The organism is Micromonospora sp. WMMD987 (assembly GCF_029581435.1).
Classification (GTDB): Bacteria; Actinomycetota; Actinomycetes; order Mycobacteriales; family Micromonosporaceae; genus Micromonospora; species Micromonospora rifamycinica.
In genome coordinates, this window is record NZ_CP120861.1 from 3,450,222 (window position 1) to 3,506,666 (window position 56,445).

Annotated in this window: 54 protein-coding genes, 2 tRNA genes and 1 pseudogene (2 of these 57 running past the window's edge); 34 read left to right on the top strand and 23 right to left on the bottom strand. The window is 73.5% G+C overall.

Annotated elements, in window-relative coordinates; genetic code table 11:
• A protein-coding gene (locus O7612_RS14520) for an excinuclease ABC subunit UvrA (protein ID WP_282264950.1) crosses the window boundary here: on the bottom strand, positions 1-381 show its 5' end (the start). It extends 1,896 nt beyond the left edge of the window; 381 of the gene's 2,277 nt are visible here — the first part of the coding sequence; the start codon lies at positions 379-381; its stop codon lies beyond the left edge, outside the window.
• A 115-nt stretch (positions 382-496) separates the two neighbouring features.
• Between O7612_RS14520 and O7612_RS14525 the strand changes: the two genes are divergently transcribed.
• Positions 497-1,216 carry a MerR family transcriptional regulator gene (locus O7612_RS14525; RefSeq protein WP_282264951.1) on the top strand — a complete coding sequence of 240 codons (720 nt, stop codon included), beginning with the start codon at positions 497-499 and terminating at the stop codon, positions 1,214-1,216.
• Between the two features lie 184 nt (positions 1,217-1,400).
• Here the strand turns inward: O7612_RS14525 and O7612_RS14530 are convergent, their stop codons facing one another.
• The gene (locus O7612_RS14530; RefSeq protein ID WP_282264952.1) at positions 1,401-2,579 is read right to left on the bottom strand and encodes a hypothetical protein; all 1,179 of its coding nucleotides are present in this window, start codon (positions 2,577-2,579) and stop codon (positions 1,401-1,403) included.
• Positions 2,580-2,957: 378 nt separating this feature from the next.
• Here O7612_RS14530 and O7612_RS14535 point away from each other — a divergent pair, with 378 nt between their 5' ends.
• Positions 2,958-4,190 carry a serine hydrolase gene (locus O7612_RS14535; RefSeq protein ID WP_282264953.1) on the top strand — a complete coding sequence of 411 codons (1,233 nt, stop codon included), beginning with the start codon at positions 2,958-2,960 and terminating at the stop codon, positions 4,188-4,190.
• Between the two features lie 94 nt (positions 4,191-4,284).
• On the top strand, positions 4,285-5,064 hold the full coding sequence (locus O7612_RS14540; protein ID WP_282264954.1) for a peptidylprolyl isomerase: 780 nt from the start codon (positions 4,285-4,287) through the stop codon (positions 5,062-5,064).
• Between the two features lie 130 nt (positions 5,065-5,194).
• On the opposite strand, the gene O7612_RS14545 is transcribed toward O7612_RS14540, so the two are convergent.
• Positions 5,195-5,425 carry a hypothetical protein gene (locus O7612_RS14545; RefSeq protein ID WP_282264955.1) on the bottom strand — a complete coding sequence of 77 codons (231 nt, stop codon included), beginning with the start codon at positions 5,423-5,425 and terminating at the stop codon, positions 5,195-5,197.
• Positions 5,426-5,655: 230 nt separating this feature from the next.
• Between O7612_RS14545 and O7612_RS14550 the strand changes: the two genes are divergently transcribed.
• Positions 5,656-6,885 (top strand): serine hydrolase, encoded by a 1,230-nt coding sequence (locus O7612_RS14550; RefSeq protein WP_282264956.1) that lies wholly within the window; start codon positions 5,656-5,658, stop codon positions 6,883-6,885.
• 128 nt (positions 6,886-7,013) lie between these two features.
• Positions 7,014-7,754 carry a M15 family metallopeptidase gene (locus O7612_RS14555; RefSeq protein ID WP_282273917.1) on the top strand — a complete coding sequence of 247 codons (741 nt, stop codon included), beginning with the start codon at positions 7,014-7,016 and terminating at the stop codon, positions 7,752-7,754.
• A gap of 47 nt (positions 7,755-7,801) precedes the next feature.
• On the opposite strand, the gene O7612_RS14560 is transcribed toward O7612_RS14555, so the two are convergent.
• Positions 7,802-8,581: an alpha/beta hydrolase family protein gene (locus O7612_RS14560; protein WP_282264957.1), complete on the bottom strand. Its 780-nt coding sequence runs from the start codon at positions 8,579-8,581 to the stop codon at positions 7,802-7,804.
• Positions 8,582-8,655: 74 nt separating this feature from the next.
• Here O7612_RS14560 and O7612_RS14565 point away from each other — a divergent pair, with 74 nt between their 5' ends.
• The 6 genes from O7612_RS14565 to O7612_RS14590 all read left to right on the top strand — a co-directional run bounded on the left by O7612_RS14565 (position 8,656) and on the right by O7612_RS14590 (position 13,137).
• The gene (locus O7612_RS14565; protein ID WP_282264958.1) at positions 8,656-9,228 is read left to right on the top strand and encodes a hypothetical protein; all 573 of its coding nucleotides are present in this window, start codon (positions 8,656-8,658) and stop codon (positions 9,226-9,228) included.
• 279 nt (positions 9,229-9,507) lie between these two features.
• A tRNA-Trp gene (locus O7612_RS14570) sits at positions 9,508-9,579 on the top strand.
• A 25-nt stretch (positions 9,580-9,604) separates the two neighbouring features.
• Positions 9,605-10,804 (top strand): RtcB family protein, encoded by a 1,200-nt coding sequence (locus tag O7612_RS14575; RefSeq protein ID WP_282264959.1) that lies wholly within the window; start codon positions 9,605-9,607, stop codon positions 10,802-10,804.
• A gap of 32 nt (positions 10,805-10,836) precedes the next feature.
• A tRNA-Arg gene (locus tag O7612_RS14580) sits at positions 10,837-10,909 on the top strand.
• Between the two features lie 59 nt (positions 10,910-10,968).
• Positions 10,969-12,147, top strand: a complete 1,179-nt coding sequence (locus O7612_RS14585; RefSeq protein WP_282264960.1) for an aminotransferase class I/II-fold pyridoxal phosphate-dependent enzyme — start codon at positions 10,969-10,971, stop codon at positions 12,145-12,147.
• Between the two features lie 294 nt (positions 12,148-12,441).
• Entirely contained in the window at positions 12,442-13,137 is a 696-nt protein-coding gene (locus tag O7612_RS14590; protein ID WP_282264961.1) for a trypsin-like serine protease, read from the top strand.
• 98 nt (positions 13,138-13,235) lie between these two features.
• Here O7612_RS14590 and O7612_RS14595 read toward each other — a convergent pair whose 3' ends face one another.
• Together O7612_RS14595 and O7612_RS14600 are read right to left on the bottom strand one after the other, a co-directional pair.
• Positions 13,236-14,453 carry a helix-turn-helix domain-containing protein gene (locus O7612_RS14595; protein WP_282264962.1) on the bottom strand — a complete coding sequence of 406 codons (1,218 nt, stop codon included), beginning with the start codon at positions 14,451-14,453 and terminating at the stop codon, positions 13,236-13,238.
• On the bottom strand, positions 14,450-14,596 hold the full coding sequence (locus tag O7612_RS14600; protein WP_282264963.1) for a hypothetical protein: 147 nt from the start codon (positions 14,594-14,596) through the stop codon (positions 14,450-14,452). Before O7612_RS14600 ends, O7612_RS14595 begins: the two co-directional genes overlap by 4 nt.
• Before the next feature lie 332 nt (positions 14,597-14,928).
• Here O7612_RS14600 and O7612_RS14605 point away from each other — a divergent pair, with 332 nt between their 5' ends.
• From O7612_RS14605 to O7612_RS14615, 3 genes are all read left to right on the top strand, one after another.
• Complete coding sequence (locus O7612_RS14605) at positions 14,929-16,152, top strand: Tat pathway signal protein (RefSeq protein WP_282264964.1); 1,224 nt, start codon at positions 14,929-14,931, stop codon at positions 16,150-16,152.
• Positions 16,153-16,243: 91 nt separating this feature from the next.
• Entirely contained in the window at positions 16,244-16,483 is a 240-nt protein-coding gene (locus tag O7612_RS14610; protein ID WP_282264965.1) for a GntR family transcriptional regulator, read from the top strand.
• Between the two features lie 119 nt (positions 16,484-16,602).
• Entirely contained in the window at positions 16,603-17,178 is a 576-nt protein-coding gene (locus tag O7612_RS14615; protein WP_282264966.1) for an HD domain-containing protein, read from the top strand.
• A gap of 10 nt (positions 17,179-17,188) precedes the next feature.
• On the opposite strand, the gene O7612_RS14620 is transcribed toward O7612_RS14615, so the two are convergent.
• Complete coding sequence (locus O7612_RS14620; protein ID WP_282264967.1) at positions 17,189-17,635, bottom strand: ArsI/CadI family heavy metal resistance metalloenzyme; 447 nt, start codon at positions 17,633-17,635, stop codon at positions 17,189-17,191.
• 130 nt (positions 17,636-17,765) lie between these two features.
• Between O7612_RS14620 and O7612_RS14625 the strand changes: the two genes are divergently transcribed.
• From O7612_RS14625 to O7612_RS14645, 5 genes and pseudogenes are all read left to right on the top strand, one after another.
• A complete protein-coding gene (locus O7612_RS14625; protein WP_089003908.1) occupies positions 17,766-18,092 on the top strand; it encodes a metalloregulator ArsR/SmtB family transcription factor in 327 nt (108 codons plus the stop codon).
• Positions 18,089-18,736 (top strand): annotated as a pseudogene (locus O7612_RS14630) (aquaporin); the annotation flags it as partial. The gene O7612_RS14625 and the pseudogene O7612_RS14630, both read left to right, overlap by 4 nt.
• A 128-nt stretch (positions 18,737-18,864) precedes the next feature.
• Positions 18,865-19,344 carry a GNAT family N-acetyltransferase gene (locus tag O7612_RS14635; RefSeq protein WP_282264968.1) on the top strand — a complete coding sequence of 160 codons (480 nt, stop codon included), beginning with the start codon at positions 18,865-18,867 and terminating at the stop codon, positions 19,342-19,344.
• A gap of 32 nt (positions 19,345-19,376) precedes the next feature.
• On the top strand, positions 19,377-19,811 hold the full coding sequence (locus tag O7612_RS14640) for an arsenate reductase ArsC (protein WP_282264969.1): 435 nt from the start codon (positions 19,377-19,379) through the stop codon (positions 19,809-19,811).
• A gap of 174 nt (positions 19,812-19,985) precedes the next feature.
• Positions 19,986-21,488, top strand: a complete 1,503-nt coding sequence (locus O7612_RS14645) for a carboxylesterase family protein (RefSeq protein WP_282264970.1) — start codon at positions 19,986-19,988, stop codon at positions 21,486-21,488.
• Positions 21,489-21,520: 32 nt separating this feature from the next.
• On the opposite strand, the gene O7612_RS14650 is transcribed toward O7612_RS14645, so the two are convergent.
• Positions 21,521-22,507, bottom strand: a complete 987-nt coding sequence (locus tag O7612_RS14650; RefSeq protein ID WP_282264971.1) for a WYL domain-containing protein — start codon at positions 22,505-22,507, stop codon at positions 21,521-21,523.
• 110 nt (positions 22,508-22,617) lie between these two features.
• Between O7612_RS14650 and O7612_RS14655 the strand changes: the two genes are divergently transcribed.
• Positions 22,618-23,079 (top strand): VOC family protein, encoded by a 462-nt coding sequence (locus O7612_RS14655; protein ID WP_282264972.1) that lies wholly within the window; start codon positions 22,618-22,620, stop codon positions 23,077-23,079.
• Positions 23,080-23,129: 50 nt separating this feature from the next.
• On the opposite strand, the gene O7612_RS14660 is transcribed toward O7612_RS14655, so the two are convergent.
• The 3 genes from O7612_RS14660 to O7612_RS14670 are packed head-to-tail and all read right to left on the bottom strand — an operon-like array spanning position 23,130 to position 26,607.
• Positions 23,130-25,409 (bottom strand): ABC transporter permease, encoded by a 2,280-nt coding sequence (locus O7612_RS14660; protein ID WP_282264973.1) that lies wholly within the window; start codon positions 25,407-25,409, stop codon positions 23,130-23,132.
• Entirely contained in the window at positions 25,406-26,086 is a 681-nt protein-coding gene (locus O7612_RS14665) for an ABC transporter ATP-binding protein (protein ID WP_282264974.1), read from the bottom strand. Before O7612_RS14665 ends, O7612_RS14660 begins: the two co-directional genes overlap by 4 nt.
• A complete protein-coding gene (locus O7612_RS14670; protein WP_282264975.1) occupies positions 26,083-26,607 on the bottom strand; it encodes a PadR family transcriptional regulator in 525 nt (174 codons plus the stop codon). Before O7612_RS14670 ends, O7612_RS14665 begins: the two co-directional genes overlap by 4 nt.
• Before the next feature lie 277 nt (positions 26,608-26,884).
• Between O7612_RS14670 and O7612_RS14675 the strand changes: the two genes are divergently transcribed.
• Both O7612_RS14675 and O7612_RS14680 read left to right on the top strand, forming a co-directional pair.
• Complete coding sequence (locus tag O7612_RS14675; RefSeq protein ID WP_282264976.1) at positions 26,885-28,621, top strand: M28 family peptidase; 1,737 nt, start codon at positions 26,885-26,887, stop codon at positions 28,619-28,621.
• A gap of 86 nt (positions 28,622-28,707) precedes the next feature.
• Positions 28,708-29,121, top strand: a complete 414-nt coding sequence (locus O7612_RS14680) for a type II toxin-antitoxin system Phd/YefM family antitoxin (protein WP_282264977.1) — start codon at positions 28,708-28,710, stop codon at positions 29,119-29,121.
• A gap of 61 nt (positions 29,122-29,182) precedes the next feature.
• On the opposite strand, the gene O7612_RS14685 is transcribed toward O7612_RS14680, so the two are convergent.
• A complete protein-coding gene (locus O7612_RS14685) occupies positions 29,183-30,445 on the bottom strand; it encodes an MFS transporter (protein WP_282264978.1) in 1,263 nt (420 codons plus the stop codon).
• The gene (locus tag O7612_RS14690) at positions 30,442-31,014 is read right to left on the bottom strand and encodes a helix-turn-helix domain-containing protein (protein WP_282264979.1); all 573 of its coding nucleotides are present in this window, start codon (positions 31,012-31,014) and stop codon (positions 30,442-30,444) included. Before O7612_RS14690 ends, O7612_RS14685 begins: the two co-directional genes overlap by 4 nt.
• A 211-nt stretch (positions 31,015-31,225) precedes the next feature.
• Here O7612_RS14690 and O7612_RS14695 point away from each other — a divergent pair, with 211 nt between their 5' ends.
• Entirely contained in the window at positions 31,226-32,077 is an 852-nt protein-coding gene (locus O7612_RS14695) for a hypothetical protein (protein WP_282264980.1), read from the top strand.
• A gap of 517 nt (positions 32,078-32,594) precedes the next feature.
• Here the strand turns inward: O7612_RS14695 and O7612_RS14700 are convergent.
• Both O7612_RS14700 and smpB read right to left on the bottom strand, forming a co-directional pair.
• A complete protein-coding gene (locus O7612_RS14700) occupies positions 32,595-32,957 on the bottom strand; it encodes an SH3 domain-containing protein (protein ID WP_282264981.1) in 363 nt (120 codons plus the stop codon).
• Positions 32,958-33,393: 436 nt separating this feature from the next.
• Entirely contained in the window at positions 33,394-33,879 is a 486-nt protein-coding gene (smpB, locus tag O7612_RS14705; RefSeq protein WP_282264982.1) for an SsrA-binding protein SmpB, read from the bottom strand.
• Positions 33,880-33,962: 83 nt separating this feature from the next.
• On the opposite strand from smpB, the gene O7612_RS14710 reads away from it, so the two are divergent.
• From O7612_RS14710 to nhaA, 4 genes are all read left to right on the top strand, one after another.
• Positions 33,963-34,502, top strand: a complete 540-nt coding sequence (locus tag O7612_RS14710) for a DinB family protein (RefSeq protein WP_282264983.1) — start codon at positions 33,963-33,965, stop codon at positions 34,500-34,502.
• 133 nt (positions 34,503-34,635) lie between these two features.
• The gene (locus O7612_RS14715) at positions 34,636-35,304 is read left to right on the top strand and encodes a class I SAM-dependent methyltransferase (RefSeq protein WP_282264984.1); all 669 of its coding nucleotides are present in this window, start codon (positions 34,636-34,638) and stop codon (positions 35,302-35,304) included.
• A gap of 64 nt (positions 35,305-35,368) precedes the next feature.
• Complete coding sequence (gene htpG, locus O7612_RS14720) at positions 35,369-37,270, top strand: molecular chaperone HtpG (protein WP_282264985.1); 1,902 nt, start codon at positions 35,369-35,371, stop codon at positions 37,268-37,270.
• A gap of 202 nt (positions 37,271-37,472) precedes the next feature.
• The gene (gene nhaA, locus O7612_RS14725) at positions 37,473-38,777 is read left to right on the top strand and encodes a Na+/H+ antiporter NhaA (protein ID WP_282264986.1); all 1,305 of its coding nucleotides are present in this window, start codon (positions 37,473-37,475) and stop codon (positions 38,775-38,777) included.
• A 76-nt stretch (positions 38,778-38,853) separates the two neighbouring features.
• Here nhaA and O7612_RS14730 read toward each other — a convergent pair whose 3' ends face one another.
• From O7612_RS14730 to O7612_RS14745, 4 genes are read right to left on the bottom strand one after another with little or no spacing between them, the layout of a single operon-like run.
• On the bottom strand, positions 38,854-39,936 hold the full coding sequence (locus tag O7612_RS14730) for an ABC transporter ATP-binding protein (RefSeq protein ID WP_282273918.1): 1,083 nt from the start codon (positions 39,934-39,936) through the stop codon (positions 38,854-38,856).
• Positions 39,918-40,730, bottom strand: a complete 813-nt coding sequence (locus O7612_RS14735; RefSeq protein WP_282264987.1) for an ABC transporter permease — start codon at positions 40,728-40,730, stop codon at positions 39,918-39,920. Before O7612_RS14735 ends, O7612_RS14730 begins: the two co-directional genes overlap by 19 nt.
• The gene (gene modA / locus O7612_RS14740) at positions 40,727-41,515 is read right to left on the bottom strand and encodes a molybdate ABC transporter substrate-binding protein (RefSeq protein WP_282264988.1); all 789 of its coding nucleotides are present in this window, start codon (positions 41,513-41,515) and stop codon (positions 40,727-40,729) included. The genes O7612_RS14735 and modA overlap by 4 nt, the downstream gene beginning before the upstream one ends.
• The gene (locus O7612_RS14745) at positions 41,512-41,937 is read right to left on the bottom strand and encodes a TOBE domain-containing protein (RefSeq protein WP_282264989.1); all 426 of its coding nucleotides are present in this window, start codon (positions 41,935-41,937) and stop codon (positions 41,512-41,514) included. Before O7612_RS14745 ends, modA begins: the two co-directional genes overlap by 4 nt.
• 183 nt (positions 41,938-42,120) lie before the next feature.
• Here O7612_RS14745 and O7612_RS14750 point away from each other — a divergent pair, with 183 nt between their 5' ends.
• From O7612_RS14750 to fxsT, 6 genes are all read left to right on the top strand, one after another.
• Complete coding sequence (locus tag O7612_RS14750; protein ID WP_282264990.1) at positions 42,121-43,023, top strand: DUF4231 domain-containing protein; 903 nt, start codon at positions 42,121-42,123, stop codon at positions 43,021-43,023.
• Between the two features lie 292 nt (positions 43,024-43,315).
• A complete protein-coding gene (locus tag O7612_RS14755; RefSeq protein ID WP_282264991.1) occupies positions 43,316-45,589 on the top strand; it encodes an FxsB family cyclophane-forming radical SAM/SPASM peptide maturase in 2,274 nt (757 codons plus the stop codon).
• Positions 45,586-46,374, top strand: coding sequence for an AAC(3) family N-acetyltransferase (locus O7612_RS14760; RefSeq protein WP_282264992.1), 789 nt, complete (start codon positions 45,586-45,588; stop codon positions 46,372-46,374). The genes O7612_RS14755 and O7612_RS14760 overlap by 4 nt, the downstream gene beginning before the upstream one ends.
• A gap of 74 nt (positions 46,375-46,448) precedes the next feature.
• Positions 46,449-47,126 carry a TIR-like protein FxsC gene (locus O7612_RS14765; RefSeq protein WP_282264993.1) on the top strand — a complete coding sequence of 226 codons (678 nt, stop codon included), beginning with the start codon at positions 46,449-46,451 and terminating at the stop codon, positions 47,124-47,126.
• Positions 47,113-48,276 carry a TIR-like protein FxsC gene (locus O7612_RS14770; RefSeq protein ID WP_282264994.1) on the top strand — a complete coding sequence of 388 codons (1,164 nt, stop codon included), beginning with the start codon at positions 47,113-47,115 and terminating at the stop codon, positions 48,274-48,276. Before O7612_RS14765 ends, O7612_RS14770 begins: the two co-directional genes overlap by 14 nt.
• Positions 48,273-52,181 carry an FxSxx-COOH system tetratricopeptide repeat protein gene (gene fxsT, locus O7612_RS14775; protein WP_282264995.1) on the top strand — a complete coding sequence of 1,303 codons (3,909 nt, stop codon included), beginning with the start codon at positions 48,273-48,275 and terminating at the stop codon, positions 52,179-52,181. The genes O7612_RS14770 and fxsT overlap by 4 nt, the downstream gene beginning before the upstream one ends.
• On the opposite strand, the gene O7612_RS14780 is transcribed toward fxsT, so the two are convergent.
• Together O7612_RS14780 and O7612_RS14785 are read right to left on the bottom strand one after the other, a co-directional pair.
• Positions 52,175-53,125, bottom strand: a complete 951-nt coding sequence (locus O7612_RS14780) for an alpha/beta hydrolase (protein WP_348774229.1) — start codon at positions 53,123-53,125, stop codon at positions 52,175-52,177. The genes fxsT and O7612_RS14780 overlap by 7 nt on opposite strands.
• A 232-nt stretch (positions 53,126-53,357) precedes the next feature.
• Entirely contained in the window at positions 53,358-54,329 is a 972-nt protein-coding gene (locus tag O7612_RS14785) for a helix-turn-helix transcriptional regulator (protein WP_282264997.1), read from the bottom strand.
• A gap of 153 nt (positions 54,330-54,482) precedes the next feature.
• Here O7612_RS14785 and O7612_RS14790 point away from each other — a divergent pair, with 153 nt between their 5' ends.
• Positions 54,483-55,253, top strand: coding sequence for a nucleotidyltransferase domain-containing protein (locus tag O7612_RS14790; protein ID WP_282264998.1), 771 nt, complete (start codon positions 54,483-54,485; stop codon positions 55,251-55,253).
• Between the two features lie 56 nt (positions 55,254-55,309).
• Here the strand turns inward: O7612_RS14790 and O7612_RS14795 are convergent, their stop codons facing one another.
• Positions 55,310-56,056: a methyltransferase domain-containing protein gene (locus tag O7612_RS14795; RefSeq protein WP_282264999.1), complete on the bottom strand. Its 747-nt coding sequence runs from the start codon at positions 56,054-56,056 to the stop codon at positions 55,310-55,312.
• Between the two features lie 166 nt (positions 56,057-56,222).
• Positions 56,223-56,445 carry the 3' end of a DivIVA domain-containing protein gene (locus O7612_RS14800; RefSeq protein WP_282265000.1) on the bottom strand. 1,148 nt of this gene lie beyond the right edge of the window, so 223 of the gene's 1,371 nt are visible here — the last part of the coding sequence; its start codon lies beyond the right edge, outside the window — the gene reads right to left on this strand; its stop codon occupies positions 56,223-56,225.

The following is a 56,445-nucleotide window of genomic DNA, read 5'->3' on the forward strand; positions in this document are numbered from 1 at the left end:
GAGCCGGCTGAACAGGATCCGGAGCATCGCGTACGCGTCGGTCGCGGTGCCCACGGTGGAGCGGGAGTTCGCCCCCATCCGTTCCTGGTCGACCACGATCGCCGGGGTCAGGTTCCGCAGCGAGTCCACGTCGGGGCGGGACAGACTCGGCATGAACGACTGGAGGAAGGCGCTGTACGTCTCGTTGATCAGCCGGCGGGACTCGGCGGCGACGGTACCGAACACCAGGGACGACTTTCCCGAGCCGGAGACGCCGGTGAAGACGGTGAGCCGCCGCTTCGGGATGTCGACGGACACCCCGGTCAGGTTGTTCTCCCGGGCTCCCCGTACCTCGATCACGTCGTGGCGGTCGGCGGCGGGCTGGGTGGTTGATTGCTCCATACCTTTAATTTTCTCATTCGTCCTCCTGTGGAGACTTTCAGCGACACCGAGCGGGTCGGACCGGTCGACTCGGGGGGAAAGTCTCAAACAACGCGACAAGCAGTAGGGTGACCGGGTGGGGGAGCGGCGGTGGCGGATGGTCGACGTCGCGGCCAGCGCAGGGATCTCCACCCAGCAGGTGCGCAACTACCTGGCCGACGGGGTGCTACCGCCGGCCGGGCGCACCGTGAGCGGCTACCGGATGCTGACCGACCGCCACGTGCGGGCGCTCGCGGTGGCCCGCCGGATGGCCGAGGGGCACGGCTGGGCGCGTACCCGGGAGGTGCTGGCCGCCGTGCACCGGGGCGAGTGGCCGGCGGCGCTCGCCGCCCTCGACGCCGGGCACGCCGAGCTGGACCGCGAGCGGGCCGAGATCGCCCGCGCGCTGGGCGCCTTCGAGACGGTGCTGGGCAGCCCGGCGGCAGCCGCGCCCCGCCGGGACGCGCGCATCGGTGTGGTGGCCGCCCAGCTCGGTGTGCGCACCTCCCAGCTGCGTCTCTGGGAGCGGCGCGGGCTGCTCCGGCCGCGCCGCCAGCAGGGCACCGGCTACCGGGTGTACGACCCGGCCGAGTGGCGGGCGGCTCAGGTGGTGGCGCTGCTGCGCCGGGGTGGTTATCCGTTCGACATCATCACCGCGGTCCTCGACGAGCTGCGCAGCACGGGCCGACCGGACCGGGTCCGGTCGGAGCTGGCCCGTCGGGAGCAGGAACTGCACCGTCGCAGCCTGTGCCGGCTGCGGGCCTCCGCCGCCCTGTACGACTACCTGGCCGAGACCGCGCCGGCCGTCGAGGGCTGACCGGACCACCTGCGGTGTCGCCCGGACGTCCCCGACGCCCCCGCCCCGCCTCCCGACCACCCCGACGTATCCCGGTCGGGGCACCGCCGTCGCCGGTGAACCGACCGGGGTCGGCGCACCGCCCGGCGGGCGAACGCCGAGCGGCCCGGCGGAATGGTCCGCCGGGCCGCTCGTGGGCGCTGGGTCAGTTCAGGCCGCAGGTGGCGAAGTTGTCGAGGTTGGGGCGTTGTGCGCCGACCCGGTTGAAGGCGATCTCGATGCGGTCGAGGGCGGCCTGGCGCTTGTCCTTCAGCGGGCCGAGGATGGCGTTGTTGATGAAGTTCGCGCCGCCCTGGGGGTTGGCGGCCTGCTGGGCGAGGCGGGCGTTGGCCTCGCTGATCTGCTTGTCCAGGTTGGCCAGTTCGGCCTGGACGTTCGCGGCGGCGGCGGCCGGTACGGCGGGGATCTGCGGCGTCGGGCAGTTCACCGTCCGGGCGGCCCCGGCGTTCCCGGCCCCGGCGTTGCCCGCGCCCGCGTTGCCCGCTCCGGCGTTACCCGCGCCCGCGTTACCCGCTCCGGCGTTACCCGCACCCGCGCCGTTCAGGCCGCAGGTGGCGAAGTTGTCGAGGTTGGGGCGTTGTGCGCCGACCCGGTTGAAGGCGATCTCGATGCGGTCGAGGGCGGCCTGGCGCTTGTCCTTCAGCGGGCCGAGGATGGCGTTGTTGATGAAGTTCGCGCCGCCCTGGGGGTTGGCGGCCTGCTGGGCGAGGCGGGCGTTGGCCTCGCTGATCTGCTTGTCCAGGTTGGCCAGTTCGGCCTGGACGTTCGCGGCGGCGGCGGCCGGTACGGCGGGGATCTGCGGCGTCGGGCAGTTCACCGTCTGGGCGGCGGCCGTGGTGTTGTTCCCACCCGAGGCGACGTTGCCGGCCTTGACGGAGCTGTTCAGCGCGCTGGCCACACCCGGGGCGTTCAGCCCGCAGGTGGCCAGGCTGTCCAGGTTGGGCCGCTGCGCGCCGACCCGGTTGAAGTTGATTTCGATGCGGTCCAGCACCGCGACGCGCTTGCTCTTCAGCGGGCCGAGGATGGCGTTGTTGATGAAGTTCGCGCCGCCCTGCGGGTTGGCGGCCTGCTTGGCCAGCCGCTCGTTCTGCCGGGCGATCTCCTCGTCCAGGTTGGCCAGTTCCCGCTCCACCCCGGCAGCGGCCGCCGCCGGAACGGCCGGCAGCTTGTCCCGTACCGTGGGGCAGTTCACGGTCTGCGCGGCGCTGCTGCCGGTGTTCTCGGCTGCGGAGGCGAGCTGCAGACCGCCGCCCAGGAGCAGCACCGCCAGGGCGCCGACTCCGCCGAGCTTGAGGACGGAATTCTTCCGCATTGGCCTGGCCATGTACCTCTCCTCTGATCTCCGGCGGGCCGCCGACGATGTCGCGTCCGGGGGCCGACGGTGGCTGGGTTCACCCGAGGACCGCGGCACTGGGGCTGCCCCGATCCGTCCTTGCGGCGATGGATACGGGGACTGCGCGGAGATCGTTCAAGAAGTTTCGTCAGCCCGTCGTCACGCTTCGTGTTGACGGAAAGAATGAGCAGCTCAGAGGGGGTTTCAGTGCTTCCGGCGGCGATGCGCGGCGGGGTTTTTCTCCACCCTCGGTAACTGCTGAATGATCCAGCGTCACCATGGTGGTTCTTTTGCGCCGGGACGGCCCGGGTGCGGCGGGTGGTGCGGCCCCTGGGGAACCGCCTCCCGGCGTCGGTAGGGTGCCTCACCATGAGAGCCCGGGTCCTGGCCGCCGCCGTCGCGGCCGTACTCCTCACCGCGGGCACCCCCGCTCCGGTCCGCGCGGCGCCGGCCGGGGCCGCCGTCGTGCCGTGCCCGAAACTGCCCGCGCCGAAGGTGACCCGACCGCCCCGGCCCGTGCCGCCCCCCGCGGTGCCCGCGCAGCAGGCGGTGGGGGGCGAGGCGCTGGCCACCCCGGGTCTGACCGTGCCGCCCGGGGTGCCCACGCCGCCCCCGGTCACCGCGGTCTCCTGGCTCGTCGCCGACCTGGACACCGGGGCGGTCCTCGGTGGTTGCGGCCCACACGAGTACGGCACCCCGGCCAGCGTGCAGAAACTGCTGCTGGCGGCCACCATGCTGCCCCGGCTGGATCCGAAGCAGGTGGTCACGGTGACCCGCGCCGACCTGGACATCGAGCCGGGCAGCTCGGCGGTGGGTCTGCTCGACCGTGGTCGGTACCCGGTCGAGACCGTCTGGCTCGGCCTGCTGCTCCAGTCCGGCAACGACGCGGCGAACCTGCTGGCCCGCCTCGGCGCGGGCAGCGCGTCGGCCGGGGTGCGCGAGATGAACGCCGAGGCACGCCGGCTCGGCGCGTGGCAGACCCACGCGGTGACCCCGTCCGGGCTGGACGGGCCGGGCCAGTTCACCAGCGCGTACGACCTGGCGCTGATCGCCCGGGTCTGTTTCGCCGACCCCACCTTCCGTCGGTACGCGCTCACCGAGCGGACCCAGATCCCGGCCCAGCCGGCGTTGCGCAAACCCGGCTTCCAGATCCAGAACGAGAACCAGTTGATCTACCGGTACCCCGGGGCGTTGGGCGGGAAGACCGGCTTCACCGACCTGGCCCGGCACACCTACGTCGGAGCCGCCGAACGTGGCGGCCGGCGGCTGGTGGTGACCCTGCTCGGCGCGGAGGCCCGCCCGGTGCGCGGCTGGGAGCAGGGGGCTCGGCTGCTCGACTGGGGTTTCGGCCTGCCCCGGGACGCCTCGGTGGGCCGGCTGGTCGACCCCGGCGAGGCGACCCCCGCCAGCGCGTCGGCGTCGCCGCCCGCCCGGGTGGTCGCCGCACCGGAGCCCGCCCGCCGGCCGGTGTCCGCACCGTACCGGCCCGGTGGGGCGGTGGTCGGTGGTGTCGTGGGACTGGTCGGGGTGCTGGCCGCGCTGCTCGTCATCCGCCGCCGCCGGAGCCGGCGGCGGGTCCGGCGGCGCGTCGCCTGGGACTGACGGCCGTCCCTCCATAGACTCCGGTCGTTGCGGTACCGCCCGTTTCCGCGGTACCACCCGTCTCTCCGGTACCACGAGTCCAGGAGGACCCACAGTGTCGAGTGAACCCCGACCGTCCGTCGCCGGGTCGCGCCCCCATGGCCGGCTGGCCCGCCTCGCGGGGGTGGCGCTGGCCTCGGCGACGCTGGTCGTCGCCGGTGGTACGGCCGCCGTCGCCGCGCCCGCCGACGGGCCGGTCGTCGCCCGGACCACCAAGGGCCCGTGCGCGTACACGTCCACGCCCGACGAGCCGCCGGCCCGGCCGGTGCCGCTGCCGCCCGACCCGCGTCGCACCCCGGACGCCGGCACGGTCCGGGTCACCCTGCGCACCAGCCAGGGGCCGATCGGCCTGACCCTGGACCGGGAGCAGGCCCCGTGCACCGTGCAGAGCTTCCTGCACCTGGCGCGACACCGGTTCTACGACTGGACCCCCTGCCACCGGCTGACCGCCTACCCGACGCTGAAGGTGCTCCAGTGCGGCGACCCGTCCGGCACCGGTGAGGGCGGTCCGGGCTACCGCTACCGCGACGAGTTGCCCACCGACCTGCCGCCCGCGCCGACCGACCCCACCGGGGTCCGGCGACTCTACGCCCGGGGCACGCTCGCCATGGCCAACGCCGGGCCGGACACCAACGGCAGCCAGTTCTTCCTGGTCCAGTCGGATTCGGCGCTGCGACCCAACTACACCGTGTTCGGCAGCATCGACGCCGCCGGGCTGGCCACCCTGGACCGGATCGCGGCCGGTGGCATCGCGCCCACCGCCGAGGACCCGGCACCGGTGGACGGTGCCCCGGCCCTGCCGGTGCGGATCCACCGCGCCATCCGGGGCCGCTGAGGCTCCCGGGCACCGGAGCGGCGCACCCGGCGGGATCACGGCGGTACGGGTGAACCGGCCGACCGGGCTCAGCCCGGCCGGCCACCGCGCGTCCTGCGGGCGGGGGCGATCACTCGCCCCCGCCCGCGGGTCAGCCCTCCTCGCCCGCCGCGCGGGCCCGGTCGGCGTCCGCGTCGGCCGCACCGACGGGCACGCCGTCGCCGTCCCGGGCGGCGTCGGACAGGTCCACCTCCGCACCGGCACGGGCGGCGTCGGCGCGGGCGTCGTCCGCCCCCACCACGGGACGGGTGTCGGCGTCGTCGACGTCGACCAGGTCACCGCCGACGGCGAGGCCGAGCGGAGCGTAACGGGGGTCGGTCATGGTCTCCTCCTTCACCGGTCCTACCCTCTCCGCTACCCCCATGGACGGTGGTCGACACCTCCCCGTCGCCGGCCGGCTGACCGACGGGCGCGTCCCCTGCCCGCCTCGACCCGCGCTGACCGGCAAATTCACCGCGCCGGAGGCGGCATGCTACCGGCCCGGCACGCTCCGCCGGGTGGGATTCGCCGGATCACCGGAAGGCCGGACCCGGCATCACTACGTTCGTCAGCGTGAGAGTTCGGGGACGTACCGCGGCCGCCATCGCCGCCCTCCTGCTGTCGCCGGTCGGCGTGCCCGCCGGTGCCGTCGCCGCCGCCGGGGCGGTGACCACCGGGGCGTGCGCGCCCGTGCCGGCGGCGTCCCGGCCACCCCGACCGGTGCCGCCGCGCGCGGACCCCGCCGCCCGGACGGTCGGCGGTCCCGCCCTGGCCACCAGGGCGCAGGTGCGCCCGACCGGGACGCCCGTGCCGCCCGCCGTGCAGGCCACCTCCTGGCTGGTCGCCGACCTGGACAGCGGCGACGTGCTCGGCGGCTGCGGCCCGCACGAGTACGGCACCCCGGCCAGCGTGCAGAAGCTGCTGCTCGCCGCCACCGTACTGCCGACGCTCGACCCCCGACAGGTGGTCACCCTCACCCCCGGCGACCTCGACATCGAACCCGGCAGCTCCGCCGTGGGCTTCGCCGAGGGCGGCCGCTACCGGATCGAGACGCTCTGGCTGGGACTGCTGCTCCAGTCCGGCAATGAGGCGGCCAACGCACTGGCCCGGCTCGGCGGCGGCCCCGACGGGCTGCCCGGCGGCCTCCGGGCCATGAACGCGCACGCCCGGCACCTCGGCGCGTTGCAGACCCACGCGGTGACCCCCTCCGGGCTGGACGGGCCGGGCCAGTTCACCAGCGCGTACGACCTGGCGCTGATCGCCCGGGCCTGCTTCGCCGACGCCACCTTCCGCCGCTACGACACCACCCGGGAGACGACGATCCCGGCCCAGCCGGCGCTCGGCGAGAAGGCCTTCCCGATCCAGAACGACAACCAGCTGCTCTACCGCTACCCGGGGGCGCTGGGCGGCAAGACCGGCTACACGGACCTGGCGCGGCACACCTACGTCGGGGCCGCCGAACGCGGCGGACGACGGCTGGTGGTCACCCTGCTCGGTGCGGAGGTCGTCGACAAGCGGGGCTGGGAACAGGGGGCGGCCCTGCTCGACTGGGGGTTCGGGGTACCCCGGGGCGCGGCGGTCGGCCGGCTGGTCAACCCGGGCGAGCTGACCGCCGGCCCGTCCGCGACCGCGACCACCCCACCCCCGCTGGCCGCCGCCGGTGGTCCGGGTCGGCTCGATCCGCCCGGTCACCCCTGGTCCCGTCCCCTGGTCGCGGTCTCCCTGGCGGCCGTCGTGGCCGGGCTCGTCGGGCTGCTGTTCGCCCTGCGCCACCGACCCCACGACGTCCGCCGACGGCGGTGAGATCCGGGGCCGGGCACCCCCGGCGGGTGCTGGTCGGGTTGCTGGTCGTCGCGGTGCTGACCGGGGCGGTGGGCTGCGACCGGCCGCCGCGGCCGTTGCCGGACGCCGCCCTGCCCACCCCGACCGGCCTGCCCACCCCGACCGGCCTGCCCACCCCGACCGGGCCGCGGGCCCCGGCCGACGTGGTGCTGCTGTCCGAGGTCGACCCGAGCATCGTCGTGGACATCCGGTACGCCGGCCCGCACAACTTCGTCGGCCGCCCGGTGGACGGCTACGACGAGCCGCTGTGCCTGCTCACCCGTACCGCTGCCGAGGCGCTGCGCCGGGTGCAGGACGCCGCCCGCGCTCGACGGCTCAGCCTGCGGGTGTACGACTGCTACCGCCCGCAGCGCGCCGCCGACGAGTTCGTCCGGTGGGCGAAGGACCCCGCCGCGCAGCAGACGAAGGCGGAGTTCTATCCCCGGGTGGCCAAGTCGAAGCTCTTCGCCGACGGCTACCTCGGTGCGCCCACCGCGCACAGCCGGGGCAGCACCCTCGACCTGACCCTGGAGCCCCGCCCGGCCCCGCCCCGTGCCTCGTACGCCCCGGGTCAGCCGTTGGTGGCCTGCACCGACCCGGCCGACCGGCGGTTCGCCGACGGCAGCCTCGACATGGGCACCGGATTCGACTGCTTCGACCCGCTGGCGCACACCGCAGACCCCCGGGTCACCGGCACCGCCCGGACCCACCGGCAGCTGCTGGAACGCCTGATGACGCGGGAGGGCTTCGTCAACTACGACCGGGAATGGTGGCACTACCGGTACGCCGACGAGCCCTACCCGGACACCTACTTCGACTTCCCGGTGGCCCGGTCGTCCCTGCCCCGCTGACCCGGCCCGTCGTCGGTGCGGCCCGGCGGGCACCCCGGCCGGCGGGGTCAGCTGACGGGCGGCCGGGTGCGCAGCGGCAGCCAGGCCAGCACATTCTGGATCGTGGCGTCCCAGTACGGCCAGTCGTGGTCGCCGGGGGAGAAGTCCACGGTCACCGGCACACCCCGGTCCCGGGCGGCGGCGACGAAACGCTCGTTGTCGTCGTACAGGAAGTCCTCGGTGCCGCAGGCGACGTAGAGCGGGGGAGTGTCGGCCCCGGCCCGGCCCACCAGCGCCACCGTGTCGTCATCGGGGTCTGCCGTCGGGGCGTCGCCCCAGACGGTGTGCCAGACGTCCGGGTCGAGCGGACGGTCCGGGGCGTGCCGGCGGTGGGCGACGTTGAGCGCCCCCGACAGGCTGGCCGCGGCGGCGAACCGCTCCGGCTGCCGCAGCGCCCACTTCACCGCCCCGTAGCCGCCCATGGACAGCCCGGCCACGAAGGTGTCCTCCCGGCGGCCGGAGATCCGGAAGAACGACCGGCAGACCCGGGGCAGCTCCTCGGTGAGGAACGTCCAGTACCGGTTGCCGTGCGTCTCGTCGGTATAGAAGCTGCGCCCCGCCTGGGGCATCACCACGGCCAGACCCAGCGACGACACGTAGCGCTCGATCGAGGTCTGGCGGGTCCAGCCGGTGTCGTCGTCGCTGAGGCCGTGCAGCAGGTAGAGCACCGGCGGGTCCGCGTCGGCCGCCGCCGTGGGCCGGGCCGGGTCGGGCTGCGGCAGGATCACCGTCATCGACGTGCCCATGCCCAGCGCCTCGGAGTCGAACGCGCACCGCATCAATGCCATGGTCCTGGACCGTACCGGGTGCGGTCCGGGGTCGGATACGCCTGCACCGCCCGGGGAGAACCTAGGCTGTCGTCATGTCCGCCGAGGATGCCGTGATCGACCTGGACGCAGACCGGGACGGATCCGTCGGGCCGACCACCGGCCGCGCCCGGCGTACCGTCCGTCCCCGGATCGTCCTTGGCCTGGTGGCCGCCCTGGTGGCCGGTGCGGTGCTGGGCGGGTGGGGGGTCGACAGGTCGCGGGAGGCGCGCGCCCGGCAGGAGCGGGACGCGACCGTCGCGCTGGTGGCCATCCCCGCCAGCGCGGACAGCGGCAGTACGAACGCCGGGGGCCGGGCTCTGATCGAAGGGTCGCTGGCCGTGGTCAACGCCGGGCCGGCCCCGATCACGGTACGGTCGGTCCGGGTGGAGAGCCCCACCGTGCTCGTCCACGATCTCGGCCGGACCCGGCTGATCCGGCCCGGCGGCACCGGCTGGATCGGCGTGGTGGTGCTGTCCCAGTGCGGCGAGACACCCGGGACGGAGCCGCTGTCGGTGCGGTTCTCCGTGCAGACCGCCGACGGGCAGGTCCGGGAGGCCCACTACCCGGTCGCCCTCGTGGGCAGCGCCTGGCTCGACACCCTGTCCAGGATGTGCGAGCCCCGATAGCCGGCAGCTTCCGATATCTGTTGCGGCCCGGGTGGGTGCGCGCCTAGGTTCGACATCGACGCCACACCGACCAACCGGGGAGCACACCGTGTCGCCGTACCTCAGCACATTGACCACGCGGTTCACGCCGCGCGGCGGCGTGCTGTTGCCGGCCGGCGAACGAGCCCGGGGTTGTCGGTGGCGAGCGGGGTGGCGGCGCGGATAGCGCCAGCGCAACCTGCGCAGCCGCCCACCCCACCAGGGGACCGGGCGGCTTTTTCGATCCCCGACACCCGCCGAGGGGTGTAGCTCAACGGATAGAGCACCGGATTCCAAACCCGACGGTCGCAGGTGCGAACCCTGTCACCCCCTGCTCCCACGAACGAGGAGAACGACCATGGCATTCACCCCGCTGCCGGGCACGAAGGCCCCGGTACGGGTCTGGACCGACCCGTACGGCATCGAGCCGCAGGCCGCGCAGCAGTTGCGCAACATCGGCGCGCTGCCCTGGGTGCAGGGTGTCGCCGTGATGCCGGACGTGCACTACGGCAAGGGTGCCACCGTCGGCTCGGTGATCGCGATGCGGCAGGCCGTCTCGCCGGCCGCCGTAGGGGTGGACATCGGCTGCGGGATGAGCGCGGTCCGGACCTCGCTCACCGCCGCCGACCTGCCCGACAACCTCGCGCCGCTGCGGTCGGCGATCGAGGCGGTGGTGCCGGTCGGCTTCGCCAAGCGGGACGACCCGGTCGACCCGCGTCGGGTCCGGGGTCTGGAGCAGCGCGGCTGGGACGACTTCTGGGGCCGGTTCGCCACCCTGGACCGCCGGGTGGCCCAGCTGGAGACCCGGGCCCGGCAGCAGATGGGCACCCTCGGTGGGGGCAACCACTTCATCGAGGTCTGCGTCGAGCAGGACGGCCCGGACGCCGGGCAGGTCTGGCTGATGCTGCACTCCGGTTCCCGCAACATCGGCAAGGAGTTGGCGGAACGGCACATCGGGGTGGCCCGTGCCCTGCCGCACAACGCCGACCTGCCCGACCGGGACCTGGCGGTGTTCCTCGCCGGCACCCCGGAGATGGACGCCTACCGGCGGGACCTGTGGTGGGCGCAGGAGTACGCACGGCGCAACCGGGCGGTCATGCTGGCCCTGCTCTGCGGCGTGGTGCGGGACGCCTTCCCGCAGGTCAGCTACGGGGAGCCGATCTCCTGCCACCACAACTACGTGGCGGAGGAGAGCTACGACGGGGTGGACGTGCTGGTGACCCGCAAGGGGGCGATCCGGGCCGGTCGGGGGGACCTGGGGATCATCCCGGGGTCGATGGGCACCGGGTCGTACATCGTGCGGGGTCGGGGGAACCCGGACGCGTACTGCTCGGCGTCGCACGGGGCCGGGCGGCGGATGTCGCGGGGGCAGGCGAAGCGCACGTACGACACCGCCGACCTGGTCCGGCAGACCGCCGGGGTGGAGTGCCGCAAGGACGCCGGGGTGGTCGACGAGATCCCCGGCGCGTACAAGGACATCACCGCGGTGATGGCCCAGCAGGACGACCTGGTCGAGGTGGTGGCCCACCTCAAGCAGGTGGTCTGTGTGAAGGGTTAGACCGGTCGACGCCCCCGGGGCGTCGGCCGTGAGCCCCGGTGGCGCAGCGGACAGCGCGCCGGTCTACGAAACCGGAGAGCCCAGGTTCGAATCCTGGTCGGGGCACTCTCCGCCCGGCTGCCGTGCGACCGCGCGGGGGCAGCGGGCGGAATAGTCTTCACGTCATGAGTGGTACGCACCAGGGCTCCCGGGACCAGGCGAATCCCCTGCGCCAGCTTGGGCTGGACCAGCTCCGGCGACGGACGAGCGTCAAGTGGCGGGAGTACCCGGACGACGTACTGCCCCTCTGGGTGGCGGAGATGGACGTGCCGCTCGCCGAGCCGGTCGCGCGGGCGATCACCGACGCCGTCGCGCTCGGGGACACCGGCTACACCGCCGGCACGGCGTACCCGGAGGCACTGGCGGAGTTCGCCCGGGATCGGTGGGGCTGGGACGGGCTGGCCGTGGAGCGGACCGCGCTGGTGCCCGACGTGATGCACGGCGTGGTCGAGGCGTTGCGGCTGCTCACCGGGCCCGGTGACGCGGTGGTCGTCAACTGCCCGGTCTACCCGCCGTTCTACGGGTTCGTCGGGTACGCCGGCCGCCGGATCGTGGAGGCACCGCTCGGCGACGACCTGCGGCTCGACCTCGGCACCCTGGAGGAGGCGTTCCGGGTGGCCCGCTCCGGCGGTCGACCGGCGGTGTACCTGCTCTGCAACCCGCACAACCCGACCGGTGTCCTGCACACCGCCGACGAGTTGACCGCCGTCGCCGCGCTGGCCGGGCGGTACGGGGTGCGGGTGGTCGCCGACGAGATCCACGCACCGCTGGTCGGCGCGGGAGCGCGTTTCGTGCCGTACCTCTCGGTGCCCGGCACGGAGGGCGGCCTGTCGCTGATGTCCGCTTCCAAGGGGTGGAACCTGGCCGGTCTGCGGGGTGGGCTGCTCGTCGCCGGCCCGGCCGCCGCCGGGGACGTCGCCCGGGTTCCCTTCGAGATCAGCGTCGGCACCAGCCACCTCGGGGTGATCGCCCACACCGCCGCGTTCCGGGACGGAGGTGACTGGCTCGACGCCCTACTGACCGGTCTGGACGACAACCGTCGGCTCCTCGCCGCGCTGCTCGCCGAGCACCTGCCGACCGTCCGGTACCGACCCGGCCAGGCCACCTACCTCGCCTGGCTCGACTGTCGGGGGCTGGGCCTCGGCGACGATCCCGCCGCCGCCTTCCTCGACCGGGGCCGGGTGGCGCTCAACTCCGGTCTGGCCTTCGGCACCGGCGGCGCCGGCCACGTCCGGCTGAACCTGGCCACCTCCCCGGAGCTGCTCACCGAGGCGGTACGCCGGATGGCCACCGCCGTCACCTGAGCGCGGCGGCTCCCGGGACGTGTCGAAGACCCGCTGGCCCATCCCATGCGGAGCCGTCTCCTGTCAATCCTCCACTCTGGAGTTCCGGCATACGACCTGCGCCACCACGAGGTGACCAGCAGGCGGGATATGCCGATCCCCATGCGCAGTACAGGATCAAGGAGTCCCCTTCGTCGCCGGCATCTCCGCGAGCCGGCGACCTACCGCCGAAACGGCATCGGGAATCCCTACCCCTGTACCGAAGTGGAGAGACGTATGCGTACACCATCGTTACTGCGGCGGGTAGCCGTTGCGGTGACCCTGTCCCTGACTCCCATTGCCGCTGTGGCCGGTACCGCGCAGCCGGCCGGTGCCGTCATCGGCGGAAACTCCGCCGGGTACCTGCGTGGTCAGGTGCAGATCTTCGTCAACGACTCCTACAAGTGCACCGGCACGCTCATCGCCAGCAACTGGGTCCTCACGGCCAAACACTGTTTCGACAGGACGGGCGGCAACGTCAACAACAGCCTTGTGGCCGCAGGCGAACGCGGGTTCGCCCGGGGCCACCTGATGGCGATCGCCGGAATCTACAAGGAGCCCTTCCAGGACGCGATGCTCCTCAACCTCTGGCAGGACGTCCCGAACTGGTCCCGCATCGCCGTGGGCTACTCGGCGGCATATCCCCCCATCAACTCCACCCCGTCGATCAGCGGTTGGGGAAGCACCACCCGCGGGAGTTACACCCAGCCCTCCACCCTGCAGATCTGCGGCATGCGGGTGACGGACTACGGCATTCACCACGACATCGTGGGGGCCGGCAACAGCGCCATGCGCCTGGAAAGCTATGGAAGCGGTGTGACGGCGAGCGGTGATTCCGGGGCGGGAATCTACTGGCTCGACAAAATCTACGGTATCCACATCGCGGACAACGAGACGAACCTGGCCTACGGCCTGACGACCCACTTCATCGCCGGTTGGATCGAGGCCGTGAGCGGCGTCGGGCCCAGCTGAGCGTCGGGGTGGCCGGTCCGGCCCCCGGTCCGGCCACCTGGGGTCGCGACCCTGGACGGTCGTGGCCTGGCACCCGCCCGGCTCCGTGGCCCGCCCCGTCAGGGGCGGGCCAGCCCGATGGTGGCGGCGAGGCGGGCGACGTCGGCCGGGGTGGGGCCTGCGCGGAGCACGGCGGTCAGGGCGGCGCGGGCGGCCGGGCGGGTGCGGGTCTCACCGGGGGCGGTCCGGTCGGCGGTGAGCAGGGCCCGCCCGGCGGCGTCGGGGTCGCCCAGGTCGAGGTGGCTGCGGGTGATGTCGATGAGGTGGGCGGCGCGGTGTTCGGCGGGGAGATGTCGCCAGCCGTCGTGTCCGGTGGCCCGGCGGTGCAGGTCGACGGCCCGGTGGTGGTCGCCGAGCTGGGTGGCGACCAGGGCGCGGGCGAGGTCGACGCTAGTCGGGCCGAACGTGATGCCGTCCGGGTCGGGCGGCTCGTCGGCGGTGGCGAGCAGGGCGGCGCGCTCGGTCAGGTCGTGGGCAGTGGCGGCGTCGCCGTAGCTGGCGGCGGCGAGGGCGGCTTCGATCAGCAGCGCCCCGGTCAGGGCCAGCGCCGGCGGGTCGCCCTGCGCCGCCGCCGGGTCGAGCTGGCGTACGGCGGTGAGTGCGGCGGTCCTGGCCAGCCGGCCCCGCCGCAGCGTCCGGAGCACCTGCGCCAGGGTCACCGCCGCCCGGCCGATCCGCACCGGGTCACCACGGGTGGCGGTGATCATGGCCCGGTCGGCGGCCAGCCAGGCCAGGTGGGCGTCGCCGAGCTTGACCAGCGTCTGGGCGGTGAGCCGGTGCACCCGCACCAGCAGATCGAGGACGGGCGGGTCCACCGGGCCGGGGTGGCCGGCGTGGCGGCTGTCGGCGAGCAGGTCGGGCAGCATCCGTAGCACCTGGGGGTGCTGCCCGTTGCGGTATGCCGCCCAGGCGTATCCGGCCTGGTCGTCGAGCTGCCGCAGCAGCGGTCCGGCCGGGGTGGACGCCGGGGTGTCGTGGCGGGCCAGCGCCGCCCGGACCCGTTCCACTCCGGCACCGACGTCGGTGACCGGTGCCGGCGGCGTCCGCCCGGCGAGCAGGAGTTGCGGTGCGACGCCGAGCGCGCCGGCCACGGTGTCGATGACGGAGAGCCGGTCGAGGGTACGCACCCCGCGTTCGACCTTGTCGACCCAGCTCTTGGACTTGCCGATCCGGTCGGCGAAGACCTGCTGGCTCATGCCCCGGCGGGCCCGTAGCTCGGCCATCCGGCGGCCGATCGCCGGCTCGTTTCCGGTGCGCTGCCGGCCGGGACCGGTCACCGGTCGTGCCCCGGCACGGGCGTGGTGTGGGTGGACCCGCCGCAGCGGGGACACCACCGGGACTTGACCCGGAACGCGAGCAGCCCGAGCAGGAAGCCCGGCACCAACCCCCCGAACAGGACCGAAATAACCTCGGAAATCATCTGCGCTCTCGCTCTCTGCCGCGCCGGTCGGAAGCGGGGTGACCATTGCGTACGTCACTCGCTGTCCCCTAGGGTCTACTCGCAGTAAACGGACATGCTGGCGCGCTCGGAAGTCGCGCCGGGCAGCGTTGGTGTTGAACGTGTGGAACGCAGTGCAACGGGGAAGGCCATCGATGGCAGTACGGCGACGCAACGAAAGACTGCTGGCCCTCGTTCGCGAGTGCCGGTGGTCGTACGACGCCTGCGCCGCAGCGGTACGTGCCGTCGCGCTGGAGAACGGTGGCGCCCTGCCGTCCTGTGACCGTTCCCATGTGGGGCACTGGGTCGCCGGAGTGAAGCCCACCGAGACGACCTCCCGCTATCTGGCCGAAGCGTTCTCCCGCCGGTTGGGCCGGGTCGTCGGTCCGGCCGATCTCGGGCTTGTTGTCGGCGATAGCCTGGACCCTGATCTGACCGGCCTGGATTGGTGGAGGCGCGACCCGGCCACTGATCTCCTGACGCTCGGGAGAGCTGACGTGGAACGACGGGCGTTCGGATTCACCGCCCTGTATTCACTGGCTGCGCTTGCCGTTCCGCTGGGTTCCTGGGAGGACATCGCGGATCGGGGTCGACGGGCGCGGGGCGGGGGCGCGGCGGTGGGTCGCCGCGAGATCGACGCCGTGCGCGATATGCTCGCGGTGTTCAGCAGGGCCGACGAGCGGTTCGGCGGCGGGCATGCGCGGCTCGCCGTGGTCCAGTACCTCACCTCCGACGTGGCCGGCTACCTCCAGGGAACCTTCGCGTCCGACCAGGATCGTCGGGCCATGTTCAGCGCCGCCGCCGAGTTGACCTATCTCGCGGGCTGGAAGGCGTTCGACTCGTCCCTGCACGGGGTGGCCCAGCGGTACTACCTCCAGTCGCTGCGGCTGGCCAACGAGGCGGACGATCGGGCGTTGGCCGGTTTCACGCTTCGGGCGATGGCGCATCAGGCTGTCGACCTGGGGCACGGTGCGGAGGCGTTGGAGCTCGCCACCTCGGCCCTCGCCTGGTCGCGGGGGAGGGCGACCCCGGCGGCGACCGCGCTGTTCACCGTTCTCACCGCCCGGGGGCACGCCGCGACGGGCGACCGGGCCAAGACGTCGGCAGCGCTCCGGGCTGCCGAGACCCACCTCTCGAAGGCGTCCCCGGACGACGAGCCGACCTGGATCCAGACCAGCGGTTTCACGACGACCTCACTGGCTAGTCAGGCTGGCCAGGCACTGCGTGACCTGGGTGATCTTCCCGCTGCAGAAGCCGAGTTGCGCCGTTCCGTGGCCACCCGCGACACCGAGGCGTACCGGCGGATCCACACTCTGACGCTGGCCAACCTCGCCGACGTCCAATGTGTACGGGGACGGCTCCGCGAGGCGACCGAGAGCTGGAACAACGCCCTGGACTCGATGGCTGGTGTCCGGTCCGGCCGGGCCACCGTGGCCGTGAAGAACATACGTACCCGGCTCAGCAGCTTCGGCCCACGCCTGCCCCCGTTCGCGAAGCAACTCGACCAACGCGCCGCAGCCCTCCTCGTTGCGCCCTGATGCCGCCCCGCCCGGCCATCCGCGGAAAACGACCCCTGAGCAACCCTCCCCGGGTGCCGTTGGGTAGTCAGGTCGGCGTGGTGGCCTACTCGTGTTGCCAACCGAGGGGAACACCGTGCCACCGCGTTACCGCTACGAGAAGATCGCCGACGATCTCGCCGACCGCATCAAGTCCGGCGAGTTCCCGCCGGGCTCCAAGTTGCCCAGCCGTCGAGAGTTGATCGAGCACTACGGCGTTACGGAGCCCGTCATCGACCGCGCCATGCAGGTGCTACGGATCAAGGGCATGACAGAGACCCTGCCTGGCGTGGGCGTCTTCGTGGTCGAGTAGGCAGCCCTCCCGATCGGTCATCCTCCGGCCTGGGTCTGATGTGCACAGTCCCGGCGGGAACTAACCTCTATCGTCTACAGCCTGCGAGCAGACGGAGTCACCGGCACAGGGACGGGCAGATGAACGACGACCACGATTCCGCCGGAGTCATGCGCTTCATCTTCGAGGCCGGCGTCCTCAAGCGCGCCGCCCGCACCGGTTGGTGGTTCGCCGGCGTCAAAGATCCCGAATCCATCGCCGATCACTCGTTCCGTACCGCGCTGATCGGGATGATGCTCGCCGCCATGGAAGGTGCCGACCCGGCCCGGGTGTCGATGCTGTGCGTCCTGCACGACACCCAGGAAACCCGGATCACCGACATCCCGCACATCGCCAGGCGCTACCTCACCGCCGCGCCCAACACCACGGTCACCGCGGACCAGGTCGCCGCCTGCCCACCGGCCGTCGCCGACCTCGTCAACGCCGCCGTCGCCGAGTACGAAGCGGGCGAGACACCGGAGGCCATCGTCGCCCGCGACGCCGACAAACTCGAATGCCTCGTCCAGGCGGTCGAATACCGCCACCAGGGCATCGACAACGTCCAGCGCTGGATCGACAGCTCACGTGCGGCACTCAAGACCACCAGCGCGCACCGCCTGGCGGAAGCCGCCCTCAGCGGAGAACCCCTCGGCTGGCTCACCCCGCCCCCGGTGTAGCCCTCAGGCGTCAGCTGCGGGACGTGGTCTCGCAACACGTGCGTTCGTCGTCGGCTGCGGGCGGGGTCGGCGCGGAGGTGCCGTACTGGTCGGAGTCGCCCTTGACCACGTACACCTCCCAGCGCTCGTCGCCGGGTCCACGGACCCAGACCTTGTCCTGCACGGCATAGCAGCAGGAGGTGTCGTTCTCGGTCAGGGTGATCAGCCCGGCCTCGGTGAGTCGGTCGGTGGCGGCGGTGACCTGCGCGCCGTCGAACACCTCGACGCCGAGGTGGTCGAGCGCGGTGGCCTGGTCCGGGTCGCCTTCGAGCAGGACCAGCTTCAGCGGCGGCTCCTCGATGGCGAAGTTGGCGTAGCCGGGTCGCCGCTTGGCCGGCTCGGTGCCGAACAGCTTCGAGTAGAACGCGATCGACCCCTCCAGGTCGGCGACGCGCAGGGCGAGCTGGACGCGGGACATCCCACACCTCCGGTTGTTTAGATGACCGTCTAGGCAGACAATTGCACTCTGGTTAGATGTTTGTCAAACTAGACGGGTGTCGAGACAAGAACTGCCGGTCCTCGCTGACCAGTCGGCCTGCTGCGCGCCGATGGTCACCGAGGCCCTCACGGAGGACGCCGCCGCCGGTCTGGCGCGCGGCTTCAAGGCCCTCGGTGATCCGGTACGGCTGCGGCTGCTCTCCCTGATCGCCGCGCGGGCCGGCGGCGAGGTGTGCGTGTGCGAGCTGACCGACGCGTTCACCCTGACCGGCCCGACGATCTCCCACCACCTGAAGGTGCTGCGCGAGGCCGGGTTGATCGACTGCCAGCGCCGGGGGACCTGGGTCTACTACTGGATCGTCCCGGCCCGCCTCGCCGTCCTGTCCCAGCTCCTGGACGTCTCGGCCGCCGCCGCGTCGACCGGGCCGGCCCGGTGACGCCCGACCTGCTGCGTCGGGCGTCGGCGGAGCTGGTCGGCACCGGTCTGCTCGTCACCGCCGTGGTCGGCTCGGGGATCGCCGCCACCCGCCTGTCGCCGGGCGACGTGGGGCTGCAACTGCTGGAGAACAGCATCGCCACCGCGTTCGCCCTCGGCGCGCTGATCCTCATCTTCGGCCCGGTGTCCGGTGCCCACCTCAACCCCGTCGTGTCGCTCGCCGACCGGTGGCAGGCCCGCCGGACGGGAGCCGGCCTGTCGACCCGTGACCTCGGCGCGTACGTCGTGGCGCAGGTGCTCGGTGCGGTCGGCGGCACGGTGCTGGCGCACCTGATGTTCGGGCTGCCCGCCGTCACGGTCTCCACCCACCGGCGGGCCGGGAGCGGACTGTGGTTGGCCGAGGTCGTCGCGACCGCCGGGCTCCTACTGCTGATCGCCGCCCTCACCCGTACCCGCCGGACCGCGGTCGCCCCGGCGGCGGTCGGGGCGTGGATCGGTGGCGCGTACTGGTTCACCGCCTCCACCTCGTTCGCCAACCCGGCCGTCACGATCGGCCGCGTGTTCACCGACACCTTCGCCGGCATCGCCCCCACCTCGGCGGCCGGGTTCGCCGCCGCGCAGCTCGCCGCCGTCGGGGTCGCGGTCGCCGCGACCACCTGGTGGTATCCGACCGTCCGACAGCGGGACAGGGCGGCGGTCGAGCTGGCACCGGCACAGCCGGAACGGGCCTCGTCATGACCGGCGTCCGGTCGTCCCGCCCCGGTCTCGTGCCGATGACCGACGACCATGCCCCGGCGGTGCTCGACATCTACCGGCACGGGATCGCCACCGGCGACGCCACCTTCGAGACCGAACCACCCACCTGGGCCCGGTTCACCGCCACCCGCCTGCCCGGACACCGCTGGGTCGCCGTCGACCACACGGCGGCCGACCGGGTGCTCGGCTGGGTCGCGTGCACCCCGGTGTCCGACCGGTGCGTCTACGCCGGGGTCGTGGAGCACTCCGTCTACGTCCACCCCGACGCCCGGGGCCGGGGCGTCGGCCGGCTCCTGCTCCACCGGCTGATCGACTCGACCGAACGGGCCGGCATCTGGACCATCCAGTCCGGGATCTTCCCCGAGAACACCGCCAGCCTCGCCCTGCACCACGCCTGCGGCTTCCGCACCATCGGCGTCCGCGAACGCCTCGGCCGCCACCACGACCGGTGGCGCGACGTCGTCCTCATCGAACGCCGCAGCCCCACCGTCACCTGACCGCCGCAGCACCGAAAAGAGGCCCACCACCCATGAGCACCCCCACCCGGCACACCACGCCCTCGGTGTTGTTCGTCTGCGTGCACAACGCCGGCCGTTCCCAGATGGCCGCCGGCTGGCTGCGTCACCTCGCCGGGAACACCGTCGAGGTCCGGTCCGCCGGCTCCGCACCCGCCGACCGCGTCAACCCCGTCGCGGTCGAGGCCATGCGCGAGGTCGGCATCGACATCACCGCCGAGCAGCCGAAGCTCCTCGACCGGGACGCCGCCGAGGCCAGCGACGTCATCGTCACCATGGGCTGCGGCGACACCTGCCCCGTCCTCCCCGGCACACGCTACGAGGACTGGAAACTCACCGACCCCGCTGGACAGCCGCTGTCCGTCGTCCGCGAGGTCCGCGACGAGATCCGCCAGCATGTTGCCCGACTCCTCGCCGACCTGGCCCCTGACACCAGCGTCGACGCCTGACCGACCACCGGCGACGACGCGTCGTGGGCGCGGGCGTGGGCGCGGTGGAGCCTCCCGCCAGGCTGACCTGATGGGTCGACCTGCGACCGACCTCCGTCAAGGGCGCTAAATGGTTTGCCGGTGGTCGGCGGGCGCTGGGATGCTGCGGCCGACCGGGAGCGGGGAGGGGCCAGCATGCCGTCGGAGTCCGAGCCGGAAGTCCGTACCGTGGCCGGTGTCCTGCGCGGCTGCCGGGAGGCGGGCCTGGCGGTGTTCCGGGGCATCCGGTACGCCGAACCGCCGGTCGGTGCCCTCCGGTTCGCCGCGCCGCAGCTGGTATCCCACTGGGACGGCGTACGCCCGGCGGTCGCCTACGGTCCGCCGCCTCCACAGCCCGACGCGTTCGGGACGTCCCCGCAGAGCACCGGCGAGGACTGGCTGACGCTCAACGTGTGGACGCCGGAGCCGGACCCGGCGGCGGGGTTGCCGGTGATGGTGTGGATCCCCGGAGGTGGCTACCTGGTCGGCTGTTCCGGCCTCCCGCAGTACGACGGCGGGCACCTCGCCCGCAGCGCGACAGTGGTGGTGACGCTCAACTACCGCCTCGGTTTCGAGGGTTTCGGGCAGCTCGACGGGGCACCGGCCAACCGGGGGCTGCTCGACCAGGTGGCGGCCCTGGAATGGGTACGGGACAACATCCGTGCCTTCGGTGGCGACCCGGGCCGGGTGACGGTCTTCGGGCAGTCGGCCGGCGGCGGCTCGGTCGCCGCGCTGCTGGCCATGCCGCGCGCCGCCGGGCTGTTCCGGCGGGCGGTCGCGCAGAGCGTCCCGGGGACGTTCTTCTCACCCGACCTGGCCGCCGACGTCACCGCTGCCTGCGCCGCCGAGCTGGGGGTACCACCGACCCTGGCCGGGCTGTCGACGGTGACGCCGGCCCGGCTGCCGGCCGTGGCCGAGGCGGTCTCCGCCGGGATCGTCCGGTGGCGGGAGCGGTGGGGGTCGATCACCCACCGGCCGATCCCGTTCGCGCCGGTCGTCGACGGGGACGTGCTGCCGGCGACCCCGTGGCGGGCGCTGGCCGACGGTGCCGCGCGGGAGGTCGACCTGCTCGTCGGGCACACCCGGGACGAGCACCGGCTGTTCAGCCTGCTCGACGGTGTGCTCGGCCAGGTCACGCCGGAGCAGACCGGGACGGCGCTGCGGATGCTGGCCCCGGGGCCGGACGGTGCCGCCCGCTACCGGGAGGCGTTCCCGGACGCCACCGACGAGCAGTTGTACGAGCTGGTCAATGCGGACTGGTTGTTCCGGATGCCGAGCCTGCACCTGGCCGACGCGCAGCTCGCCGGTGGCGGCCGGGGGTACCTCTACGAGCTGACCTGGCCGGCGCCGGGCCTGGGGGGCGGCCTCGGTGCCTGTCACGGTCTGGACGTGCCGCTGGTCTTCGGCACCCTGACCAGCGGGCAGCCCGCGATGCTGATCGGTGACCCGCCCACCCCGGCGGCGCACGACCTGTCCGGGCAGCTCCGTGGGGCGTGGACGGCGTTCGCCGCGACCGGCGACCCCGGCTGGCCGCCGTACGACGCCGGTCGCCGTACCCGGATCTTCGACGGGCGGTCGACGGTGGCCGCGTATCCGGAGGACGCCTCCCGGCTGCTGTGGCGGGACCACACCTTCGGCCCGCTCCCGCTGCTCGCCTGACAGCGCCGGGGCGGCGGCGGAACCCGGCCGCGTCACCGCGCGGCACCACCACCGGTGGCGGTGCGGGTGAACCGGTCGGCGAGCAGCGCGAACGCCTCGGTGAGGGCCGGCGGGCCGACGACGGTGATCCCGGCGTCGTACCGGGCGACGGCGGCGGCCAGGCTCACCCAGGACCACGACCCGAGGGTGAGCCGGCACCGGTCGGGGGCGATCTCCTCGACCAGGCCGTCGCGGGTGTACCGGGCGACGGTCGCCGCGGGCAGGTCGAGCAGCACCGTGCCCCGGCACGGCCAGTCCGCCGACCCGCCGGCCGACCCCCGGAAGACCCCGGTGAGGTACGTGGCGACGTCCCCGCCGGGCAGGGGTCTCGGGGTGAAGCGGGGTCCGTGCGGCGGGCGCAGGGTGATCCGGTCGACGCGGAAGGTCCGCCAGTCGGCCCGGTCGAGGTCCCAGGCGACCAGGTACCACCGGCCGTCCCAGGTGACGACGTGATGCGGTTCCGCGTGCCGGGCCGGGCCGGCGGGCCGGTCGGTGCCGTAGTCGAAGCGCAGGATCTCGCGGGCGTGCACGGCGGCACCGAGCGCCAGCAGCACCCCGCCGTCGACCGGTTCGGCCGCCGTGCCGGCGGGACGCGCGACGGCGGTCACGCTGAGCGCCCCGACCCGCTGCCGCAGCCGGATCGGCAACACCTGTCGTACGGTGTGCAGCGCCCGCGCGGCGGCGTCCGCGAGCGCCCCGTCCGCGCCGGTCGCCGCGACCTGGAGGGCGACGGTGAGGGCGACGGCCTGCTCGTCGTCGAACAGCAGCGGGGGCAGTTCGGTGCCGGCGTCGAGCCGGTAACCACCGTCGGGACCTTTGACGGCGGCGACGGGGTAGCCGAGTTCCCGCAGCCGGTCGACGTCGCGGCGCACGGTACGCAGGCTGATGCCGAGGCGTTCGGCCAGCACGGTGCCGGACCAGTCCCGGCGGGTCTGCAACAGCGACAGCAGGGCGAGCAGTCGGGCGGACGTGGTCGGCATGAGTCCGATTCTGCCCGCAGTAGGTGCCACACCCTGTCACCTACTGCTGCGAATCTTGCTCCTGACCAGCCCACTACCGGGCGTCGAGCACCATCAGCAAGGAGTCGACCATGGCCATCTCCGCCACCACACACCTCAACTTCCGGGGTGACGCCCGTGCGGCGCTGGAGTTCTACCAGGCCGTGTTCGGTGGCCGCAGCACCGTCGTCAGCTACGGCGACCTGGGGATGCCGAAGGACCTGCCGGACGCCGACCGGGTCGTCTTCGGCCAGGTCACCGCCGACAACGGCTTCGCCATCATGGCCTACGACGTGCCCGCCGGTGCCCCCGCCGCAGCCGCGCCGACCGCCACCACCCGCGCGAACGGCACGACGCTGACCGGCGAGCGGTTCTTCGTCTCCGTCCGGGGCGACAGCGCGGAGGAGGTCGGTGCGCTCTGGCACCGGCTCGCCGAGGACGCCCAGGTGATCGAGGAGTACGGCCCGTCGGCGTGGGCACCCGGGTTCGGCATGCTCACCGACCGGTTCGGCGTCACCTGGATTCTCGACGTCGCCACCCCGTACGCCGGCTGACCGCCCTGCACCGGTCCGGGTCGGCGACGTCGCCGACCCGGACCGGGTGGTCACTCGGTGCGCAGCCCGTCGGCGCGGGTGAGCCTCCACAGCAGCGGCATGCTCAGCCCGCTGATCGCCAGGACTGCCAGCCCGCCGAGGCCGACGGCGAAGCCGACCACCGGCCAGGCGATCGTGACCGGGGCCTGCACCATCCGGAGCAGGGCCGCGCCGAGGCCCAGCCCGAAGCCGGTGGCCAGCACCAGCCCGACCCCGACCGGCAGGGCGGTCTGCCACAGCACGGACCAGCCGAGGGTGCTGCGTTGGGTGCCCACCGCCACCAGCATGGCCAGCAGGCGGCGGCGTTCCCGCAGCTGCTCCAACGTACCGACGAGCATGCTGGTGGCGATCAGCAGCAGGGTGACGACCGTGCCGATGGCCAGGCCGCGTTGGATGTCGGCGAACCGGGGCGACACGATGGTCGAGGACAGCACGGACACGGGCGTGGTGAGGTCGATCGCGGCGACGGCGTTACGGACGTGTTCGACCGCGTCCGGGGCGGCCGGGTCGAGCTGGAGGTAGACGGTCGAGCGCAGCGGACCGAGGGTCCGCGAGCCGACCGCGCCGGGGGTGACCAGCACCGCGTTCGCCATCCAGCCGGCCGGGTCGGGTCGGGCCGTCGCGGGCCGCGCCGTGGCGGGCACCCGCCATCGTGACCCGTCCTCGACGGTGAGCACCGTGCCGGTGGGGACGACCGCCGGGTCGCCCGGATCGGACACCAGGAAGGTGTCGCCGTCCACGCACCGGTCGAGGCGGGCGAACTCGGCCAGCGCGGCGCAGTCGCCGACCCGGATCTCCACCGGTGGGCCGTCCGACGAGCCGGCGTTGGCCCCGGCGCTGAGGGTGCCGGTCGCGGCGGTCACCCCGTCGGCCCCGCCGAGCTGCCGCAGCACCCGGGCCAGGTCCGGCTGGTCCTGGAACTGCACCTGCACCTGCGCCCGGGAGGTGTCCTGCCCGCTGGCGGTGGTGAAGTCCCCGGCGATCCCGGCGAAGAGCATCTGCAGGCCGATGGTGCCGGCGACGGCGACCGCGATGCCGTTGACCAGCCGGACCGAGGTGGCGCTGTCGAGCTGCACCCGGCGGACCGCCAGCTGCCAGGACACCGGGCCGCCGCGCAGCCGTCGTACCAGCAGGTCGGTCAGCCAGGGCAGCAGGGTGACCGTGCCGGTCAGCAGCAGCACCGCGCCGGCCGGCACCACCCATCTGGTGACCCCGCCGTCGCCCTCGCGCAGGCCGGCGACGGGCAGGAGCATGGCCAGGCCGGCGGCGGGCAGCAGCAGCCGCCACCAGAGCCGGCGGCGGACCGGGGTGCCGCGCCGGGTGATCCCGAGCGGCTCGACCACGACCGCGCGCAGCGCCAGCATCGCCACCAGCACGGCCAGCGCCGGCACGGCCAGCACGACGGCCAGCAGTAGCGCGGTGGGGGGCCGGATGTCGGTGGCGTACACGCTGATGTCGTAGAGGGTGACCAGCGGGACCAGTTGGCGACCGGCGAGCAGGAACCCGATGCCGACGGCGACCCCGAGCAGGGCGCCGGCGGCGGCCTCCCCGGCGGCGATCCGCCGGACCATGGTGGTGTCCGCGCCGACCAGCCGCAGCGCGGCGAGCCGCCGGTCGCGCCGCTCACCGCCGTAGCGCACGGCCGAGCCGAGGAACACCGCGATGGGCAGCAGCAGGACCACGAAGATGACCGCCACCAGCAGCATCAGCACCGGGCCGAGACCCTCGCCGGGCAGCCCGCCGCCGAAGCGGTCCAGCCGGGTCGCCCCGGAGGCGTCGGACAGCCGGTCGTCGCCCTGGTAGTAGGCCAGTTCGTTGGGGCCGGCGAGGCCCTCGTCGGCGATGGTCCCGGTGACCCGCGCGCCACCCAGCCGGGGGGCGAACAGCGGGCCGTCGGGGGAGTCGAGCAGCCGGCGCAGGGCGGGGGAGACGACCACCTCGCCCGGTGCGGGCAGGGCGGTCAGCCCCGGCGGGACGGGGGCGGCCGGTCCCTCCGGCCACAGCAGCCGGCCCCGCACCGGCCGGCCCCGGAACTCGGTGTCCAGCGCGTGCACCAGCAGGGTGCCGGGACCGGCCGCGATCTTCTCACCGAACCGCAGATCGTCGCGGGCGTCGCCGCGCGCCTGCCGGGCGTCGAGCGCCCCGGGCACGGCGGTGGCCAGCAGCAGCATGGCCACCCCGATGCCGACGCCGACGGCGGTGAGCAGCGCCCGGGTCCAGCCCTCCCGGCCGCCGGTGACCGCCATCCGGGCACCCATCGCCAGGTCCGCGAGCGCGCCCCGGACGGTCACGCCGCCACCTCCAGGTTGCGGGTCCGCCCGTCGCGCACCACGACCCCCCGGTCGGAGTACGCGGCCACCCGTGCCTCGTGGGTGACCAGGACCACCGCCGCCCCGGTGTCCCGGGCGGCCTCGGTGAGCAGCCGCATGACCCGCTCGCCGTTGAGCGAGTCCAGCGCGCCGGTCGGCTCGTCGGCGAAGATCACCCGGGGGCGGGTGACCAGCGCGCGGGCCACCGCGACGCGTTGCCCCTGGCCACCGGAGACCTCGCCGGGGCGCTTGCCGGCCACCTCGGTGACCTCCAGCCGTTCCAGCCACTGCCCGGCCCGCTGTTCGGCCTCCCGGCGGGGGACGCGGGCCAGCCGCAGCGGCAGCGCGACGTTCTCCAGGCAGGTCAGCTCGGGCACCAGCTGGCCGAACTGGAAGACGAACCCGAAGGCCTCCCGGCGCAGGGCGCTGCGCCGGGCGTCGGTCATCGTCACCAGGTCCTGGCCGTCGAAGAGGACCCGGCCCCGGTCCGGGCGGACGATCCCGGCCAGGCAGTGCAGCAGGGTGGACTTGCCGGAGCCGGACGACCCGAGCACCGCGACCACCTCGCCCTCGTCGATGCGCAGCCCGGCGTCGACCAGTGCGACGGTCTCGCCGAAGCTGCGGTGCAGGCCCTCGGCGACCAGCAGCGGGGCGCTCATGCCCGCACCCGCGCGGCCAGCTCGTCGAGACGGGCGGTGGTGAGTTCGAGCCAGCGCAAGTCGGCCTCCAGGTGGAAGAGCGCGTGATCGCAGATCAACTGCTCGGCGAGGTCGCCGTCGCGCTTGCGCCGGGTCAGCTCCCGCATCAGGCGCAGGTGCTCGGCGCGCTGCACGTCGAGCAGTTCGGCCGCCGCACGGCCGGTGAGCAGGGCGAGCACCACCTTGGTGTAGAGGACGCTCTGCAGGTAGGGCTCGGGTTGTTCCGGGCGGGCCAGCCACTGGGCCACGTCGGCGACGCCGGCCTCGGTGATCGCGTACCGCTTGCGGTCGGGGCCCTCGCCGGGCTCCACCGCCTCCACCTCGACCAGGCCGCCGCGCAGCAGCCGGGACAGGGTCGCGTAGACCTGGCCGTAGGCGACCGGGCGGGAGTGGCCGAAGTGTTCGTCGTAGCGCCGTTTGATGTCGTAGCCGTGCCGGGGGGTCGCCTCCAGCAGGCCGAGGAAGGTCTGGCCGATGGACATGCGGGGGACTATACACACGGCGTATACATGCGTTGTCTACACCCCGCGCTGACCTCCTCGCGACGGGTTCCCGGCGACGCGCCCCCCGGTGCCGGCGAATGTGACACCGGTCGACGGATTGACCCGCAGATTGATACATGTCAGTGTTTCCTTCCCCGGCGTTTCCGCCGCGGTCCCACCCCCGGGCCGCGGGCTCCCGTGCACCCCTTGTCGTAGCCGACAGACGGGACGGTGACGCCCGGGCGGGATGCCCCGCCGACCCCCATGAGGAGCACGCATGAAGCGCAGAACCCTGGCGATCGCCGCCGTCACCGCGGTGACGTTCGCCCTGGCCGCGCCACCGGCCACGGCCGCCACGACCGCCCGGCCGGCCACCGCCGCACCGGCCGTCGCCGCGCTCGCCGCGCCGGACGTCTCGGTCAGCAACGTCCAGGCGCACCTGGCCCAGTTCCAGAGCATCGCCACCAGCAACGGCGGCAACCGGCGGTCCGGCTCGGCCGGCTACACCGCCTCGGTCGCCTACGTGAAGTCCAAGCTCCAGGCGGCCGGCTACACGGTCACCGAACAGACCTGCACCACCTGCACCTACCGGGGCAACAACGTGATCGCCGAGTGGCCGCAGGGCCCCGCCGACGACGTGGTCATGTTCGGCGCGCACCTGGACGGCGTGGCCGCCGGGCCGGGCATCAACGACAACGGCTCCGGCTCGTCGGTGCTGCTGGAGAACGCCCTGGTGCTGGCCCAGCAGAACCCGGGCATGAGCAAGCGGGTCCGGTTCGCCTGGTGGAACGGCGAGGAGCAGGGCCTGCAGGGCTCCAAGTTCTACGTCAACTCGCTGACCACCGCCCAGAAGGGCTACATCAAGGGCTACTACAACTTCGACATGGTCGCCTCGACCAACGGTGGCTACTTCATCAACCGGGTCACCTCCACCACCGCCGCACCGCTCAAGGCGTACTGGGACTCGCTCGGGCTGTCGCCGGAGGAGAACACCGAGGGCCAGGGCCGCTCCGACGACTACTCGTTCCAGCAGGCCGGCATCCCGACCTCCGGTTACGCGATGGGGGCCAGCGCCCGCAAGACCAGCTCGCAGGCCAGCAAGTGGGGCGGCACCGCCAACGCCGCGTACGACCCGTGCTACCACTCGTCCTGCGACACCACCAGCAACATCAACGCCACCGGGCTCAACCGCAGCGCCGACGGCGTCGCGTACGCCATCTGGGACCTCGCGGTCGGCGGCGGCACCCCGACCAACGACTTCTCCGTCGCGGTCAGCCCGACCGCCGGCGGCGTCGTCCGGGGCGGGTCCACCACCGCCACGGTCAGCACCGCCACCACCAGCGGCAGCGCCCAGACCGTCGCCCTGTCGGCCTCCGGTGCGCCCAGCGGGGTGACCGTCTCGTTCAGCCCGTCCTCGGTCACCTCCGGCGGCTCGGCCACCATGACGGTCAGCGCGTCGTCGAGCGCGGCCCTCGGCACCTTCACCCTCACCGTGACCGGCACCGGCTCGGCGACCCGGACGGCCAGCTACAGCCTCACCGTCACCGGCACCGGCAGCTGCACCGGCGGGCAGGTCGTCGGCAACGGCGGCTTCGAGTCGGGCACCAGCCCGTGGACGGCCACCTCCGGCGTCATCACCAACTCGTCCAGCCAGCCGGCCCGCACCGGCTCCTACAAGGCGTGGCTCAACGGCAACGGCAGCACCAGCACCGACACGCTCTCCCAGTCGGTGACCGTGCCGGCCGGCTGCTCCTCCTACACCCTCGCCTTCTACCTGCACATCGACACCGCCGAGCGGACCACCACCGTGGCGTACGACAAGCTGGTGGTCCAGGTCGGCAGCACCACGCTGGCGACGTACTCGAACCTCAACAAGGCCAGCGGTTACACGCTGCGCTCGTTCGACGTGGGCGCGTACGCCGGCCAGACGGTGACCCTGAAGTTCACCGGCACCGAGGACTCCTCGTTGCAGACCAGCTTCGTCGTCGACGACGTGACGTTGCAGGCGAGCTGACCGACCCGGGTGGGGGCGGGCGGTCGTCCGCCCCCACCCGGACCGTCACGGCGATAAATGTCGTACCCGGCCCGGAGGATGTGGGCATGGCTGCCCCCGCGCTGTCCCACCACAGTGGTCAACCCCGATCCGTGCCGCTGCGCGAGCTGCGTACCCGGCTGACCCAGCTGATCGCGATGGCCGAGCTGACCGACACGGTCACCCTGGTCACCCGCGACGGCGACACCCGGCCGGTGGCCGCGATCGTGCCGGCCTCCGCCGCGCGCAGCGCGGCCCAGGCCCGCGCCGACGACGAACGCCTCGGCACGGTGACCGCGGGCTGGGCCCGCCGGCTGGAGGAGTCGCACCGGCAGGGCGCCCGCCGGCACGCCGCCGAGCTGCGGGCGGCGACCGACGCGCTCGCCGAGGTCTGGGCCGAGCTGGACCGGCGCGTCCCGCCCGGCACCGACCCGGCCGTCGACCGGCTCCGCGCCGCCCACGCCGACCTGCTCCGCGACTGACCCTCGCACCCCGGTCCCGTGGGAACCCGCCGGATGCTGCCCACCCGCCCGTGCCGGGGCCCTACCCGGCCGGGGTCAGCGACGCCTCGGGCTGGTCGGCGGGGGCCGGGCGGTCCATCGTGCGCCAGGGGCCGCCCAGCAGCGGGGTGAGGACCACCAGCAGGTAGCAGCCGCCCACGGCGAGCAGGGTGGGTGTGGTGCCGAAGCTGTCGACCGCCACCCCGGCGGCGAGCGCGCCCAGCGGGATGCCCGCCCAGCAGCCCGCCCCGATCACCCCGAACACCCGGGCCCGCAGGTGGGCCGGCACCCGTTCCAACTCCACCGCGCCGAGCAGCGGGTTGATCGCACCGGCGGCGAATCCGGACAGGGCGAAGACCACGACGACCCACGGCAGCGGCGGCGCGGCGGCCAGCGCCCAGAAGGGCGGCGCACCGGCCAGCGCGAACGCGGTGACCAGGGTGGCCCGGCGGGGCAACCGGTGGCCCACCGTGCTGAACACCAGCGACCCGACCAGCGCGCCGCCGCCCATCGCACCGACCAGCAGGCCGAACGCGGTGGCCCCGCCGAGTTCCCGGTCGGCCACCACGGGCAGCAGCACGTTGCTCTTGGTCGCGTCGAAGAAGTTGGTCACCAGCACCAGCAGCACCACCGCCCGCAACAACGGCTGCCGGGTCAGGAACCGCACCCCGACGGCGAAGTCCCGCCAGTAGCCCCCGCCCGGATCGGCCGGCGTGGCCGGGCGCAGCGAGTGGGGCACCAGCACCGTCACGACCAGCGCGGAGACCGCGAAGGTGGCGGCGTCCAGGGCCAGCACCGGGAGCGCGCCGAGGGTGGCGACGAGCAGCCCGGCCACCGGTGCGCCGATCAGCCGGGCACCGCGCTCGCTCGCCTCGTACCAGCCGACGGCCCGTTCCAGCGGCACCCCGGCGGCGGTGGCCGCCTCCGGCAGCAGGGCGTTGCGGGCGGTCTGCCCCGGGGTGTCGAGCAGGCCGCTGGCGAAGACCAGCCCGAGCAGCGCCCAGAACGGCAGGCCGACGGTGACGTCGAGCAGCGGCACGGCCGCCACCGTCAGCCCGGAGACCACGTCGGCCAGGACACTGGCCCGTCGGTAGCCGATCCGGTCGACCAGCACCCCGCCGAGCGCGCCGCCGAGCACCACCGGCACGGTGGCCACCGCGCCGGTCAGGCCGGTGGCGGCGGGTGAGCCGGTCTCGGCGAGCACGTAGAGCGGCAGCGCGATCAGGGTGAGCATGTTGCCGGTGAGCGAGACGGTGTGACCGACCAGCAGCCCGACCAGCGGGGCGCGGTGTCGGGTCGGCGTCACCGCAGGTCCCGGAAGGCGTGGTACATCAACGTCACCGTCCCGGCCCCCGGCCGGGCCGGGTCGCTGCGGGCCTGCCAGCGGGCGGCCAGCGCCTCCAGGTCGGCCCGCAGCTCCAGCAGTTCGTCGCTGGTCAGGTGCAGCCAGGAGTCGCTGCTGGCGGTGCCGCGCACCCACTGCGGGTCGAGGGTCGCCTCGACGTCGAGGTAGTGGCCGAGTCGTTCCGTGTACCGGTCGAGGACCGCGCGGCGCAACAGGTCGGAGGCGGCCCGCCGCTCGGGGTCGGCGAGCAGCTCGACCGGCTCCCAGGACGTCCGGGCGTGGGTCGCGCGCCACCAGCGTTCGCGGCGGTCCCGGGCGTGTTCGGGGGCCTCCTCGACGAAGCCGTGCTCGGCCAGCTTGCCCAGGTGGTAGCTGACCGACCCGACCGCCTCGTCCATGGCGTCGCTGAGCATGCCGACGCTCTGCGGGCCCCGGACGCGCAGCTCGCCGAGCAGCCGCAACCGGGTCGGGTGGGCCAGCGCACGCATCGCCCGGGGGTCGGTCAGGTGCCTGGGGTGTTCCTCCGTCATGCCGCTACGGTAGAAGAACAACACTTGAAGTACAAGATTTCTTGTACAACTGGCCGGACAGGCCGGCGGTCGACGTGCTGCGGACCGCACCCGAGACGGGGACAATCCGACGGGAGCTTCGGCCGGGGGACCGGCCGGCCCGCGAGCCGGAGGCGGTGTCGATGAGCGGATCGGCGGTGGCGGACGGACCCGACCGGGCCGGGAGCGGGCGGTGACGTCCGGGCTCGCGCTGACCTTCGCGCTGGGCGCGGCGCTCGGCTACGGTGTCGGCTCGGTCACGCAGGCGGTCGGGGCGCGACGCGGTGCCAGCACCCTGCGCGCCCTCGGGCACCCGCTCTACCTCGCCGGCCTGGCCTGCGACACGCTGGCCTGGCTCGCCTCCCTGGTCGCCCTCCAGAAGCTGCCCGTCTACGCGGTCCAGTCGGTGACCGCCGGATCCCTCGCCGTCACCGTGGTCATCGCCCGGATCGTGCTCGGCGCGCGACTGCGCCGCCGGGACACCGGGGCGATCCTGCTCACCGTCGCCGCCCTCACCGTCATCTCGCTGGCCGCCGGCCCCGAACCCCCGGTCACCGCGTCGACGGCGCTGCGGTACGGACTGGCCGTCGCGGCGGTGCTGACCGCCGTCGCCGGGGTGGCCGCCCTACGGGTGGCCCGGCCGATCGTCGCCGCCACCCTGGCCGGTCTCGCCTGGGGGATCACCGCGCTGTGCGCGCGGGCGTTCACCCCGCCGACCGACCCGCTGGGCCAGCCCGGCACGGCGCTGTGGGACCTGCTGCGGGAGCCGGTCAGCTGGGGACTGGTCGTCTCCGGGGTGGCCGGGACGATCCTCTACGCGCACGCGCTGCGGCACGGGCAGGTCGGGCCGGTCACCGCCGTGCTCTGGGCGGTCGAGATCGTCGTGCCGTCGGTCGCCGGGGTGTTGCTGCTCGGCGACGGGGTACGCGCCGGCTGGCTGCCCTGGGCGGTCGCGGCCACCCTGGCCACCGTGGCCGCGGCGGTGGTGCTGGCCAGCTCACCGGGCACCGCCGACACCGCCGGGGCGGACGGCAGCCCGGGGTGAGCCATGCGGGACGTGGCAACGGTCCGCAACCCATCGACAGCATCTGCGCGACATTCACGGGTCGCGTCGACGCGCATCGAAGCAATTCCCGCCAGCTCACAAGAGCGTTGGAGTTCACCTTCTCGCGGTGCTCTTCTCGACGCTGAGATCATGTGATCAAAATGGCCGCGAGGATTTCCGCGAGACTTCAACTGCGCCCAACAGAATTGCGGGAAACGACGGATCAACGACATTCACCGTCCGTGGGGACCGGTTCAATGAACGCATGTCACCGGCGGAGACGGCGATCCGCCGGGGAGACGCGGAATGGCCCCCCGAGATTGTCTCGGGGGGCCATCGTCGATCGCCGCCGACTCGGCTTGTCGTCGCATTCGCGAATGACACGACAGGGAGGCGGACGCAGCCACCCGCCCTTCATGCACAGTGCGGAGACTGCATGATCACCGGACACACCGGCCTGTCACCACCGGCCCGCCCCAACCGAATCCACACCTTGTCGAGCGAGGCTGCTGCGGCGCTAGAGCCCGCAGTCTTCGAAACTGCCTCCGTCGGACAGCAGGTCGTCCCGGACCCACCCGGTCTTACCCGTGCTGTCGTTGCGGAGGAAGGTCCAGGTGTGGCCGTCCTTCCCGAGCGTATAGCAGTGGTAGTCCAGCCGCTGTCCGCTGCCCGCCGTGCCCTTGATGCTGCACGACGTGCTGGACCCGGACCGCATGTTGGCGCCACCGCCGGTGGCCCGCCAGGTCCTGCTGTCCTTGTCGTCGACCGACACCCCGCAGGGAGCGTGGGCCGAAGCCGGACTTGCCGAGACGACGGGCACGATCGCGGTCGCCGCCATGAGCACGCCGGCACTGATCGTCGCTCGCTTGAGCCTTTGCATGACTTCTCCCCGAATGGTTGGAAGCGGTGAACTTCTGTTTATGCCGCTCCACCAGGGTGAACCGCATCGACGCAATTGGCTGTCAGCAGTCCGATTCATGGTCCTATATCACCCTTTATGTCCTATAAATAAATTCGTCCGATGCGATGGGCCGGGGCCGTCTTTCTTTGTGGGGGCAGATAAAAACGTGCGTGACCAGCGGAGAAATGGAAGTCGGTTCTTCTGGGGGGCGGGCACGTCCGTGCGTTCGCCCGCGCCCGGCGTGGGAGGCCGTCCGTGCCGACGCGCCAAAAATGACTTGCACGAATTCCTTGCCGCACCGGCCCGCTCTTCGGGAGCACGCCGAGAAACCTCGGACGAGGCGGACAGGCGGGTCGCCGAGTGCTCACCCACGTCAGTGACCACCGTCCCCGGCCAGCCGCCGCCGGCGCATGCCTCAGCCGGCCGGGCGGCGGCCCTTGAGTCGACGGCCCAACTCCCGGGCGATCTCCCGGTTCGCGTCGCGTTCGGCGAGCACCTGGCGCTTGTCGTAGGAACGGCGGCCCCGGGCCAGCCCCAGCTCCACCTTGGCCCAGCCGTTGCTGAAGTACATCGACAGGGGCACCAGGGTCACCCCGCCGTCGCGCAGCTTCTCCAGGATCCGGGCGATCTCCACCCGGCGCAGTAGCAGCTTGCGGGTCCGTCGGGGCTGGTGGTTGGTCCAGGTGCCGTAGCCGTACTCGGCGATGTGCAGGCCGTACAGCATCAGCTCGCCGTCGCGTTCCTGGGCGAACGCGTCGACCAGCGACACCCGCCCCTCCCGCAGCGACTTGACCTCGGTGCCGGCCAGCACGATGCCCGCCTCGTAGGTCTTCAGCACGGTGTAGTCGTGGCGGGCCTTCTTGTTGGCGGCGATCAACCTGCGTTCCGTGTCCCGCGCCACGACGACCACCTCCGCTCGGATCCGCCAGCGGCGTACACCCTACCGGCGGTTGCGGCCCGGCACCTCCGTGGCAGGATCGCCGCATGTCGGAGTGGGCGGCGATCACGCCGGAGGACCGGGACTGGACCTCCGTCATCGACGACGGGTGCGCCGAGTGCGGCTTCGTACCCCAGCGGGTCAACGCCACCGGGGACCGGCTGCGCGCCATCGTCCCGGTGTGGCGGGAGGTGCTGTTGCGGCCCGACGCGACCCGGCGGCCCGCGCCGACCGTCTGGTCGCCGACGGAGTACGCCTGCCACGTGCGGGACACCTGCCGGATCTTCCGGGGCCGGCTGGCGTTGATGCTCGACGAGGACGACCCGGTCTTCCCCAACTGGGACCAGGACGCCACCGCCGTCGAGGACGACTACCTGCACCAGGATCCGGCGCGGGTGGCCGGGGAACTCGCCGACCAGGCCGAGGCGACCGCCGCCGCGTTCGACACCGTCACCCCCGCGCAGTGGGACCGGCCGGGTCGGCGCAGCAACGGTTCGGTGTTCACCGTCGGTCGCTTCGCCGTCTACTTCCTGCACGACGTGGAGCACCACGTGCACGACGTCACCCGCCCGACGACCACCCGCTGACCCCTGGCCGCGTCGCGGGCGGGCCGCCCGGAGTCGAGGTCGCGGGTGTGCCCCGGGGTCGACGTCGGGAGCGGGGTCGGTCGGTGTGGCGCAGCCCCGGGGGGAGGTCGCCCGGCCGGTAGGGTCCGCGGCCGTGACCGACGCCGACTTCCTCGCCGAGACCCGCGCCTCCTACGACACGATGGCCGCCGGGTACGCCACCCGGTTCCGCGCCGAACTCGCCGCCCGCCCGGTCGACCGGGCCATGCTCGCCGCGTTCGCCGAGACCGTCCTGGCCGGTGGCGGTGGTCCGGTGCTCGACGTCGGCTGCGGCCCCGGCCGGATCACCGGCCACCTGCGTGCCCTCGACCTGACCGTCGCCGGGCTCGACCTGTCCCCCGGGATGTTGGCGCAGGGCCGGCTCGCCCACCCCGACCTGCGCTTCGTCGAGGGGTCCATGCTGGAACTGCCGGTGGCCGACGGCGTGCTGGCCGGGCTGGTCGCCTGGTACAGCGTCATCCACGTGCCCGACGAGTGGTTGCCCCGGGTCTTCGCCGAGTTCCACCGGGTCCTCGCCCCCGGTGGGCACGCCCTGCTGGCCTTCCAGGTCGGCGACGAGACGGTGCGCTACACCGAGGCGTGGGGTGACCCGGTCTCCCTGGCCTTCCGTCGCCGCCAACCGGACCAGGTGGCCGCCCTGCTGCACGCCGCCGGGCTGCCGGAGCGGGCCCGGATATGTCGCGCCCCGCAGGAGTTCGACGGCGCGACGGAACGCACCCCGCAGGCCTGCCTGCTGGTTCGTCGGGACGACGACCGGGCGTGACCGGGCCGCCACGGCACCTCTATTCTGTTGCGCGGATCTGGCACGCCCGTACGAGGAGGTTGGTGTGAGCACTCGGACCGAGACGCTGGAGTTCCAGGCGGAGACACGCCAGCTGCTGCACCTGATGGTGCATTCCATCTACTCGCACAAGGACGTCTTCCTGCGCGAGTTGATCTCCAACGCCTCCGACGCGTTGGACAAGCTCCGGCTGGAGTCGCTGGTCGACTCCGACCTGGACGTCGACACCTCCGACCTGCACATCGAGCTGGTGGCCGACCCGGAGGCGCGGACCCTCACCATCCGGGACAACGGCATCGGGATGTCCCGCGAGGACGTCGTGTCGCTGATCGGCACGATCGCCCGTTCCGGCACCGCCGAGCTGCTGCGCAAGCTCAAGGAGTCCAAGGAGAACGCCGGCGGCGAGCTGATCGGCCAGTTCGGCGTCGGGTTCTACTCGACGTTCATGGTCGCCGACCGGGTGACCCTGCTCACCCGGCGGGCCGGGCAGAGCGAGGGCACCCGCTGGGAGTCCACGGGTGAGGGCACGTACGTGGTCGAGACGGTCGACGACGCCCCGCAGGGCACGTCGGTCACCGTGCACCTCAAGCCGGCCGACGACGAGGACAACCTGCACGACTACACCGACCGGAGCACCATCCGGGAGATCGTCAAGCGGTACTCGGACTTCATCGCCTGGCCGATCCGCACCACCGTGCCGGGCGTCGACGGCGGCGAACCCACCGTGGAGACCCTGAACTCCCGCAAGGCGCTCTGGGCGCGCTCGCGCGACGAGGTCGCCGAGGAGGAGTACCGGGAGTTCTACCGGCACGTCAGCCACGACTGGACCGACCCGCTGGAGACCATCCACATGCGCGGGGAGGGCACCTTCGAGTACGAGGCGCTGCTGTTCCTGCCCGCGCACGCGCCCTACGACCTCTACCAGGCCGACGGTCGGCGCGGGGTGCAGCTCTACGTCAAGCGGGTCTTCGTGATGGACGACTGCGCCGCGCTGATGCCGAGCTACCTGCGTTTCGTCCGGGGTGTGGTGGACGCCCACGACCTGTCGCTGAACATCTCCCGGGAGATCCTCCAGCAGGACCGGCAGATCCAGATCGTCCGCCGTCGGCTGGTCCGCAAGGTGCTCGCCACCGTCAAGGAGATGCGCACCGGCAACCCGGAGCGGTTCGCCACCTTCTGGGGCGAGTTCGGGCGGGTGGTCAAGGAGGGCCTGCTGGAGGACGCGGACAACACCGCGACCATCCTCGACCTGGTCACGGTCTCCTCCACCCACCACGAGACCGAACCCACCACCCTCGGCGACTACGTGGCCCGGATGAAGGAGGGCCAGGGCGAGATCTACTACGCCACCGGTGAGAACCGCACCATGCTGGAGAACTCCCCGCACCTGGAGGCGTTCCGGGCCAAGGGCTACGAGGTGCTGCTGCTCACCGACCCGGTCGACGAGGTGTGGGTGGACCGGGTCGGCGAGTTCGACGGCAAGCCGCTGCGCTCCATCGCCAAGGGGCAGGTCGACCTGGAGAGCGACGAGGAGCGCAAGGCCACCGAGGTGGCCCGGGAGCAGCAGAACAAGGAGTACGCCACGCTGCTCACCTTCCTCGGCGAGGCGCTCTCCGAATCCGTGAAGGAGGTCCGGCTCTCCTCCCGGCTGACCACCTCGCCCGCGTGCATCGTCGGTGACGCGAACGACATCACCCCGACCCTGGAGAAGATGTACCGGGCGATGGGGCAGGAGATGCCGTCGATCAAGCGCATCCTGGAGCTCAACCCGACCCACCCGTTGGTCACCGGCCTGCGGGCCGCCCACCAGCGGGGCGACGATATGTCGTCGTTGACCGAGACGGCCGAGCTGCTCTACGGCACGGCGCTGCTCGCCGAGGGCGGCGACCTGGCCGACCCGGCCCGGTTCGCCCGGCTGCTCGCCGACCGGCTGGCCCGTACCCTCTGATCCGGTCACGGTCCCGGCCGGGTGGATGCCCGGCCGGGACCGTGCGGGGGCGTGGTCGGCGGGTCCTGCGGTGGTGCTGTGCCGGGGAGCCCCTCGACGCGTGCGTCGCGGGTTCCGCCGGGGTGCCGGTAGGGTGGGTTCCGGTGTGCCGGGAAGTCTGGTCGGCGATGGACGACGCGTCCCCTGCCGACGAGGAGTTGCCGTGCCCGACGCCGACCGGCGCCGTACCAGCCTGTTCGCCCGCCGCTCGTGGGGCGAGACCAGTCGTGTCGCCGCCATCCTGCGTAGGGAGACCGTCGGTGGGGCGCTCCTGCTCGGCGGGGCGCTCGTCGCGTTGATCTGGTCGAATTCTCCCTGGTCCGGGGCGTACCAGGCGTTGCGGGACAGCACCGTCGGCCCGGCGGTGTGGCACCTGGACCTCAGCGTGGCGACCTGGGCGGCCGACGGTCTGTTGGCGGTGTTCTTCTTCGTCGCCGGGCTGGAGCTCAAGCGCGAGTTCGTCGCCGGTGACCTCCGTGACCCCCGGCGGGCGGCGGTGCCGGTCGCGGCGGCCGTCGGCGGGGTGATCATGCCAGCTGTCCTGTATGTCGTGATAACCACCGGTGTGGGCGACGGCGTGGGCCGGGGGTGGGCCATTCCGACCGCCACCGACATCGCCTTCGCCCTGGCGGTGCTCGCCGTGGTGGGCCGCTTCCTGCCGTCGGCGTTGCGGACGTTCCTGCTCACCCTGGCGGTGGTCGACGACCTGATCGCCATCATGATCATCGCGGTCTTCTACACCGCCGACCTGTCCGTCGTCCCGCTGCTGGGGGCACTGCTGCCGCTGGCCGCCTTCGCGGTCCTCGTGCAGCGCCGGATCCGGTCGTGGTGGCTGCTGCTGCCGTTCGCCGCCCTGACCTGGGTGCTGGTGCACGAGTCGGGGGTGCACGCCACCGTGGCCGGCGTGCTGCTCGCCTTCACCGTCCCGGTGGCCCGCAGCGCGGCGGCGGGCGGCCCGGACGCCGGACCCGGCCTGGCCGAGCACTTCGAGCACCGGATCCGGCCGATCTCCGCCGGCATCGCCGTCCCGGTCTTCGCTTTCCTCTCCGCCGGTGTCACCGTCGGTGGGCTGGCCGGACTGGCCACCGCGTTGACCGACCGGGTGGCGGTCGGCATCGTCGTCGGTCTGGTCGTCGGCAAGCCGGTCGGCATCCTGGCCGCGACCTGGCTGGTCTCCCGGTTCACCCGGGCGGACCTCGACGAGGGTCTCACCTGGCTCGACGTGCTCGGTGTCGCGTTGCTCGGCGGCATCGGCTTCACCGTCTCGCTGCTCATCGGGGAACTCGCCTTCGGCCTGGGCAGCGCGCGGGACGACCACGCCAAGGTCGCGGTGCTGGCCGGTTCGCTGCTGTCGGCGCTGCTGGCCAGCGTCATCCTCCGCGCCCGGACCCGGGTCTACCGGCGGGTGCACGAGGCGGAGCGCGTCGACCTGGACCGCGACGGGGTGCCGGACGTCTTCGAGCCGTGACCGGGGCGGTAGGCCGCGCGGGGGACGGGTGGTCGCCGGCCGTGGCTCCCCGGACCGGCCGGGCACACCCCGGTCGTCACGGACCCGTCGGGTACGCCCGGGTCGCGTCGGCCGCCACGGTCGCCCAGACCTGTTGCCCGGGGAGCAGCCGCAGCCCGGCGGCGACCGCCGGGGTGACGTCCGCGGCGGCGGCGACCGTCCCGGTGAGCCGTACCCGCAGCCGGTCCCCGTGCCGGTGCACCCCGGCGACGGTGGCGGGCCAGCTGTGCGACGGGTCGCCGTCGGGTCGCCGCGGGTGCAGGGAGACGGCGGTGGGCGGGAAGACCACGAAGGCGTCCCCGGTGAGCCGGTCGGTGGTCGGGACGGCGAACCCCTCGGCGAGGTGGACCCGCCGGCCGTCCGCCCGGCCCCGGCAGAGGTTGAGTCCGACCAGCCGGGCCACGTACTCGGTGCGCGGCCGGGTGGTGACGGTGCCGGGATCGCCCTCCTGGACCACCCGGCCGTCCTCGACGATGACCAGCCGGTCGGCCAGCGCCAGGGCGTCCAGCGGATCGTGGGTGACCAGCAGGGCGGCCCCGGGATGGTCGGTGAGGTGGCGGTGCAGGTGGGACCGGACGTCCAGCCGGGTGCCGGCGTCGAGCGCGGCCAGCGGTTCGTCGAGCAGCAGCAGCGTCGGGTCGACGGCGAGCGCCCGGGCCAGCGCCACCCGCTGGGCCTGCCCGCCGGAGAGCTGCCGGGGTCGCCGCCCGGCGTGCGCGCCCAGGCCGACCCGGTCCAGCCAGGCGGTGGCCCGCTCCCGGGCGGCCCGTCGGGGCAGCCCCTGCCGCCGGGGTCCGAAGGCGACGTTGTCCCGGGCGGTCAGGTGCGGGAAGAGCAGGTAGTCCTGGAACACCACGCCGACCGGTCGCCGTTCGGGCGGTACGAACCGCCGCGCGTCCGGGCGGTCCAGCTCGGTGCCGTCCAGGCGCAGCCATCCGGCGGTGAGCGGGTGCAGCCCGGCGAGCGCCCGCAGCGCGGTGGTCTTGCCGGCCCCGTTCGGGCCGAGGAGGGCGACCACCTCACCGGCGGCGATCCGCAACCGGACGTCCAGCCGGAAGCCGGCCCGGTCGACGACCAGGTGCCCGTCCAGCAGCGGGCCGCTCACGGACCCGTGATCCAGCGGTCGCGCAGCCCGGCGAGGATCACCACCGAGACCGTGAGCAGCATCAGGCTGAGCACGACGGCGGCCTCCAGGTCGGTCTCCAGGGCCAGGTAGACCGCGAGCGGCATGGTCTGGGTCCGGCCCGGGTAGTTGCCGGCGAAGGTGATGGTGGCGCCGAACTCGCCGAGCGCCCGCGCCCAGCACAGCACCGCCCCCGCGGCGATGCCCGGGGCGACCAGCGGCAGGGTGACCCGGGTGAAGGTGGTCCACCGGCCGGCGCCCAGGGTGGCGGCGGCCTCCTCGTAGCGGTGGTCGGCGCCGCGCAGTGCCCCCTCCACCGCGATGATCAGGAACGGCATCGCCACGAACGCCTCGGCGAGCACCACGCCGGTGGTGGTGAACGGCAGGGTGACGCCGAAGGTGGTGTCCAGCCACCCGCCGAGCGGCCCGCGCCGGCCGAAGACCAGCAGCAGCGCCACCCCGCCGACCACCGGCGGCAGCACCAACGGCACGGTGACCAGCGCCCGGACCAGCCGCCGGCCGGGAAACTCCACCCGGGCCAGCAACCAGGCCAGGGGTACGCCCAGGGCGAGGCAGAGCAGCGTGGCGAGGGTGGCGCACTGGACGGACAGCCGCAGCGCGGTGAGCACCCCGGGCGCGGCGAGCCGCGACGCCAGTGACGTCCACGGGGTACGCAGCAGCAGGCCGCCCAGCGGCAGCACCAGGAACAGCAGGCCGAGGGCGGCCGGTACGAGCAGCGCCACCGGCACCCGCTGACCGGTGTCGCGCCGCCGACGGGTCCGTGGGGTCATGAGCCGGCGGGCGGCTGGAACCCGGCGTCGGTGAGGACCGCCCGGCCGGTAGCGGAACGGACCAGCTCGACGAAGGCACGGGCGGCGTTCGGGTTCGGCGCGTCGGCCAGCACCACGATCGGGCAGTCGTTGGCGGCGCGGGCGGACTCGGGGAACTCCACGCCGTCGACGTCGAGGTCGGCCGACCGGGCGTCGGTGCGGTACACCAGGGCGGCGTCGACCTCACCGAGCTTCACCTTGGCCAGTGCCCCCTTGACGTCCTGTTCGAGGGTGACCGGGGTGATCCGGACCCCGGCCGCGTCCAGGGCGGTGGTCGCCGCCGCCCCACACGGCACCTGGGCCGCGCACAGGGCGACCTTCACCCCCGGCCGGGCCAGGTCGGCCAGCCCGCCGAGGCGTCGCGGGTTGCCCTCGGGCACGGCGATGACGAGCTGGTTGCGGGCGAAGACGGCGGGGGTGCCGGCGGCGTGGCCGGCGTCGGTGACGGTGGCCATGTTCCTCGGGGCGGCGGAGGCGAAGACGTCGGCGGGCGCCCCCTGGGTGATCTGGGTGGCCAGCGTGGAGCTGCCGGCGAAGTTGAAGGTCACGGTGGTGCCCGGGTGGTCCGCCTCGAACCGTCGGCCGAGGGCGGTGAACGACTCGGTCAGCGACGCGGCGGCGAACACGGTCACCGTGCCGGTCGGGTCGCTGTCGGCGGCCGGTGCCGGGGTGTCCGCACCGCATCCGGCGAGGAGCAGGGCGGTCGCGGCGAGCAGGCCGGCGAGGGCGCGGGCGGGACGGGTCACGGCTGGCTCCGCCCCCTGGTGGCACCGGCCGGGGTGGGCCGCTCGACCACGACGGTGGTCGACTTGATCACCGCGACGGCCACCGAGCCGACCGTGAGTCCCAGCTCGTCGACCGCCTCCCGGCTCATCAGCGAGACGATCCGGAACGGCCCGGCCTGGATGTCGACCTGGGCCATCACGGTGTCCCGGACGACGGCGGTGACGATCCCGCGGAGCCGGTTGCGGGCCGAGGAGAACTCGGCGCCCTCGTCCGGCCCGGCGGCCTGGGCGCGGACGAAGCCGGCCAGCTCGACGCCGTCGACGAGGCGGTGGCCGTGCGCGTCCCGGTGGGCGGGCAGTCGACCGGCGTCGATCCAGCGGCGCACGGTGTCGTCGCTGACGCCGAGCAACTCGGCGGCCTCGCGGATCCGGAAGACGCTCACCCGGACACCCTAGTGGTTCGCAACTGCGGGCCGGAACCGGGATTCGAGCTCGCATCGACACCGCCGGCAACCCGGGGATGGCCGCACCTGCGGGTGGTGGAGGGGGCCGGCTCGCCGATTGTCGTACGTGCTCGGCCCGGTGGGCACGACCCGGACGGGCGTCGATCGCCTACCATGCGGGGCGTGCCGGACATCGACGGAACTCTCGCCGCCGCCCAGGTCTGGCGGGGGCAGGGCCGCTGGTCGCAGGCCGCCCGACGGGCGAAGCGAGGGATCACCCGGGGGCGGCTGACGGTCGCCGTCCTCACCGCCGTCGCCGCCGTCGCCGGCACCGCGGCGGCGATGCTGGCGGGAGCCGCGCCGACCGCCGGCCGGGTGCTGGCGATCGTCGCCGGTGCGTCGCTGCTGCTGGTGCCGGTGGCCGGTCGCTCGTCGTCGCGGGAGGCGGTGGCCACCTGGACCCGGCTCCGCGCGGTCTCCGAGGCGTCGAAGGCGGAGCTGTACCGCTACCTCGCCCGCGCCGCCCCCTACGCCGACGCCGATGCCGACGCCGTCCTGCAACGCCGCTACGACCTGCTGATGGCGGACGCCGGCGACCTGGTCGGGCACACCCTCGACGACCCGGCGACCGACCGCCCGCTGCCGGCCGTCACCGACGTGCCGAGCTACCTCGTCGAGCGGGTGCGGTGGCAGGTGGACGGCTACTACCTGCCGGCCGCCCGGCGGGCCGGCAGGTCCGCCGCGCGGATCGGCCGGGCCGTGACCGTGCTGACCGTCCTGGTCGCCCTGCTGTCCGCCGTCACCGGGGTGCTCGGCGACGGCCTCGGCCTGACCGCGTGGGTGGGGGTCGCCGCGGTGGTCACCACGGCGCTGGTCGGCTACGGCGCTGCCCAGCGCTACGAACAGCAGCACCTCGAGTACGCCCGCACGGCCGACCAGTTGACCCGGCTGCGGCTGGCCCGGGAGGCCGGCCTCGGCTGGGGCGACGACGACGCGCTCGTGGCCGAGGCCGAACGGATCATCGCCCAGTCCAACGCGGCCTGGATGGCCAAAATGATCGAGGAAGACGGCACTGTGCAGCAGTGACATCACGGGTCGTGGCGACTAGCATCATCGATATCCGTGATTGGCCGTCGACGTGGACGGACGTCCGTCCACCTCCGACACAGATGGGGGCCCGACGTGGACCGCACCCAACGCCCGTCCGATCCGTTCCCGGCGCCGCTGAGCGACCTGCGGCGCACGCCGCTCGGCCGGATTCCGGTCGACCGGGCGGACGCCGTAGCCCGCATCGACGACCATCGGGCAACACACCCGACCCGGGTCGATGTCGCCGCCTTCAGCTCGCACCTCTGACGCCGCCGACGCGCCCGCGGAGGTGGTCGCCCCGCTCAGTCAGTACGTCCTCAAGCTGACCAGCCGGTGCGACCTGTCCTGTGACCACTGCTACGTCTACGAGCACCCCGACCAGTCGTGGCGTCGTCAGCCCCGGCTGATGACGCCCAGGACGGTCGAGGCCACCGCGCGGCGGATCGCCGAGCACGCCGCCGCCCACCGGCTCGACGCCGTGCGGGTGGTCCTGCACGGCGGCGAACCGCTGCTCGCCGGCGCGGACCGGATCGCCGCCACCGCCGTCACCCTGCGCCGGGCCGTCGGCCCGGTGGCCCGCCTCGACCTACGGATGCAGTCCAACGGCGTGCTGCTCACCCCCGAGATCGCCGACGTCCTCGTCACCCACGACATTCCGGTGGGCATCTCCCTGGACGGCGACCGGTCGGCCAACGACCGGCACCGCCGGTACGCCAACGGCGCGAGCAGCCACGACCAGGTGCGACGGGCGCTGGCCCTGCTGCGTCGGGACGAGTACCGCGGCGTCTACGCCGGGCTGCTGTGCACCGTCGACCTGGCCAACGACCCGGTCCGGGTCTACCGGGCACTGCTCGCCGAGGACCCGCCCGCGATCGACTTCCTGCTTCCGCACGCCAACTGGGACCGGCCACCCACCCGCCCCGACGGTGCCGTCACCCCGTACGCGGACTGGCTGTTGACGATCCACCGGGCCTGGCTGGCCGACGGCCGGCCGGTGCCGATCCGGCTGCTGGAGTCGCTGCTGGCCACCGCCACCGGCGGCAGCACCGGCACCGAGGCGGTCGGGCTCGCCCCGGTCGACCTGGTGGTGGTCGAGACCGACGGCACCTTCGAGCAGGTCGACTCGCTCAAGTCCGCCTTCCACGGGGCCGCCGCCACCGGGCTGGACGTGTTCCGCCACCGGGTCGACGAGGCGGCGGCCCATCCCGGCATCGTGGTCCGGCAGTCCGGCCTGGCGGGCCTCTGCGCCACCTGCCGGTCCTGCCCGCTGGTCCGTCGGTGCGGCGGCGGCCTGCTCGCCCACCGGTACCGGACCGGCACCGGCTTCGACAACCCGTCGGCCTACTGCGCCGACCTGGCCGCGTTGATCCGGGCCACCGCGGCCCCGGCCGACCCGCCGCCGGACCGGTCGGCCGACACACTGCCCCCCGCCGTGCTGGACGATCTGGGCTCCGGCCGGGGCGACCCGGAGTCGGTGGCCCACCTCGCCGCCGTCCACCACGGCATCGCCCGCGCGTTGACCGTCGCGCTCAGCCCGGCGGCCACCGCCGACCCGGTCGCGGCGGCCGGCTGGCGTCTCCTGGTGGACCTGGACGTGTCCGTGCCCGACGCCGTCGACCGGGTGCTCGGTCACCCCTTCGTCCGGCGGTGGGCGCAGCGGTGCCGGGCCGGTGCGACCGGTGAGCTGTCCCACCTCGCCGCGGTGGCCGCCGCCGCCGCGGTCCGGGCCGGCGTCGACGTCGACCTCGTGCTGCCGGTGCGGGCCGGCGCGGTGCACCTGCCGACGCTCGGCGCGATCGTGGTCGACGCCGGTGCCGACACCGTGCCCGTGGCCATCTCCGGGGGCGTCGTCGAGCTGCGGGCCGGCCGCCGCCGGGTCCGGGTCCGGCCGGGGGCCGGGGCGAACCCGGACCGGTGGCAGCCGACCCGGGCGGTGCGTACCGACGGCGGGACCGTCCTGATCGAGGACACCGACCCGTACCGCGACTGTTTCGACCTGGCGGTGGCCCCCCGGCTCACCCCGGCGGTCGCCGACCGGTGGACGCGGCAGGTGCAGCGGGCGGTGCACCGCCTCGACACCGAGGCCGTCGGCTACGCGGCCGGCGTCCGCGCCCTGCTGCGCGCCGTGGTGCCGCTGCGTCCCGACCTGTCCGGCCGGGCCCGCAGCGCCGCCGCCCGGTCCGCGTTCGGCGCGGTGGCCGTCACCCCGGTCGTCGACGACGCCGCGCTGGCGGTGCTGCTCGTCCACGAGGTGCAGCACCTGAAGCTCGACGCGGTCCTCGACGTGTGCGAGCTGTTCGACCCCGCCGACGCCCGGCGGCTGCGGGTGCCCTGGCGCGACGACCCCCGCCCGGTGGAGGGCGCGCTGCACGGCGTCTACGCCCACCTCGCCGTCGCCGACGTGTGGCGGCACCGGCCGGGCAGCGCGGCGGCGGCGCACTTCCGGCGCTACCGCGAGTGGACCGACGGCGCGGTCGACGCGCTGCTCGGGCTGGGCAGTCTCACCGCCGACGGGGAACGGTTCGTCCACCGGATCCGCGCCACCCTGGACGACTGGCGGTGACCGGCCGGTCCACCCTCGCCGCCGACCTGCGGGCGCTCGGGGTGCCGGCGGGCGCGACGGTGCTGGTGCACAGCGCACTGTCCCGGGTCCGGCCCGGCCCCGGTGGCCCGGCCACCCTGCTCGCGGCGCTGCGGGACGTCCTCGGCGACGACGGCACCCTGGTCGTGCCGACCCAGACGGCCGGCAACTCGGTCACCTCGCGGGCCTTCCGGGCCGCCACGGCGGGGCTGACCCCGGCCCGGGCCGCCGCCGTCGAGGCGGCCATCGAGCCGTTCGACCCGGCGCACAGCCCGGCGCAGGGGATGGGGGCGTTCGCCGAGCACGTCCGCCGACAGGCCGGCACCCGCCGCAGCACCCACCCGCAGACCTCCTTCGCCGCCCTCGGCCCGGCCGCCGTGGCCCTCACCGCCCGGCACGACCTGGACTGCCACCTCGGCGACCGGTCGCCGCTGGGGGCGCTGTACGCCGCCGACGCCCTGGTGCTGCTGCTGGGCGTCGACTGGTCGGTGTGCACGGCGTTCCACCTCGCCGAGTACCGGTGCCGCCGGCCCGCGCCGCGCCGGGCGTACCGGTGCTACGTCCGCGACCCGGCGGGCCGGCGGATCCGCCGGGACTTCCAAGCCCCGCACCTCGACGACACCGACTTCCCGCTGATCGGCGCGGCCCTGGTGGCGGGCGGGTCGGTGCGGTGCGGGCCGGTCGGCGCGGCCGACGGTCGTCAGGTCCGGCTGCGCCTCGCCGTCGACCTCGCTCGGGAGTGGATGGATGAGCACCGACTGGCGTGAAGGGGACAGCGCGGGTTTGGTCGGTGTCGATACTGTGGTCGGCCGGGGGCGGCGACACCGGGCGGGAGCGGTAGGTGGTGGAGGAACAGTTCCGGGAGGACGAGAGCGCCCCCGTGTTCTTCCTCAGCTATGCCCGCACCCGCAACCGGGTGGGGGCACCGCCACGGGACACCAACCAGAAGGTCTTCCAGCTCTTCGTCGACCTCTCCGACCACGTCGTCGAGCTGCTCGGCCTCGGTCCGGGCCGGACCGCGGGCTTCATGGACCGGATGCTCGACGGGGGACAGCTGTGGACCGAGGACCTCGCCTTCGCCGCCGGCCACTGCCAGGTCTTCATTCCGCTGATCTCACCGCAGTACCTGCGCAGCGAGTGGTGTGCCCGGGAGTGGAACGCGTTCACCCGCCGGACGGCCGTACCCCGTCCGGGTGCCGAACCGTCGGCGGGGGAGACCCCGGTGATCCCGGTCAACTGGTCGGTGGTGGAACGCCCCCGGGTGCCCGCGGTCGTGTCGCGACGGCAGATGTTCAGCCCCACCCGGCTACCCTCGGACATCGCCCCGCAGTACCACGAGGAAGGCATCTACGGTCTGCTCAGCCTCGGCAGCAACGGCAAGGACGCCTACGACGCCGTGGTGTGGCGACTGGCCCAACGGATCGCGCGGGCGTACCGCACGCACTGGGTCGAGGCGATGGTCCCCAACCTGCGGCAGCTGGGCGACCGGTTCGAGGAGGACGGGCATGAGCTGGCCTGACGCCGTCCCGGCCGGAATCGTCGGCCAGGAGACCTACTTCTTCCTCAGCTACGCCCACTCCGTCCCGCTGTCGGACGCCGCCCGGCCGGACACCGACTACTGGGTCGGCCAGTTCTTCCACGATCTCGTCGAGGCGGTCCGGGGTCACCCCCGCCGGGCCGCCGAGATCGAGGCGGGCTTCTTCGACGGCCAGGTCAGCCCCGGCGTCGACCTGCGCCGCATGCTCACCGACGCGCTGAGCCTCGCGCACGTCTTCGTGCCGCTCTACTCACCGAACTACTTCCGCAACGCGTGGGCGCTGGGCGAACGGGAGTCCTTCCGCAGCCGGCTGGTCCGGTTGCCGGCGGCGCGGGCGCAGCGGCACGTGCTGCCGGTGCTCTGGATGCCGCTGCCGTCCTGGGAGGACCGTCCGGAGACCGTCCATGCGCTGGAGCTGGTGGGCGACCCCGACGACCGCGCCGACTACGCCGACAACGGGCTGCGCGCACTGTGCAAGCTGAGCGCCTACCGCGCGCAGTACCGCAGCCTGCTCGGGGCGTTGGCCGACCGGATCGTCACGGTGGCCGAGCACGAACCGCTCGCCCCGTCCCGGGCGGCGGTGCTGACCAGCGGCCCGGTCCCGGAGGGGCCGGGCACCGCCCTGGTGGTGACCACGCTCGCCGCCGACCGGGCGCGTTGGCGGCCGTACGGTGATCAGCACCAGCTGGCGGTGGCCGACTACGTGGCCGCGACCGCCGAGCGGCTGGGGCTGCCCACCCGGGTGGTCGACCTGACCGAGGCGCGGGACCGGGCGTCGCGCAGCCCGGCGGTGGTGCTGGTGGACGCCAGGGTCGGGGTGGACGCGGCCCGCGCCGCGCTCGACGGGCTGCCGTCGTGGGTGGTCCCGCTCGTCATCGCCGCCGACCACGCGCGTGGCGAACCGACACCCGAGGCGATCGCCGGTAGCTTGCAGGACGCCCGGTTTCCCCGGGTGCTGCCGGTGCGCACCATCGACGAGTTCGAACGCTGTGCACCGCTGCTGGTGACCGAGGCGCGCAAACAGTTCCTCCGGCACGGTCCGGTCGATCCGCCGGAGGGCCCGCACGATCCGAAGCCGAGCCTGGGGCCGGCCGGACCGTTCGACGTACGGCGAGGGAAGGCAGAACGATGACTCCACCCCGCGACGGCCAGGTCGTCACCTTCTACTCGTACAAGGGTGGCACCGGACGCACGATGGCGCTGGCGAACACGGCCTGGATCCTCGCCGCGAACGGCCACCGGGTGCTCGTCGCCGACTGGGACCTGGAATCCCCCGGACTGCACCGGTTCTTCGCGCCGTTCCTCGACCCGGAGCAGGTCGCCTCCACCGGTGGCGTGATGGACCTGATCCTGGAGTACGAGTGGGAGAACGTCCGCCGCCGGACCGAGGGCGGGGACACCCGCCCCGGCGACTGGCACCGCCAGTACGCCCGGGTACACAAGTACGCCTTCTCGGTGAGCTGGGAGTTCCCCGGTGGCGGCACCCTGGACCTGCTGCTCGCCGGCCGGCACAACCCCGACTACGCGACCAGTGTCACCGGGCTGAACTGGGACAACTTCTACAACCGGCTCGGTGGGGCGCAGTTCTTCGACGCGTTGCGCGCGGACATGAAGCGGCACTACGACTTCACCCTGATCGACAGCCGTACCGGGATCAGCGACGTCGCCGAGATCTGCACCATCCACCTGCCCGACGTGCTGGTCGACTGTTTCACCCTCAGCGACCAGGGCATCGACGGCGCGGCGACGGTCGCCGCCCGGGTCCGCGGCTACGAGGGGCGGCGGGCCCGCCGGGTGCTGCCGGTGCCGATGCGCGTCGACGAGGGCGAGAAGATCAAGACCGACGCCGGCCGGGCGCTGGCCATGCAGCGGTTCGTCGGGCTGCCCAGCGGCATGACCGAGCTGGAACGGCAGGACTACTGGCTCTCCGTCGAGGTGCCCTACCGGGCGTACTACGCCTACGAGGAGACCCTGGCGACCTTCGGCGACGTGCCGGGCAGCCGTGGACTGCTGTCCGCGTACGAGGCGCTGGCCCGGCACATCACCGGCGGCGCGGTCACCGGGCTGCCCCGGATGGACGACGGGTTGCGGCGGCAGACCGTCCAGCGGTTCGAGCGCAAGCCGGTGATCGTCGACGAGCTGATCGTGCTGCGCTACGCGCCGGAGGACCAGGCCTGGGCCGAGTGGGCGCAGTCCGCGCTGCACGCCGTCGACCTGCGGGTGCTGGCCACCCCACTGGGCGTCCCGGCGACGCCGCCGGCCGGTGCGGCCTCCCGCGAGCTGCACCTGGTGTCGCGGTCCTACCTCGCCGCCCGCCGGGCGGCCGGCGGGACCGTCCGACAGGGCGGTTCCCCCGTGCTCGCGCTGCACCTGGACGACACCACCCCGTCGGTGGACACCCCACCGGGCAGTTGGGCCACCGTCTACGAGCGGGGCGCCGCAGCCGCCGCCGAACAGGTGTGGGAGCTGGTCGGCCGCCCCACCGACGGGCGCGACCGACCGGTCCCGGCGACCCGCTACCCGGGCGTCGAGCCGCTGGTCTTCTACGCCCCGGCGCGCAACGTCCGGTTCACCGGCCGGGACCGGCTCCTGCTGGCGCTGCGCGAGGAGCTGAAGACGGCGGCGCGGGAGCGGGTTCCGGTGGCGCTGCGGGGTGGCGCGGGCATCGGCAAGACCCAGCTCGCCACCGAGTACGCCTACCGCTTCCACGGCGCGTACGACGTCGTCTGGTGGGTGGACGCGGACCCGGCGCAGTTCATCGACGTCCGCTTCGCCGACCTGGGCCGCCGGCTCGGCCTGCCGGACCTGCAGAACGTGCCGGACAACATCCGGGCGGTCCGGGACTGGCTCAGCCACGGCGGCCGGCGCAGCGCCGACGAGCCTCCCCGTCGCTGGCTGGTCGTCTTCGACAACGTCGACCAGTACGAGAACGTCCGGGACTTCCTCCCCCAGGGCGAGGGGCACGTGCTGGTGACCACCCGCAACCCGGACTGGGGCGACCTGGCGCGGGCGGTCGACGTGGAGGCCTTCCAGCGGGGCGAGAGCGTCACCCACCTGATCGGTCGGACCGGCCGACGGGGCATGACGGTCGCCGAGGCACAGCAGGTCGCCGAGGCGGTGGAGGACGTCCCGATCCTGGTGGCGTTGGCCGGCGCCTGGCTGGCGGAGAGCCCCGACTCGGTCGCCACCTACCTGGCCGGGCTGGCGCGCACCGGCCCGGACAGCGACGTGTGGGGCCGCTCGCTGGACGGTCTGCGGGCGCAGTCCCCGGGCGCCTACCGGCTCCTGCAACTCGGCTCGGTGCTCGCCCCCGACATCGCCCTCGACCTGCTCTACAGCGACCAGGTGGCGAAGGTCATCGCCCCGCACGATCCGCTGGTCGCCACCCAGGTCACCGACCGGGTCTCCGAACGGGACATCGCGGCGGCGCTGGTCCAGCGGATCAACCGGCTCGCGCTGATCAAGGTGGACCTGCACGCCCAGCGGGTGCAGATCCACCGGCTGCTCCAGGCGGCGATGCGGTCCCGGATGTCCGAGCCGGAACTGCGGGAGGTCAAGCACGACGTGCACCGGATCCTCGCCGGCTCACGACCCTCCGGCGAGGTGGACAATCCGGCCTTCCAGGTCGGGTACCGGCACCTGTGGCCGCACCTGGACGGTTCGGAGGCGGTGTCCTGCCATGACGACACGGTGCGCCAGCTGGTCATCGACCGGGTCCGGTACATCTTCCTCAACGGCGGCTTCGAGCAGGGCGCGCACTATGCCGGCCAGGTCGACAAGACCTGGACGACGCTACTCGAAGGGCTCTCCCCGGAGACCGCCGCCCACCGGACCCTGCGCGTCCAACTGCTCAGCCTGCGCTTCAACCGGGCCAACCTGCTGCGGAGCCTGGGCCGCTTCGCCGAGGCCCTCGACCTCGACCAGGAGACCCTGCGGCAGCAGGAGGAGCTGATCGGGGAGAACCATCCGTACACCCTGATGACCGCCGGCGGGTACGCGGCGGACCTGCGGGCGCTCGGCCGGTACGAGGACGCGCTGGAGCGGGACCTGCGCAGCCACTCCGCGTCCGTCGAGGTGTTCGGCGAGGACCACCACCGGACGCTCAACGCGGCCAACAACCTGGCCGCCTCCTACCGGCTGATGGGCCAGTTCGGGCGGGCGCGCGAAGGCGACGAGGCCACCTACCGTCGACTGCGGGTCGTCCTCGGCCCGGAGCACCCGCGGACCCTGCTGTCGGCCAACAACTACGCCCGTGACCTGCGGGAGATCGGCGACTACCAGGGTTCGGTGGCGTTGCTGGGGGAGGTGGTCGAGGGGTACCGCCGGATCTTCGGCGAGCACGGCCGACCGGTGCTCACCGCGCAGGCCAACCTGGCGGCGTCGCTGCGCAGCACCGGGCGGATCGCCGAGGCGGGCCGGCTGCTCGACGAGGCCACCGAACGGCTCCGGTCCAGCCTCGGCCCGACCAATCCGGAGACCCTCTTCGCCGCGCTCAGCCGCGCGGCCAACATGATGCTCGAAGGGCAGGACGAGCAGGCCCGGCACGACTTGATCGAGATCGAGCAGCTCCTCGCCCAGGTGTTCGGCCCGCGGCACCCGTACTCGCTGGTGTGTGGGATCAATCGGGGGGTGGCGCTGTGGGACACCGGGGACCGGGACGAGGCGTTCACGGTCACCGTCGCCGCCGCCGACGGGTTGCGTGAGGTGCTCGGCGCGGCGCACCCGTTCAGCATGGGGGCGGACAACAACGTCGCGGTCTTCACGATCATGCGGGGTCAGCACGAGGAGGGGCTGGTCAAGCTCCGGGCCGTGGTGGACCGGCTGACGGCGGCGTTGGGCCCCGACCATCCGGACACGTTGCGCAGCCTCGGCAACGTGGAGACCGCGCACCAGGCGACGAGCGGAGGGGTGGTGAGCATCGGACGGGTGCGGCTGGCCGACCGGCTGGCCGACCTGATCGGCCAGGAGCATCCCAGCGTGGTGGTCCTCCGCGACGGGCGGTACGTGCGCCGGGTCCTCGACCCGCACCCCTACTGACCGGGCCGGGCACCGATGAGCATGTCGGTGCCCACCGGCGTCTCCGTGCCGGTGAGCCAACGGAGGATGCGCGGTAGCTGCTGCATGGCGTCGAAGTGGGCCGCGTCGGGCTGCACCTCGATCTCGGCACCGGGAATCCGGCCGGCGAGCCAGCGACCGTGGCTGGCCGGGGCGAAGGTGTCCTCCGCGCCGTGCCAGAGGCGGACCGGCGTGACCGTCGTGTCGATCGCCCCGAGGTCGAACTTCCAGTTCCGGCGGAGCGCCAGCACGTCGTCGATCCACCCGTACGGGCCGGCCCGCAGCGCCTCCTGGTAGGTGTCGAAGATGATCCCGCGCAGGGCCGCGTCGTTGATCGCCCGCCGGTCGGGCGGACCCATCTGCTCCATCAGGTCCCGCAGCAGGAACCGGGGGTCCTCGGCCGCCCGGGTGGCCCGCTGGCGGATCTCCTCCACCACCGCGTCGGTGTCGGGTCGCTCGGCGCCGAATCCGCGCTGGTTGTCGGGGTTCATCCCGTCGAACCAGTCCAGCCCGGTCGCGTCCGACGGGGCGAGGCTCACCAGCACCGCCACCCGGGTCACCCGGTTGCGGAGCCGTTCGTCGGCGGCGCAGGCCAACGCGTGCGGCCCGCCACCAGAACGGCCGGCCACGGCGAACCGGTCCAGCTCCAGCTGGTCGGCGATGGCCTCCACGTCCCGGGCGGCGTCGGCGACGTCGCGTCCCTCGAACCGGTCGGAGTCGCCGTAGCCGGGACGGTCGTAGGCGATCAACCGGATGCCCAACCGGTAGAGCACGATCCCCCGGGGCTTCGGCCCCCGGCGACTGCCCGGTGTGCCGTGCATCAGGAAGACGGGGAACCCGTCGGGAGCACCGGTCTCCTCGTACGCCACCCGCTTGTTGTCCGCGCGGTGGGCGAATCGAGGCCCAGGCTCACCGTCTCGGGTCACGCCAGCCTGCCTTCCGGTGCCACTACCAGCCAATACTCGCAATCCACATTGATCAGGAACGATATTGTCGTCGACCCCGTTCAGCCTTTGAGCCTAACGGTCGTCCCCGCCGTACCGCTATGCCGAGTCGGGACAACCGGCCGGATCTGTCGGAAACGACACCTGTCGGCCAGTCCGGCTGGAACTTCCGGTCCGCCCGGCGGCGGCGTCGACCCCGCCCCGACGGCGGCCCTCAGCAGGCCAACGGTCGGATGTCCGTCGGAGCGTCGACCAGGGTCGCCCGGGGATCGGCGTACCGCCAGTAGACCCGGTACTGGGCCCGCAGCCGGGGCCGGGACACCGCCCACTCGTACGCGACCCGACCCTGCCGCTCCCGGCGGTCCGGGTGCACCTCGGTGGTGCTCTCGGAGGTGAACGAGGTCTCGCTGCCCCAGACGGTGGGACCGGTCTCGGCCGGGAAGTCGAGCCGGATCACCAGGTTCCGGGTGGGCAGCCGGATGTCGCGCTGCAACCAGTCGCCGAACTTCCACGCCGGCACCCGGTACGCGTAGTCCACCACGGTGCGCTGCCCCGGATACAGCGGCATCGGGGTGCCGCCACCGTCCAACAACAGCACGATCTTGAGAAAGGCGTCCCGGCTGCGGCTGACCCGCCACCGCATCGGTTCCGGCTGCTCGGTGCCGATGGTGGCCCGGAAACCGACCTCGTCGATGCTGAGGGGGTGGCGACCGTGGAAGGCGGTGGACCGGGCCGGATCGTCCGGGAAGCGGTCGATGTCGATCTGCACGGTGTGCCGGGTGATCGGCTCGGTGCCGACACTGTGCAGCACCCGGCGGACCCGGCACTCGTACACGCCGTCGACCAGGGAGAGGGCGGCCTGCTCGTCCTCGATCACCAGATGCGACCCGGCCGGTGGCGGGACCGCGGTCGGGCCGAGCGGCGAGCGGCGTCCACCCTGGCCCCGACTGTCGGCGAAGGCCACGTACTGCTGCCAGATCCGGTTGCCGCTGTCCAGGACCAGCTCGACCCGGCGAGCGAACTCCTCGGTGGGCTGGTGCCGTCCGTTCTCGATGTGGCTGACGTATGACGGGTCGAAGCCGGTGCGTTCGGCCAGCTCCTTCTTGGACATCCCCCGCTGGTGCCGCCAGTGGGTCAGTTCCCGTACGAACTCCGTCGCCGCATCGTCCTGTGTGGAGCTGCCCATGCCCCCGTCCTCGGTGTCGGGCCTCAAGTCTGTCCCACCGACGGCTTCCGCGCCAGGGGTGGTCGACGGCCGGACCCCACCGGGCGGTGAACCGTGCCCGCCGCACCCGACCCCGCCCCGGCCGGGCCCACCGGCAGCGGCAGGATGACCGCCATGGACCCCGTCGTACGCCGCTACCTCGCCGACCTGCTCACCGTCGTGCGGGACGTGCTCGGCCCGGACCTGGTCGGCGTCTACGCCGCCGGTTCGGTGGCCCTGGACGCGTACCAACCGGGCCGCAGCGACGTGGACGTGGCCGTGGTCTGCCGGGACACCCTGCCCCGGCGGACCCGGGAGGACCTGGTGGCCCGGCTGCGGCACGAGGCGCTGCCCTGCCCGGCCCGTGGCCTGGAACTGGTGGCCTACGCGCGGACGGTGGCCGGCTCGGGCACCCCCGAGCCGGGGTTCGAGGTGGAGCTGAACACCGGGCCACGGATGCCGTTCCGGGCCACCTTCGCGCCCGGCGACCGGCCCGCCGCCGACGGCCGTTTCTGGTACGGCCTGGACCGCAGCATCCTGCACCAGCGGGGACGTACGTTGACCGGGCCGCCGGCCGGTGAGGTCTTCGGCGAGCTGTCGCCGGGCGACGTCCGTGACCTGCTGGTGGCGGCACTGCGCTGGTGGCTGGAGCGGTCCGCCCCGCCGGGCGACGGCACCGTACCCGCGACGGTGGACGCGGTGCTGGGCGCCTGCCGGGCACTGGTCCGGGTCCACGACGGCGACTGGTTGTCGAAGGTCGCCGCCGGCCGCCGGATCATCGCCCTCGGCCGGGATCCGGAGCTGGTGCGACGCTGTGTCGACGCCCGTGCGGGCGGGCCGCCGCCGGACGGCACCGCGGCCCGCGCCTTCCAGCAGCGGGTCCTGGACGAGATCGCCGCCGGCTGACCGTGGAGGCGATGGCGGTGGCGGCCCGACGCCGGCCTCGGGCCGCCACCGCCGGTTCACCGCCGCAGCAGGGCGAACACGCCCCAACCCAGGTACTCCCGGCGGTGCCGGACGTGCCGGAGCGGGTCCTCGGTCAGTTCCTGCCGGAAGCGCCCGGCGAGATCGTCGTCCGGATGGGCGTCCAGCCAACGGCGCAGGGTGAGCCAGTGGGCCGCGGCGTACCGGTCCCAGCTGTCCCGGTCGGCGAGGACCATCTCGACCACGTCCCACCCGTGCGCCTGGATCCGGTGGACCAGCCCGGGCAGGTCGTGAAAGTCGTCCCGGACGGTGGCGTGACAGGCGACGACGGTCTCCTGGTCCGGCGGCTCCCGTAGCCAGTACGGCTCGCCGACCAACAGCATCCCGCCCGGACGCAGCGCCCGTGCCAGGATGTCGATGGTGCCGGTCACGCCCCCGCCGATCCAGCTCGCACCGAGGCAGGCGGCCACGTCGACCGGCACGGGGTGGAGGTAGTCGGCGGCGTCGTCGTGCACGAACCGGACCCGGTCGGCCACGGCGAGTTCGACCGCCCGCCGCCGGGCGGCGGCCGTGAACGCGGTGCTGATGTCGACACCGGTACCCCGGACCCGGTGCGCACGGGCCCAGGTGCAGAGCAGTTCACCCTTGCCGCTGCACAGGTCGAGCAGGGTGTCGTCGGGGCGGAGCCGGATCGCCCGCCCCAGGGTGGCGAGCTTGTCGGCGTCGAACGGGTTGAGGATGCGAAGGTCGCCTTCGCGGATGACGAAACTACGATCGAGGTCCATGTCGGTGACTCCGGGGATGCGTGGACGGACGCGGGAGGCGGACGGTCGGCACGCGGAGCACGGGCACGGAAATGCACCTTCGATCGGGGTCGCGGGAACGGGTCGTCAGGCTACGTCCCCACCGGCCCGGAGCACAGCGATTTTGCTCCGGGCCGTACGGCTGCGGTCAGGCGTTGGTCGGCACCCTGCCGGCCGGTGGTTCGCTGCCGGTGTCGACCGGCGGTTCGGTACCGGCGTCGACCGGCAGCTCGACGGCCGGTCGGACCGCCACGGTCGGATACTCGGCGGTCTCGCCACCGCCGGCGGCAGCGGCCATCACCGCGGCGGCGGCCAGGTCGGCGACCCGCTTCGCCTCCCGCTGCACCCGGGCCCGGACGTCCTTGGCGTGC

Bases quoted from the DNA above. Each gene is read 5' to 3' on its own strand.
- O7612_RS14690 (WP_282264979.1), bottom strand. From the start codon at position 31,014: ATGACGGAGGAACACCCCAGGCACCTGACCGACCCCCGGGCGATGCGT.
- O7612_RS14680 (WP_282264977.1), top strand. From the start codon at position 28,708: ATGGCTGCCCCCGCGCTGTCCCACCACAGTGGTCAACCCCGATCCGTG.
- O7612_RS14620 (WP_282264967.1), bottom strand. From the start codon at position 17,635: ATGTCCCGCGTCCAGCTCGCCCTGCGCGTCGCCGACCTGGAGGGGTCG.
- O7612_RS14615 (WP_282264966.1), top strand. From the start codon at position 16,603: ATGAACGACGACCACGATTCCGCCGGAGTCATGCGCTTCATCTTCGAG.
- O7612_RS14600 (WP_282264963.1), bottom strand. From the start codon at position 14,596: ATGATTTCCGAGGTTATTTCGGTCCTGTTCGGGGGGTTGGTGCCGGGC.
- O7612_RS14655 (WP_282264972.1), top strand. From the start codon at position 22,618: ATGGCCATCTCCGCCACCACACACCTCAACTTCCGGGGTGACGCCCGT.
- O7612_RS14790 (WP_282264998.1), top strand. From the start codon at position 54,483: ATGGACCCCGTCGTACGCCGCTACCTCGCCGACCTGCTCACCGTCGTG.
- O7612_RS14670 (WP_282264975.1), bottom strand. From the start codon at position 26,607: ATGTCCATCGGCCAGACCTTCCTCGGCCTGCTGGAGGCGACCCCCCGG.
- O7612_RS14645 (WP_282264970.1), top strand. From the start codon at position 19,986: ATGCCGTCGGAGTCCGAGCCGGAAGTCCGTACCGTGGCCGGTGTCCTG.
- O7612_RS14675 (WP_282264976.1), top strand. From the start codon at position 26,885: ATGAAGCGCAGAACCCTGGCGATCGCCGCCGTCACCGCGGTGACGTTC.
- O7612_RS14710 (WP_282264983.1), top strand. From the start codon at position 33,963: ATGTCGGAGTGGGCGGCGATCACGCCGGAGGACCGGGACTGGACCTCC.
- O7612_RS14560 (WP_282264957.1), bottom strand. From the start codon at position 8,581: ATGGCATTGATGCGGTGCGCGTTCGACTCCGAGGCGCTGGGCATGGGC.
- fxsT (WP_282264995.1), top strand. From the start codon at position 48,273: ATGACTCCACCCCGCGACGGCCAGGTCGTCACCTTCTACTCGTACAAG.
- O7612_RS14735 (WP_282264987.1), bottom strand. From the start codon at position 40,730: ATGACCCCACGGACCCGTCGGCGGCGCGACACCGGTCAGCGGGTGCCG.
- O7612_RS14575 (WP_282264959.1), top strand. From the start codon at position 9,605: ATGGCATTCACCCCGCTGCCGGGCACGAAGGCCCCGGTACGGGTCTGG.
- O7612_RS14625 (WP_089003908.1), top strand. From the start codon at position 17,766: ATGGTCACCGAGGCCCTCACGGAGGACGCCGCCGCCGGTCTGGCGCGC.
- O7612_RS14795 (WP_282264999.1), bottom strand. From the start codon at position 56,056: ATGGACCTCGATCGTAGTTTCGTCATCCGCGAAGGCGACCTTCGCATC.
- O7612_RS14665 (WP_282264974.1), bottom strand. From the start codon at position 26,086: ATGAGCGCCCCGCTGCTGGTCGCCGAGGGCCTGCACCGCAGCTTCGGC.
- O7612_RS14700 (WP_282264981.1), bottom strand. From the start codon at position 32,957: ATGCAAAGGCTCAAGCGAGCGACGATCAGTGCCGGCGTGCTCATGGCG.
- O7612_RS14565 (WP_282264958.1), top strand. From the start codon at position 8,656: ATGTCCGCCGAGGATGCCGTGATCGACCTGGACGCAGACCGGGACGGA.
- O7612_RS14530 (WP_282264952.1), bottom strand. From the start codon at position 2,579: ATGGCCAGGCCAATGCGGAAGAATTCCGTCCTCAAGCTCGGCGGAGTC.
- O7612_RS14535 (WP_282264953.1), top strand. From the start codon at position 2,958: ATGAGAGCCCGGGTCCTGGCCGCCGCCGTCGCGGCCGTACTCCTCACC.
- O7612_RS14770 (WP_282264994.1), top strand. From the start codon at position 47,113: ATGAGCTGGCCTGACGCCGTCCCGGCCGGAATCGTCGGCCAGGAGACC.
- O7612_RS14640 (WP_282264969.1), top strand. From the start codon at position 19,377: ATGAGCACCCCCACCCGGCACACCACGCCCTCGGTGTTGTTCGTCTGC.
- O7612_RS14545 (WP_282264955.1), bottom strand. From the start codon at position 5,425: ATGACCGACCCCCGTTACGCTCCGCTCGGCCTCGCCGTCGGCGGTGAC.
- O7612_RS14650 (WP_282264971.1), bottom strand. From the start codon at position 22,507: ATGCCGACCACGTCCGCCCGACTGCTCGCCCTGCTGTCGCTGTTGCAG.
- O7612_RS14635 (WP_282264968.1), top strand. From the start codon at position 18,865: ATGACCGACGACCATGCCCCGGCGGTGCTCGACATCTACCGGCACGGG.
- O7612_RS14585 (WP_282264960.1), top strand. From the start codon at position 10,969: ATGAGTGGTACGCACCAGGGCTCCCGGGACCAGGCGAATCCCCTGCGC.
- O7612_RS14785 (WP_282264997.1), bottom strand. From the start codon at position 54,329: ATGGGCAGCTCCACACAGGACGATGCGGCGACGGAGTTCGTACGGGAA.